Raw genomic sequence first — 57,388 nt, forward strand, 5'->3', positions numbered from 1 at the left:
GACAACAAGCTGCATCGCCACGGCCAATGCCCGGAACCTGAGCAAATCCGCGAGCTGCACAAATGGATTCTGGAAACCGGCCAACCGGTGTTCGCCCACCACAACCTGGGCAGCGTCTTCGCACCTGCCAAGGCTTATCAGGATGTGGCGAGCGGCGTGTTGGCGATCGACCTGCCCAAACCGGTGGAAAACGGCGTGCTGTGGTTCCGTCCCGAAGTGAAGCAAACCCTCCAATGGAGCGGCGACCCGCAAAAACCCCTGGACCTGGAAAACAGCGAGACCGGCCTGCGCCTGCGACCCCGGACATCCTTCGAGATCTGGAAAGTCGAAATGGCCGGCATCAGCACCCAATGGACCCATGGCGATCTGTTCGCCGCCAACGACCTGCGGCGCTCGGCCCTGGAAAACGACCTGGCCCGTCAGGTGCAAAAGGAACGCCAGGCCGTGCAAGCCCGCGATGAACTGGTGGCCGTGGTGTCCCATGACCTGCGCAGCCCGATGACGGTCATTTCCATGCTCTGCGGCATGATGCAAAAGGCCTTCAGCTCCGACGGCTCCCACAGCTCCAAACGAATCTCTTCCGCCATCGATACCATGCAGCAGGCCACCAGCCGCATGAACGCGCTGCTTGAAGACCTGCTAGACACCTCGCGCATCGATGCCGGGCGCTACACCATCAATCCCCAGCCGACTAATGTCAGCCAGATCTTCGAAGACGCCTGTTCGCTGCTGACACCGCTGGCCACCGCCAAGGCCATCGATATGTCCTTCCATGCCGAACCCAACCTGCGGATCAACGCCGACCCCGAGCGGCTGTTCCAGGTACTGTCCAACTTGATCGGCAATGCCATCAAGTTCACGCCGCAACAGGGCTCGGTGGGGATCAGTGCGATGTCCGTCGGTAACGAGATCGTGTTCAGTGTCCGCGACACCGGTGAAGGAATTGCGCCAGAGCAATTGCCTCATGTTTTCGAGCGCTACTGGACGACCAAGGAAGGCAACCCGAACGGCACCGGGCTGGGGTTGTACATTTCCAAGGGGATTGTCCAGGCCCATGGCGGTAAACTGCACGCCGAAAGCCGGCCAGGCCAGGGCAGCGAATTCCGCTTTACCGTGCCGAAAATCGACTGAGCCGGGCACCGTCCCCTAACGAATTGGAAACCGAAGCCCAATGGCCTCATTGAACAAACAGCAAAAACGCGCCAAGCGCGCCAAAGACAAAGCCAAGCAAATCCGCATGACCGGGCGCAAATCGATCCCGATGTATGGCGACCCGGCCCACGCCACCGCCCAGCCTCCAGTCTACGTGCTGGAATTGTTCGCCAAGTTGCGCGATGCCGAGGCCGTCAGCCGCAGTGAAATGCTTGATACGCTGCTGGCAAACGTTAGCGAAATGATCATCGAACGCCCGGGTCTGCTCGACCTGAAAAACGCCGAAAACGAAAGCATGGCGGCGACCAACCTGGCCGCCGACATGCTGGTGGACTACCGCATGTGGGTCGATGAAATGGACCGCGAGAGAGCCCAGCGCTGGCTCAGCACGCCGGAGTTCATCAAGGACTTCAGCGAGGCGCTGGACCGCTATCGCCAAGTCCTGGAAAAAGAATCCGCCGCCGAATAAGCCGGCCGGCTATTCGTCACTGTTCCAATGGAACACCAGTTTGCGCGCGGCCCCGCTGCCTACCTCAGCCGTGTCGCGCCGCGCTTCACCATTGCGCGTCGCCACCACGTTGTACTTGCCCGGTGGCAGTTGCACATAAACCAGCGGCCCTGCATCGCTGAGGGTCAGCACTATTTCTCCCGATACCTTTTGCACGGTCACGTCCACGTCCGGGACGTATTTGTTTTCCGGGCCGATCGCAAAGGTCATGTGCAAGTTGTAACCCTGGGCCTGCTCGATGGCCCGGGCTTCGTCCTCGCCGATACCGCCGGACAGATAAGTGATGCCGTTCTGCTGCATGGGTTGGACTTGGACGCCTGTGTTGTCTACAGGAGCGAGGTTGGTGGCGTTGAGTGCGATCGGCAACAGCAGGAAGCTGATGGCGATGAAGGGCAACACCAAGTAATGAATGAGCTTCATGGCGAGGGCTCCAGGTTCTGGAAATAACTCACATGAGTTTTTTGTTGGAGCACAGCTGCGCGTTGAGGTTTAGATCGATTAGGACTATTGGCTAGGACGAGATCATTCCTGCAGCCGGTATATCCCATTGACATATCCCTTCATTATCCTATGCTTCCCACTGCATTTAGTGGAGGACTGCACATGGAACAAACCACCCTTTTCATGAGCAACCGCAGCCAAGCGGTCCGGCTCCCCAAAGCAGTGGCGATGCCAAGCGACGTAAAGCGTGTAGATGTGATCGCCATAGGCAGAGCGCGCATCATTACACCGGCCGGCGAAGCGTGGGACAGCTGGTTCGACGGCGATAGCGCGACAGCAGACTTCATGGCAGAGCGTGAGCAGCCTGCCGATCAGGAGCGCGAGTCTTTCTGATGATCAAATTCATGCTCGACACCAACGTCTGTATTTTCACCATCAAGAACAAACCTCAGGTCGTTAGAGAAGCCTTCAATCGTCATCACGGCCAGCTCTGCATCAGCGCCGTCACGCTGATGGAGTTGATCTACGGTGCAGAAAAATCATCCGCCCCAGAGAAAAATCTCGGCGTCATCGAAGGGTTCTGTGCCCGACTTGAGGTTTTACCTTTTGGTTATGAGGCCGCAGCACATACCGGAATGATCCGGGCAGAGTTGGCAAAGATTGGCAGACCAATCGGCCCCTACGACCAGATGATTGCTGGCCATGCCCGTTCCCTCGGGCTGATCGTGGTCACTAATAACCTGAAAGAATTCGAAAGAGTCCCGGGACTGCGCATCGAAGATTGGACCACTGCGCCGAAGCCGGGGTTGTAACTTCGGTGGTTTGAAGTTAAAAAAACAGCTCCATCGAGCCTCCTATGGGAGTGAGCTTGCTCACGATGAGGCCATCAACTTCACATCTGCGTTGGCTTTTCTGCCGCTATCGCGAGCAAGCTCGCTCCCACAGGTTTTATGGTCACTTTTCTTTAACGAGTAACGGAACCACATCCATGGCCTCCGCGAACAAGCAACAAAAACGCGCCAAGCGTGCAAAAGCAAAAGCCAAGCAAATACGCGTCAGTCGTACAAAGCCTGCTGCCACCACGTTTGATCTTCCCGAATACGACGATCCCTACTTCCTGGATGCCCTGCAAGACGAATTCGCAGAACGCCCCAGAGACTTCCTGTCGCTGTTTTATGAAATGCGAGACGCCGAAGAAGAGGCGGGGCGCATCGACATGATGGTCAGGATGATGGGATTACTTCTTGCCATGACGAGTGAACAGCCCGAGCTGCTGGATAATGAAAATGCTGAAAACGAAGCCATGGCGGTCCAGATTCTGACCGAAAACACCCTGGTCGCTTACCGAAAGTGGGCTGACGATATCGATCAGGAAGCAGCGGAAGATTGGCTTCACAGCCCTGAAGTGCAGGCGGATTTCGTAACTGCAAAAGCCAGCTTCAAAGAGGTGCTCAAAATACTGTGGGATCTGGAGGACGCTCCCGAATAACCCAACAGACTTTTGATTGCGGCAACGCTCATCCGGTTAACCCTTCCAACCCCCGCCCAAAGCTGGCACCATCGCGCCTTTTTTTACGCGACTCCCCAGGCCTTTCACCGGTAACCAAAGTTCAAACGGCCGTTCGGTTGTTGATGGCGCGACAGTCTGCTGTGCCGATGCGACAACCTGCCGCACATCACCGGTTTACCGCCCGTCGCGCTGTTGGCGGCCATTCGGACGCATGCTAGCTTGGCCGCCTCGCCAAGGAAGGCTGCCAACAGCAAGGGAGCACATACCATGAGGACCGCACATGGCCCAGGCCACGCCCGCGCTTGAAATCCGCAATTTGCACAAACGCTACGGACAGCTGGAGGTGCTCAAAGGCGTCTCGCTGACCGCCCGCGACGGCGATGTGATCTCGATCCTCGGATCCTCCGGGTCCGGCAAGTCCACATTCCTGCGTTGCATCAACCTGCTGGAAAACCCCAACCAGGGCCAGATCCTAGTGGCTGGCGAAGAGCTCAAGCTCAAGGCCGCGAAAAACGGTGAACTGGTGGCCGCCGACGGCAAACAGATCAATCGCCTGCGCAGCGAGATCGGTTTTGTCTTCCAGAACTTCAACCTTTGGCCGCACATGAGCGTGCTCGATAACATCATCGAAGCCCCGCGCCGGGTGCTTGGCCAGAGCAAGGCCGAAGCCGTCGAAGTGGCCGAAGCGCTGCTGGCCAAGGTCGGTATCGCCGACAAGCGCCACGCCTACCCGGCCGAGCTGTCCGGCGGCCAGCAACAACGCGCCGCCATCGCCCGCACCCTGGCGATGCAGCCCAAGGTGATTCTGTTCGACGAACCCACCTCCGCCCTTGACCCGGAAATGGTCCAGGAAGTACTTAGTGTGATCCGCGCCCTGGCCGAAGAAGGACGCACCATGCTGCTGGTCACCCATGAAATGGGCTTCGCCCGTCAGGTTTCCAGCGAAATCGTGTTTCTTCATCAAGGCCTGGTCGAGGAGCAAGGATCGCCACAGCAGGTCTTCGAGAACCCGCTTTCGGCGCGCTGCAAACAATTCATGTCCAGCAACCGCTAACGGAGCAGTACACATGCAGACCTACAAGAAATTCCTCATGGCCGCAGCGGCCAGCCTGGTCTTCTCGGCCAGCGCCATGGCGGCCGAAAAACTGAAGATGGGCATCGAAGCGGCCTATCCGCCGTTCAACAACAAGGACGCCAGCGGCCAGGTCGTGGGGTTCGATAAGGACATTGGCGATGCCTTGTGCGCCAAGATGAAAGTCGAGTGCGAAGTGGTCACTTCCGACTGGGACGGCATCATCCCGGCCCTGAACGCCAAGAAGTTCGACTTCCTGGTCTCGTCGCTGTCGATCACTGAAGAACGCAAGCAGGCCGTGGACTTCACTGACCCGTACTACTCCAACAAACTGCAATTCATCGCGCCAAAAAATGTCGACTTCAAAACCGATAAAGCCTCACTCAACGGCAAGGTCATCGGGGCACAACGCTCCACCCTCGCCGGCACCTGGCTGGAAGATGAAATGGGCAGCGACATCACCACCAAGCTTTACGACACCCAGGATAACGCCTACCTGGACCTGACCTCCGGCCGCGTCGACGCGATCCTGGCGGACAAATACGTGAACTACGACTGGCTGAAAACCGATGCTGGCCGTGCTTACGAATTCAAGGGCGACCCGGTGGTGGAAAGCGACAAGATCGGTATCGCCGTGCGCAAGGGTGATCCGCTGCGCGACAAGCTGAACGCTGCCCTGAAAGAAATCGTGGCCGACGGCACCTATAAAAAGATCAACGACAAGTACTTCCCGTTCAATATCTATTGATATTGACGTGCCTGGCCGGCGCAGCTCTCTGGCGGCGCCGGCCCTTAGCAAAGCCTGCCGCGATATGAATTCCTACCCATGATGATCGATCTCTACGGATTCGGCCCGGCGCTTGCCGCCGGCGCGCTGATGACCGTCAAGTTGGCGCTCACGGCCCTCTGCCTGGGGCTGGTACTCGGCCTGCTCGGCGCCTTGGCCAAGACCTCGCCGCACAAGCCGCTGCAATGGCTGGGCGGCACCTATTCGACGCTGGTTCGCGGCATCCCGGAATTACTCTGGGTACTGCTGATCTATTTCGGCACCGTCAACCTGATGCGTGCCCTGGGTGAGTATTTCGGCAACCCCGACCTCGCCCTCGACGCCTTCGCCGCCGGGGTCATTGCCCTGGGCCTGTGCTTTGGCGCCTACGCCACCGAAGTGTTTCGCGGCGCGATCCTGGCGATCCCCAAGGGCCACCGCGAGGCCGGCGTCGCCCTCGGCCTGTCGAAGTGGCGGATCTTCACCCGGTTGATCATGCCGCAAATGTGGCGCATCGCCCTGCCTGGCCTGGGCAACCTGTTCATGATCCTGATGAAGGACACCGCGCTGGTCTCGGTGATCGGCCTGGAAGAAATCATGCGCCATGCGCAAATCGGCGTGACCGTATCCAAGCAACCGTTCACCTTCTATATGGTCGCCGCCTTCATGTACCTGGGCCTGACGGTGCTCGCCATGATCGGCATGCACCTGCTGGAACGACGCGCCGCCCGTGGATTTGCCAGGAGCACCCAATGAACTGGGACGTCATCATCAAGTGGCTGCCGAAGCTGGCCCAGGGCGCGACGCTGACCCTGGAACTGGTGGCCATCGCCGTGATCGCCGGGCTGCTGCTGGCGATTCCACTGGGCATCGCCCGCTCTTCGCGCCTGTGGCAGGTGCGGGCATTGCCCTACGCTTACATCTTCTTTTTCCGTGGCACACCGCTGTTGGTCCAGCTGTTTTTGGTCTACTACGGCCTGGCGCAATTCGATGCCGTGCGCAGCAGCGCGCTGTGGCCGTACCTGCGGGATCCGTTCTGGTGCGCCACGGCCACCATGACCCTGCACACGGCTGCCTACATCGCCGAGATCCTGCGCGGCGCGATCCAGGCCATCCCCCGTGGCGAGATCGAAGCCGCGCGGGCCTTGGGCATGTCGCGGCCCAAGGCGCTGTTCTACATCATGCTGCCCCGCGCCGCGCGCATCGGCCTGCCGGCCTACAGCAACGAAGTGATCCTGATGCTCAAGGCCAGCGCCCTGGCGAGCACCGTGACCCTGCTGGAACTCACCGGCATGGCCCGCACCATCATTGCCCGGACCTATATGCCGGTGGAGATCTTCTTCGCGGCGGGTATGTTCTACCTGCTGATGTCCTTCGTCCTGGTTCAAGGTTTCAAGCAACTGGAACGCTGGTTGCGTGTCGATGCCTGCCAAGGACGCTGACAGCGGCGTTCTGACGGGCGAGGCACTGCTCGCCCGCTTCACGGCGCTGGAGGTTTTTCTCACAGCGCACCAGGCACTGTGGAAACCACGTCCGTTCACCCATCTGCATCTGCCTTGGGAAACATCCCACCCGCAATTGGCCCAATGGCTACGCCAGCGATCGCTGGAAGCGGCGGAACACGATCATCACCAGCCATGGTTGATGGAAGACGCGCCAGCGCCCTTCCCGGAACTGGCCGCTACCTCTCGCGCGTTGAGCGCTGTCGCAGCATTACCCGCCAACACGCTCGAAGCGCCAAGCCATCGCCTGAACGTCGACGTACCCGGGCGTAAATGGCAACAGATCGAAGCCTTCGCCAGCCGCTTGCACTTCGCCACCCAGCCAACTCACTGGCTCGATTGGTGCGCCGGCAAAGGCCATCTCGGTCGCCGCTTGGTGCAAGGTGAGCAGCAACTGACCTGCCTGGAGTACGATCCTACGCTGGTCGCCAGCGGCCAATTGTTGAGCCAGCGCCATCACCTGCCCGCCACGCACCTGCAACAAGATGTGCTCGCGGCGGACGCGGCCCAGGCACTGCATCCGGGACACACCCCCGTGGCCCTGCACGCCTGCGGCGACCTGCATGTGCGCCTGATGCACCTGGCCAGCGCCGCTGGCTGTGCACAACTGGCTATCGCGCCATGCTGTTACAACCGCATCAGCAGCGAGCGCTATCAAGCGCTGTCCGACGCAGCCAAAGTCTCTGCCCTACAGCTATCACTCGACGATCTCGGCCTGCCGCAGACCGAAACCGTCACCGCTGGCGCGCGTGTAAGAAGACAGCGGGACCAATCGATGGCCTGGCGCCTGGGTTTCGACCTCCTGCAACGGCAGATCAGAGGGTGCGACGACTACCTGCCCACCCCGTCGTTGCCCAGCGCCTGGCTGGAAAAATCCTTCGCCCAGTACTGCACCGATCTGGCGGCCCTGAAAGACTTATCCACAGTCGGCACGCCTGATTGGGTCGCTCTGGAAGCAGCAGGTCACCAGCGCCTGGCCGAGGTGCGCAACCTGGAGTTGCTGCGAGGCCTTTTCCGACGGCCACTGGAGCTTTGGCTGGTGCTGGACCGAGCACTTTTCCTCACGCAAAAGGGCTACGACGTTCGCCTTGGCACCTTCTGCGAAACACCCCTGACGCCGCGCAATCTTCTGTTGCTGGCAGAGCGTTACTGAGACGAAACAGCCTGTGGATAACTCTGTTGATGAAATAAACTCGGATCCAAGAAATCCGCGATTTCCTGACCGAATCAGCATTGGTCATTTTTTGTTCATATGGATAAAAAACCATGAAAACAGGTATTTGCGACGAAACGCGAAAGCGGTCACAAAATCGCAAGATACCCTGCGCGTCATCCAGCCCGTTGTGCATAAGCGTCTAAGCAAAACGACATAACCGCCGAATTCAGTGCTGCCCCGCGCCAATAATTGCGTCCACCGCGCCCGTGCTATACAACAACCCCACGTATCGTGATTGACACAATGCCGACACACTCAAGGACTGGCCGTGACGTTCATTTCCTACGCACAAAACTTCGAAGACATACGCCTGTGGCGCGCCCTTCAATCGGTGGAAAACGGCTTTTACCTCGACGTCGGCGCCAACCATCCGACAGATGATTCGGTCACCCGCGCGTTTTACGACCGCGGCTGGCGCGGCATCAACATCGAACCGGTACCGGCCTACCACGACGCACTCTGCCAACAACGCCCGGACGACATCAACCTGCAATGCGTGGCCGGCGAAAACGCCGACAGCCTGACTTTCTACACCATCGCCGACACAGGCTTATCCACAGTAGAAACCAGCGTCGCCCAACAACACCGCGACGCCGGCATGGACGTGCGCACCCAGACCGTCCAATCCCGCACCCTGGCCTCCATTTGCGAGCAATACGCCCAGGACCGCCCCATCCACTTCCTGAAAATCGACGTCGAAGGCCATGAAGAAACCGTGCTGCGCGGCATGGACTTCAGCCGCTGGCGCCCTTGGATCATCCTCATCGAAACCCCATGGGCCCGCGACCAGACCTGGGAAAACCTGGTAACCGACGCCGGCTACCAATCCATCCTGTTCGACGGCATCAACACCTACTACCTCGCCGAAGAACACCTGGCCCTCAAACCCGCCTTCGACATCCCCCCGTGCAACCTCGACGGCTTTCAACTTTGCAAAGGCCACAAACTCAGCCACCCCGTCGACGATGCAGACCTACAGCTCAGCGCCGCAGTGCAACGGGCGGAACAGGCCGAAGCCCAACTTCACGCCATGCAAAACAGCCGTGCGTGGCGAGCCTTGCAGAAAGTACGCACCCTGCTGCGCCGCGCTTGAGCATGGGTCATGCAAAAATAGTCAGAATTCAGGGGTTTACAGAACGCGCCCAATCGCTATAATCGTCGCCCACACGCCGGTATAGCTCAGTTGGTAGAGCAACTGACTTGTAATCAGTAGGTCCCGGGTTCGACTCCTGGTGCCGGCACCACATTAGGCTCCACTGCATTCCACCGAATGCTCTGGAAGCCCCGAAAACCCGCCCTTTGGCGGGTTTTTTCGTTCCAGGACCCTCTGTCGGGATCCAACAAAATCCCCCTCCCCGAGGGTATGTTAGGGGTACTGCGATTTCCCGGTCAGGAGCGCGTACCCCTATGCCACGTCTAGCGATCCCCCTCAGCGACCTGCAATGCCGCACGGCCAAAACCCGCGAACGCGCCTACAAACTGTTCGACGGCGGCGGCATGTACCTTTTCGTCAAACCCAATGGCGTAAAGACCTGGCGCTTGAAGTACACCAAGCCCAGCGGCAAGGAAGGCACGCTCATCATCGGCAATTACCCCATCGTTACCCTTTCCGTCGCACGACGTAAACGAGACGAAGCCAAGGCGTTACTGCTCGACAACCTCGACCCAATGGAAGAAAAGAAGAAGGCCAAGATCGTGGCCCAGCGGGCGGCACTGCTTTTCCAAACCGTTGCCCTGGAGTGGCACGCCGACATGTCCCGTCGCTGGACCGAAGGCCACGCAAAAACCGTAATGAGCCGACTGCGCACCCACGTCTTCCCGCTGATCGGCCAACGCCCCATCGCAGAACTTGATACCCACGACCTGCTAGAGATCACCCAGCGCATCAAGGAACGCGGCACCATGGATGTGGCGTTGAGGGTACAGAACTACTTATCCACCATCATGCGCGGGGCCAAAAGGGCTCGGCAGATCACCATGAATCCTGCACTGGATCTGGCAGGCTCGATTCACGCGCCGCGCACAGTCCATCGCCCCGCCCTATCCCTCAACCGCCTACCCGAACTGCTACACCGCATCGACAACTACAACGGTCGCGAGCTGACGCGCCTTGCCGTCCTGTTGACGTTGCATGTATTCGTCCGCTCCAGCGAACTGCGCTTCGCTCGATGGAGTGAGTTCGACCTTCAACGCGCCATGTGGGAAATCCCCGATACGCGCGCACCGATTGAAGGGGTACGCAACTCCACACGTGGGACCAAGATGAATGGCGACATTCAAATGGTGCCGCTGTCGCCGCAGGTCATCGAAATACTGGAGCGCCTGCGCAGCCTCAGTCGCTTTTCAGAGTTAGTGCTACCGGGCGACCACAAGTACTGGAAGCCCATGTCCGAGAACACGGTGAACACCATGCTCCGCAACGTCGGCTATGACACCAGCAAGGACGTGTGCGGCCATGGCTTCAGGACCATGGCCTGTAGCGCCCTGCTTGAGTCCGGGTTATGGACCGACGCAGCCATCGAAAGACAAATGAGCCATAAGGAACGCAACCGCGTGCGCGCCGCGTATATCCACAAGGCCGAATTTCTGGAACAGCGTAGGCTGATCATGGCGTGGTGGAGCAACTACATCGACGCCAACCGCCATGGGCATGTGACACCCCACGAATTCGCTCACCCAGTCGGCGACAACATCACGGCCCTACAAAATAGCCGTGGCGCATCCAAACGTGGGTAAGCCAATAAGATCACCGCAGTCCGCCCTTCTACGCGGGTCCATCCAAACAGGGCTGCAAAGCCGCCCTGCTTGGATGGACCTCACTTAAAAATCTAAAGCCCGCGCAAATGTCTGTGGAAAACCACTGATTTCCACCGGTGGATAATTTCATCCACAGCCGCAGAACGCCCGATAATTCGAGTCTTGACCCAAATTATCCACAGGCGTAGAAAAGATCGGGCAAAGCGCTGTCGTTGACAGCACCCCAGGTAGCCAGAACCTTTAAGGCTACGCCACACAGTGGTGGTTCTCCCAAAGTGCGATTAGCGTCCGGCGGCTCGCACGGTCACTCACGGAGTGATGGATGCCTACTTCAGATCGTTGCCATTGCGGCAAATACATTCCCCTACCCAGCTGCCCTGCAGCAACCTTTCCGCTTGGCCATTTCACTGCGCCAGCCTGCGCCCGTCTCTTTCTCCCGGAAAGAGACGGGCGCTCCTACCGCTGCTGCAGCCCATCTCGTAAAAGGCTTTGCGGCATTCCTCCTTATGACAATCGGCGTGACAAACACCGAAGTCACCAGCAACAGCGATGCAGATGATGGTGCCGCAGCCCAGGGAATGGACTGCACCTGACTGACAGTCAGGCATGCCCCGATCATCGCATTACTGCCTTCACCCGACTCAGGATCTCGCGGCGTTGGTTTCGTCAGCCAGCGCAGCCTCCACCCGCCCACTTCCTCGGAAGTGCTCAGGAGGCCAGATCATGAGATGCCCAAGCTCCCGGTCGTAAAGAGCCGCCAGTCCCGCGTTAGTGGACAACCCTCACAGGTCGCAGGGACCTTGATCCCTGATAACACTCAACATTCTTGGCGGGATGACGTGGGGAAAGTTTCAAAGATTTTGGCTTCGAGAGGAGTTTGATCATGGCGCTAGTAGGTAGACGCGATGGGCGTAATTTTGGCTATGGCCGGCAGCTGAGTTATGCCGGACCGCAGGCGCTGCGCAACCTATTTGGCGGTGGGCATTACGGGACGGTCAAAGCACACAGTGATCGTTGGCAGACGTTCGTGCGCTGGTGTCGGTCGGAGGATGGCCCGGGAATTAATGATGCACGGCAGATTGATCGGCAGACCTTGCTGGATTACGCGGAGCATCTGCGTCACCTTGTTGAGCGCAGCGATCTCGCCATCGCCACTGCGCAAAACCGATTGTCCAGCGTCAATCGGACCCTGGCAGCGCTTCGCGGTGATCAGTATGTGAAAGTACCGAGTCCGAGCAAGGCGCTAGGAATGCGGCGCACCAGTGTTCGTCGTTCGGTGCCGCAAGGCCAAGACCGCGAACATGTGAAGAGGGTCGTAGAGGTGCTTTGCGCACACAAGCAGCCGCGTGCCGCGGCCATCGCTCAATTAGCGCGAGCCACCGGCATGCGCTTACGTGAGGCCATTTTGGCAGACCTTCCGCGCTTAAAACGTGAGGCCGAACAATACGGCAAGATCAACATCCAGGATGGCACCAAGGGGGGCCGCTCAGGTGCCTCGGCACCTCGCTGGATCAGGGCGGATGATCATATTCGCGAGGCGCTGAGATTCGCCGAACAGGTCTCACCCGACGGTAGCCGCAACCTACTTGCACCGAACGAAACCTACCTCGATTTCCAACGGGGAATCGTCCGTCCTGCACGGGACATCCTCCATCAGTACAACCTCAAAGGCTTCCACGAATTGCGGGCAACCTATGCGTGCGAACGCTACGAGCAAATTACCCACCATCCCGCCCCCATCAACGGTGGCCATTGCTACCAACTCGACCGACGCCTCGATCAGGAGGCCCGAGTGCAAATCAGCTATGAACTCGGACACGGCCGTATCGATGTGGTGTCGGCTTACATTGGGGGTCGAGCATGAACAAGCCATTCGATATGGAGATCTTCTTGGCTGGGGTGCTGACTGGAGCACATGCCACACGCGAACGTCACACCCGCCAGGCCAAGACTATTCAAGCAGCGATCTCTAATCGCTGGCACAAAGATAATCCATGGACATGGCAACAAGGCATCTCATATGGTTTCTGACATGCCACCTACAACATTGTGCAGATCCAACACATTACTATTACGGCCTCACTGCTCGATTGATCGCTCAGCGCGTGGGAAAGCGATGGTTCGAGCCGGCGAGAAATGACCATACAACTCTCCTGTGAAAGATTAGCCGTCGACAAAGGTACGGGGGACGACCTAACGCCAGAGCACGAATCGCAGGCTATGGAAAAATGTCTATTGACTCGGATCAATTTAAGCCCTTTAGAAAGAGCTACTGAAAAAAGCCTGTCTGATTCTGCCAAAAATATAGACTTGACAATAGGTTAGCTATAGCATTCCCGAAGTCTATGCCTCGCTGATTTTTCTGATTTTTGAGGGAATAGACAAGCTCACTAGTGGGAACAAATTCATGGCCAAGCGCCCTCAAAATCCTATCGCTCTGGACCTTTTTTGCGGCTCTGGAGCAGTAACCCTTGGCCTAAGACAAGCAGGCTTCGACGTAGTGGGCGCTGTAGATTTTGATGCTGGAGCTTGTCGCACCTACAAAGCCAATCACCCAGACGTGCGGCTGCTACAGAAAGATATCCGCAAGACAGCCCCAGAGGAATTTGCGGACCTCATTGAGGGAAAGCTGGACTTATTGGTTGTTTGCGCCCCCTGCCAACCGTTTAGTAGCCAGAATCGTAGAAAAGACAGCGGTGATAGCCGGAATAACCTTGTCGAGGAGTCGAAGAAATTTATAGATTACTTCAATCCTTCTTTGGTTTTTTTAGAGAATGTTCCAGGGCTTGCCTCAACCAATATTTTTGATGAATTTACGAACTGGTTAAAAAACACCGCTGGATATGATGTCTCTAATCCAATGCGAATCGACGCATCAGAATTAGGTGTACCGCAAAGACGCTCACGAATGATCTTGGTTGCCGCCAAGGGCGTACCATTAAAAGAAGCAACTAATATCGTTAGAAGTGCTAGAAAGACTGTAGGCGAAACCATTAAAAATCTACCGACACCACCAATCGGACGGCCGTCGGCTGGAACAGATCCGCTGCATTTCGCTAGAAAGCATTCATCATTAAATATAGAACGCCTTCAAAATATTCCAATTAATGGAGGCGGGCGTGAATCTTTACCGCCTCATCTTCAACTCGCCTGTCATCGCGATAAAAAGAAATCCTCTTTTTCTGACACATATGGCCGTATGTGCTGGGAAGACGTTGCTCCGACATTGACTACAGGGTGCACAGACATAACCCGTGGACGCTTTGGGCACCCCATTCAGCATAGGTCAATAACTCTTCGTGAGGCAGCAAGACTCCAGTCCTTCCCCGATGATTATATTTTTGAAGGTAACGCTAGTCAGATTGCGACACAAATTGGCAACGCAGTTCCGCCTCAAATGATGAGAAGCATAGCCAATAGCCTTAAAGCGGCCCTACAATCAAATAGCAATATTGTAAAAGCATCAGAAAATTCAAAAAATAAAGCGAAACTTGCAATTACAGCTGTAACGGATAGATAGTGCTTTGTCTTTTTTGTATACAAAGCAGAACTATAAGTAGAAGGCCACGATTCCAATAAAACAACGTTTACCATAATTTAACGCTCCTTAAGAGCCTAGGAGTCTTATGACACAGCTCAGGGTAAGAGCACGGGCCGTTGACATGCTCGGCCGCCAGCAAATCGCTGGCATTCCTACAGCCATCCACGAACTATTCAAAAATGCGCATGATGCGTATGCCGAGCGCGTAGAGGTCGATTTTTTTAGAAAAAATCGAATACTTATCCTAAGGGATGATGGCTATGGGATGACCAAGGAGGACGTAGAGAAACGGTGGCTTACACTCGGAACAGAATCTCGTGTAAATGCCAATAACCCGCTCACGCAGCATACAAAAAAATGGACCGGCCCCAAAGAACTTGCCCCAAGAGTTATTATGGGTGAAAAAGGCATCGGGCGGCTTGCCATAGCTGTTATTGCTCCGATAACGATTCTGATGTCACGCGCTATCCGTCCTGATGGTCTACACAACCTAGTTGTCGCACTAGTTCATTGGGGACTATTTGAGCAGCCCGGCATAGATATTAGTGCAATTGATATTCCTCTCCAAGAATACCCGAGTGGAACTTTACCTACTAGAGAAGACATAGCTAAACTCATAGGCAAGGTAGAAAATAATCTGCAAATTCTAGAACCAGAAATTGGTACAGATGCGTACAAAACACTTTGCAGTGATCTGGAACGAGCTAAATTAATTGGACCAGACAACCTAGATAAAATGCTGAATAACAACCGTGACTCTCCACTCTCTTTATCAGGAGACGGTTATGGCACACATTTTATCGTGCTGCCAGTTGCCCCCGAGTTGGATGACGACATTGACGGGGGAGCAGATAACGAGTCATCCAAACTCGAACGAAATCTACTTGGTTTTTCCAATACAATGGCCACCGATGACCCGGTAATAAAAACCGAGTTTCGAGACCATAAAACTGGAGACATTTTTGAGCGTATTGGCCCAAAAAGTTTTTTCACAATCGATGACTTCACGAGAACTGATCAACTCATTGAGGGAGAGGTCGATAATAACGGTCAATTCTCTGGCGTAGTTACAGTATACGGTAAACCGCGGACCTTTATCTGCAACTGGGTAGAGGGCAAAGGGCGAGCCCCCAGGTGTGGGAAATTTTATATTCGGTTTGGGTACGTTCAAGGAAATCCGAAAGAGAGTAAATTAACACCGGAAGATTGGACTGTGATGGAAGAAAAAACCAATAAAATTGGTGGTCTTTACATATACAGGGATGGTATTCGAATTCTTCCATACGGCAACTCAGACTACGACTTTCTAGATATTGAACGCAGACGAAGCAAGTCGGCAAAAGACTGGTTTTTTTCTTATCGCCGAGTATTTGGATATGTTTCTATCTCCCACGCAGTTAATGGCACACTGACCGAGAAAGCGGGCAGAGAAGGCTTTCGTGAGAATCAATCATATCGAGACTTTCGCTCGATATTAATGAATTTATTCCAACAATTAGCTATCGAATTTTTTAAGCCTGGCGCGGTTCAGGGTGACGATTATTGGACAGGCAAAGAACATTACGCACTGCAGGCGGATCTTCTCAAAAAACAAAGAGCGAAAGCAGACGCTAGAAAAAGCGCGTTCGACTTAGAATTGAAAAAGTTCTCCGAACTATACGAAAAAAACAGTTTCGAGTCAGAAGCAGAAAAAATAATTTTTGAGCTCAATGACAGATTAGATTTTTTCTCGTCAGAGTTAGACTTAGGTGACTTCGCATCGAAAGTCAGATTATTAGAACTGGACGCCCGTCAAAAACATAAAACATTAGCGAACAAAAGTGTAGTAATGCTTCCTAGGGGATTAAGCCTTAGTGGTAGGTTAACAAGAGAATGGGCAGCTTATGAACGGATGTCTAAACAAGTAGAGGAGAGTGTATTAGTCCCACTACGGGACCAAATAGATGACCTCATAAAAAAGGCGACTACAGGACGTATCGGAGACGACGAACGCCGCAAAGTGGCCATGCAGGATATTGAAAGAGAGAAAGACTTAACTGTAAAGGAGCTTGTAAGTCTTCGACGAGACACCTATCAAGCATCGGAAGTAATGCATAATTCCCTTAAAGAGGTTTTGCAAGAGGAGTTCTCTCAACTTCGTGCAAACATAGAAGTTCTGGTAGCCGACTTTGCGAAACGCTCAATTGAAGACCCCGAAAGCTTAGATAGTATTCGGCATGAGGTAGAGCAAGGAATAACTAATCTGCGCAGAAAAGAATTTGAACTATTTGACTCATTTAAACGCCAAATGGTCGATCTTACTGAAGGCGTCAAGGACAGAGAGACCTTAGACGATCGCTTTGCTGCTCTAGAAAATCGAAATCAGACTTTAGAGGAGCAAATCGAGTTCTATACAGAATTCGCACAAATTGGTATGTCCGTAGGTATTTTACAACATGAGTTTGAGGGGGCAGCACGAGGTATTCGCCAAGGAATGGCGGAGCTTAAACCTTGGGCGGATAGTAACGTACAGCTAGGTGATATCTATAAAAAATTACGGGACCATATAGAACATCTCGATGGTTACCTAAAAGTTCTTGATCCTCTCGGCCGCAGAATGCACCGCGCAACGGTAGAGATATCAGGGAGCGAAATCCTTACTGTATTACGTCGGGTTTTCAGTGAACATTTAGAGTCCGCGGCTATAAAAATGAACCCGACACATGCTTTCCGAGGCCTAATCGTAAAATGTAAATCTTCGGCACTTTTAGGGGCCTTCATCAATATTGTCGACAACGCAATATTTTGGCTTGACAGCCGCGCGAGTTCGGAAAAAACAATTACCCTTGATGCTGATAGCAATGGCTTTTTAATATCTAATAGCGGTCCAGGAATTGAGGAGCGCATGAAGGACCAAATATTCGAATTCGGCGAAACCAAAAAACCGGGTGGTCGAGGTATGGGCTTGGCGATTAGCCGCCAAACACTGCGTCGAGAAGGATTTGATATAGAATTAGTAAGTGCTGGACAAAATAATAATCCACAGTTTCGAATTGCCCCCATGGATGAGTTGGGAGAACAAATATGATTGCTCAGCTAGCGGAAAAAGTTACAGAAAAACCCAGCGCACAGGACCTCTGGTCTGATCATGTGCAGGGAGCAGTCATGAAATTTCTAAAAACCGCGGTCGTAATTGATAACCAACCTTATGTAAAAAAAAGAACCAGTACTCCTCCTGTCCCCGCCCCTGCACAAGTTGACTCAGGTATGGGGGATGAAGTTACCACGCTTACTATTCCAGCAAGCGCAACCACACAATCAGCGGGTGCTCACGATCTAGATATTAGAAAAATATCTGACGTCTTTGCTGAGTCCGGTGTTGCCTGCGCGTTTGTATTACCCGACGATGATGATACAAATGTTGAAGAAATCAAAAGAAGAATACTTTCTGCTACTAAACCTTCAGACATTGTCGTTATTGACTGGTATCTTCGCCCACAAGATTCATCTTTAACGTTACAGCTTTTGCAGGAAATAGCAGAGTCTGATCAAACCGAAAATGGGCGGATGCGGCTTCTTTGTGTCTATACCGGTGAAGGGCTCGACAATGGAATATTTAACGATGTTAAGGGCTATCTTTCCGCAGGTGGATTGACACTTAAAGATGTCCCAGGCATAGAATTTTGTGCAAAAAATGAAAATTTTTTGGTTGTGCTTTTAAACAAATCTATTGTACCAGCCGAAATATTACCCCTAAAGCTAATCAAGCTTTTTTCTTGCCTCGCGGATGGACTGATCCCTGCGTTCGCACTCGCTGCAATAGGCGCGATACGGAAAAACACTCACCATATGCTGACGCGATTTGGTAGAAATCTTGATCCCGCCTATATTGCGAATCGGCTAATCACCAATCCCCCTGGCGATGTCGCTGAACTAATGAGGGAGTTACTCGTCTCCGAATGCGACAATGCATTAGGACTTGATAGTATCGCGGACGATTTTCTAGAAGAAAAGACAATATCTAAGTGGCTTGACAATAAAGAACTTAAAGGCCTTTCCTACGACATAGGACAAGGGGAGGGAAAAAAAACCATATCTATTGATCGAGCTGCAGTGGATGGCTTATTAAAATTCGGCATTGGCGACAACGATTTTAAACTAGATGAGCAAACAACGGTGTCTTTTCCAGAAAAACACCGAAGTAAGGTTTCACATCTACTTTCAGGAACTACTCAATCTTCACACGAATCAGAAAATGAATTTGCGCGACTTGTAGTTTTCCGCAGAGAGGCTTTCGGCTTCTCCACACCACTTGGGGATAGCTGGAAACCGTCTTTAACTACGGGCACGTTACTCCGAGTTAAAGATGGACAACAGATAAAATATTTAATGTGTTTTACTCCTGCCTGCGATACTCTCCGGCTAGATAAAGCGCGCCCATTTGTGTTTGTAGAAGGCGAGCAAAGTAAAAAACCTTATAGCGTAGTAGTTACTGAAGAAGATGGAAGCACTGTAGGCCTGCACTTCGACAAAAACTACCCAAAAGTTTCCACCTACTCATTTCCTCCAGATGCGAAAACACAACGTGTTCGAGGAAAAAAAGCAGACACCAATCCGAAAGCTTTTATATTCAAATCTCTAGAGACACCAGATTTTGACTTTTTGTGGCTCGGCGAAATTCGTTATGGACGAGCAATGAGCGAGATGACCAGCATTGCTAACAGATGGATGAGGGTTGGAATACTTGATTCAGAGCACCTTCGACTAGCGAGTAGAAAGAACTTCGACTTTAAAAGCTAACAAACACGTATTTCGACCATATGCATGCGCCCCTCTATACCCCCTTCTGCCCAAGATTTGGCAGAAGGGGGCATAGAAATATGTTGAGCTCGGGATAGACGATTCTGTAGTGATTTATATTAAGTTCAACCAGGTAGGTTGAGATAGAAGAAAACCCTGCAGTTAAAACCTGTAGGGCGAGGTGGATTTTAACTTTGACTTGAGGGCGACTAATTGATGCCCCTTCCCCGGTACGAATTATTTCGTGGATTTTGTTCGTTTTGGATTGACCAGTACAATGATGTCGCCCAGAGGGAAGAAGAAGGACTCCGGTTCCACCTGCATGATTGCCTGTTCCACCGACTCGCGAAGGAGTGTAACGAACTCTAGGGCTGACGCGCGGGAGTTATTTGTGCGTTGACGCAGAAAGTTACCCCAATCACACCAAACTGCTCGTATGTCGTGATCTTCAGCAGCAGTGAAATGAGCATAGTAACGCCCCAAAACGACAAGATGGATGGAAAGTTCTTCATCAGACTTGATCGAGAGACGCTCTTTCACCCCATTGATGCCAACAGCCGCTATCCAGTCCAATACTTCGACGACCCATCTGTTGCTGTCACGGACTAGGCTACTTGCATTATTCCGCCGCAACTTGTCATCATTCATGAATGGCTGCTGCCATTTGAGCTGGAAGAGGATGACACTGCTGCAATCAGCATCATACGCAACGAAATCAATATCCGTGACCACCTTGCCATCTCGTTTTATATTGACGCCATCCGTGCATCTCCAACGAGGAGAAGGAAACTGCTCCCTAAGCTGAGAGACCCATCGAGACTCGCGCCGATTTGCCGCCTCAAACCATTCTTTTTCGTACCGCCTGCGCAACTCTGTCCAAAGAAACGAGAATGGGTTGAGCTCCAGGCCATACATTGGGAGCACTACGAAATCTTGACTTGTCCTAACGACAGGTGCGAGCGTCGGCATGCCACGTTTCAGATGGTACTTGGAGTTTCCCGGACTCAATGTTAGATGATCGAGAATGTCAGATACATCTTCTCGCGTTATTTGAAGAAAATTAGCCACTCCCTCGACAAGATCTTCACGAAATACACCGCCGGTAATTAGGTTCCTTATGCCGATCCTTGGATCATCTGCATTCCAAAGTCCGGCATAACATAACCTTTGCTGCGACATCGCAGATAATGCTTCCAAGACCGCTATGTACGCTGAATATGGGCGACCGCCAAATTGATCACTATCGTCCAACATATCCCTAAATGAGATTCTTCGCAGATACAGGACCGCCCACTCCCTGAAGTAGTCATCGACGCCGTTGAACGGTAGCTCTTCAGGAGATGTGTTGCTGCGTAGATACTTAATTAAACAAGGGAGTATCTCCACATGGCGGAGCTCCAAGGCCTCTTCCTTCTGACGATCTTCTGCAACTGTCATATCGCTGAGCCAGTTCAGCCCCTCGGACCCGATCTGCTCGCGGTAGGCAGTCGTATCATTGATCGACAGCACGAGTAGCGTCATTCCTCTCAATTTGCGCTGGTCGATCTCAGCCTTAAGAGCACCCGAGCGCAACAAGTTCAGCTGCTTCTCGGCCATAGTGAGGTAGCCCATTCGCAACAGGAACTCGTCTGTTTGTTCGGCCGTCTTCGGGTTAGAGGCGAAAAGCTTGGGCGCATCGGTTTTCAGTTCGGTAGGTAAAATTCGTTGTAAGGCGGCATTAATCGCATGCTTGCGAACGTTTTCCATCTGTCGCTCTGAATCATCCAAGCGTTGCAACTCAGGGATTAGTTCGCGACAGAACGCGAAGTCAATAGCGCGAAGTGCCTCAAACGTCAGAGCTTCTGAAGGTTTTTCGTAACCACTTAATAGATACCGTTCATCTTCGATTGTTTTTTGGAGGAGATCTAATGGATTTTTCATGATGTTCTGCGTGGACGAGAGCCGAAATTTATGTCGTTTTGATTTAAGCAGAACATCCGCAGGTTGTTAGACGCCCCAAAGACAGACTCCGCCAATGAAAAATAAATTGAATGTTCGCACCTTAAATCATTTTCCATCCTAGCTCACTACAGTTGCTGTCTCCGTAAAACGCAGACAAATCCAAAATGCCCGTTTTTGGCGAATACTGCTTGTTATCCAAGGAGGTAATAGTTGGCAACGTTCGAACTCAGGAGGTTTGCCATACCGTCTCTGGATGGTTTGTGCAGGTCAGCATTGATGCCCTACAGATTCCGGGTTCGATTCCACTGAACGCCATAACTAGCTGATTTATTTATAGTTACTAGTTGGGGTACGCTAAATTTTCCACCGCATTCCAGATCTGCAGAAATCCTAGCCTCGTCCAAAGATACCGTTCGTCTGGTGCCGCACCATACAAAACGAAGCCCTCGCAGAAATGCGAGGGCTTTGTTGTTTCTGGGCGTTCACTTTTCCTCCACCCCCTGAAAACCTGTGGGAGCGAGCTTGCTCGCGATGAGGCCATCAAACCCATCGACAATCTTTCAGCCAGGACAATCGGCAGCCTTTCCTGGACCCGCTCAACCTAACAGCATCTTTTGCCAATGATCCTCACCCACAATGGCAATCGAAGCACCCGCCTCCCAATGTCCAGGTACAAAAATGCCCCCGACAGCGACGTTGTGGGGGCTTGTCACCAGCGATCAGCCACTGGGCCTAGGCTGCTTCCACTGAAAGCGAGAGGCGGCGACCGAGTTGTTCCAAGGCGCGCTCGACGTTCTCGATCTTGGAGTGGTGCAAGAAGTCGACCAGACGATCTACTTGAGGCCTTTGTACGTCCAGGCGGCGCGCCAGTTCGGCTTTGCTCATTCCAGACTCCAGAAGCGCATTCCACAGCCCAACCTTGGCTGCAGTTAGAGCAGGCAGGCGGAGCAGGAAATGGTCTGTCTTCCCATCTGGCTTACCGTCGGGAATTGCCCGACGTTCATCGACGTAGATGGACAGTGCTGTCTCGATCGCATCAAGGGCACCGTCCAAGGCGTCTGCGAGATTATCGCCAGCGGCGTGCATTTCCGGAATTTCCGCGCACGACAGCCAGACGCAGCCCGGCTCCTCGTGAATTTCCAACGCATATTCAAACATGCCGCTTCTCCTCTGCCTCAACTACGTACAGCTAGGCCTCAGTCCTTGAGGCCCAGTTGTTTGATTATCGACTTTCTCAACCCTTCGCCCATTTCCTTGGCTCCATGGTCGGGAAACACAGTTGACTTGCCATTCAAGGAAACCTTGAAGTGACTGCCCTTCCCGGGTTGAAACTCAACCCCTTGGGCTTTCAACCATCGCCGAAACTCGCTGTATTTCATTTGCATACCTCGCCGTTTCAGCGAGGCAATCGTGCAACAAAAAAGTTGCATCAGCAACATTTATGTTGCGCATCGATTCGCCGGGCGACGCCCGTCAGTCTCCGATGGTCCAAATGACCATCGGATATCGAGATCACCGGCGAGGAATGAAATAGGCCACGTGTCCGATCGTCATCAACCAAACAGGCGAGGCTATAAGTCGTCTAGCGAAACCTTAACCCGCCGCGGGGCTGCGGACGTTCGCTTGAATTTCCAACTCGTGCTCACGACGCTTTTCGTTTCAGGCTCATCTGCTTCGCAGCGCCTGCTTGGGAATCACCGGATGAACATTCGTCTATTTCACAGGAGCCGGGAAGACCCAGGAGCCTGTCGACTCGCTTCACTTCGACGCGGGATACCCGAGACGCTGGGCGCTCGTCACGCTCAATTTCGCTCATCTGGGTCATGCTCTCGACCAGACGCTTGAATAGACACTTTTCCATTGTGGTCCTCTGTTTCAACTCGCTCAGTCAGGTGATCCGTTTTTCGACTGTCAGATTATGCATGGATGCAAGCAAGCCCTATTGCCGGTTTTTTCACCCGTTTTTCTTGCATCCGACGTCGGATCGATCTCGATGGAGAGCCAAACTATTACCTGAGCGTACCTAAACCTCACCCGCCAGCATCGCGCCACGATTGCACCCTACCCAATCGCCCGCTACTCTCCAACCGTCGCTGCCAATTCAGCGACCGGGCCTGAGAACCCGAGTAAGATGCAGGCGCTACAGCGCCCGAACCACGTTTTGCGGCGTTTTTTTATGTCCGCATTCCGTGCAATGGCGGCTGTGCGTGGGAGACCTTCGGGTCTGCCGGGTTCCTGTATCTCCGGTTTCTCAGCCTGCGCACAGCTGCCACCCATTCGCCTGAGAACGAACGTGGCAGCTCTCATTTGATATGGGAGTTTATCGATGCACGCCATGGATCTGCTGCAGCCTCGCTTTATCGCTTTGCTAGCCACCACCCGCTGCCAATTGGCAAATGGAGGTGCGCAATGACCCATCCCAGAGACCTCAAAACCCCAGGCCTAACCCCCTTCTGCTACCACTCCGACCGCCCGCTCTTCCGCGTCAACAGCGGGATCCCCATCGGCGAAGCCCTGTCCCACGCCTCCGACCTGCTCCACGTTGCCAAGGTCCTGGCCGAGGACGCGGCGATGATTCGCAGTACGGATCGGTATGCCTGGGCGTCGTGTTATTTGCAGGATATGAGCAAGGCCGTCATCGATGATGTGGTGAAGGTGCTGGAGGCGCCGGGGAGTAATCCGGCTTAAGGGCCGCAGGCGCAATGCTGCTCACGAGCGGGGCAGCGTTGGGCTTTCCTCAGTCACCACGAAATAAAGAAGGGCTGCTGCGCAGCCCAGCGGGAGCAAGCTCCCTCGCCACGGCTCATCTAATCATTCCCCCCGCCGATAGCCTCGAATAAGGGCATTGCCTGTTCCAAGGCTCCGCTTGCGCTCAACTACACTTCCCAGAATTCCCCCGCTCCAAGGAGCAGTAAGCGATGAAAATCCGCACCAAGGTCATAGGCTCGGGGTTGGTCAGTCTTTCTTTTGCGCTGTTGCTCGGCGGTATCGGGCTGTGGGGTTATCACTCGATGACCGAGGCCCTGGTGCAGAACGAAACCAGTATTTCGGCCATGCGCAAGCACATGGAAGCGGACATGATGCACGACGCCATTCGTGCCGATGTGCTCGCCGCCCTGCTGGTGAAGCCGGGGGATGCCCAGGGGGCGAAGGAAGTGTTGGAGGCGTTCGATGAGCACACGCAGCGAATGCGCAAGGTCATCGCCGAAAATGCCGAGGCGAAGTTGCCGGGGGATGTCGCCAAGGCGATTGGCGAGCTCAAGCCCCAGGTCGAAACCTACATCGATAAAGCCAAGCAAGTCATTGGCAAGGCGCTGAACGGCGCCCAGGATGGCCAGGCGTTGCGGGCGGAGTTCGACGGGGCGTTTTCGGCGCTGGAGGAGCGCAACGAAGCGGTGAGCGAGCTGATCGAAAACCAGGCGCAGTCATCGCGTGAGCATCAGGACCACAGCATTCACACTTCGGAGCGCTGGCTGATCGCGACGTTGCTGGCCACTTGCGTGGCGCTGGCGCTGTTGTCGTGGAGCCTGCTCAAGGCGGTGCTGACGCCGCTGAACAAGATCATCCTCAATACCCAGGCGATTTCCCAAGGGGATTTGCAGCGCTCGATGGGGGCCCAGAGCAAGGATGAGCTGGGTCAGTTGCAAGGCGTGATCGAGCAGATGCAGACCAATCTACGGCAGATGATCGCCACGATCCGCAGCCAGAGCGATGAATTGCACGGCACCTCCCAGAATCTGGGTAATACGGCCCGGCAGATTGTGTCCAGCGCCGATCAACAGGCCCAGAGCGCGACCAGCATGGCCGCGAGCATGGAGCAGATGATGGCGAACATCAGCCAGATCCATCAGCACGCCGACAGCGCCCGGACGATTTCAGCGCAGTCCGAGCATTTGGCGAGCAGCGGTGGCCAAGTGATCCTCGGGGTGGTGGAAGGCATGAACCGGATCGCCGAGGTGGTCAACCAATCGTCCAGCAAGATCACGGCGCTGGACGCCTCATCCGAAGACATTCATTCGATTATCCAGGTGATCAAGAGCATCGCCGAACAGACCAACTTACTGGCCCTCAACGCCGCCATCGAGGCCGCTCGCGCCGGTGAGGCGGGCCGTGGTTTTGCGGTGGTGGCCGATGAGGTGCGCAACCTGGCGGCGCGCACGACGCAGTCCACCCAGGAAATCACTGCGATGATCGAGCGCATCCAGTCCAGCGCCCGAGACGCGGTGGCGAACATGCAGGCCTGCGTCAGCCGTGTGGACGAAGGCGTCAACCTGGCCCAGCAGGCCGGGGTGTCCATCAGCGAAATCCGCACCGGTGCCCGGCATGCGGCCGAAGTGGTGGAGGAAATTTCCCAGACCATTGCCGAGCAGTCCAAAGCCAGTGATGAAATGGCCCAGCGTGTGGAGTCGATTGCCGAGCAGTCTCGCGAGAACACCCGTTCCATTCACAACCTGACGCAAACGGCGGATCAATTGAACGATGCGGCGGGGTCGATGCAGGCTTCGGTGCAGCAGTTCAAGATTTGATCAATAGACACTCTTGTGGCGAGGGAGCTTGCTCCCGTGGGCTGCATAGCAGCCTCTGGTTTCAATAATCGCGAATTATTGAAAATTATGGCTGGGCAATAATTATTGCCCAGCCATAAAACACCCCAAAAACCTGACTCACACCTCGCTCACCTCAAACACAAACGAAATCTCCCGCTTCTGGGCGCTCCAGACGTACCGGATATGCTTGCCCTGCACGGGGATCGAAACCGCTGGCGGGCGAAACGCGGCCACGCATTCGTGGCCGGGCAATCGGACGCTGTTGTACAGCAGCCCCCATGACAGGGTTTCACGCAGTTGTCGGGCGAACACTTGGGATGGACCGTAGGCGGTAGGGTCCGGGTCGTGGAGGTGGGGATAGTCGTGGCGGATGTCGTGCAAGGGTTTGACGACCTTGTTGACGTAAGTGCGCATGGTCAACTCAAGGTCGGGCTCGTTGGTCGCGCCGAGGAATCGTGCCTGGTGATAGCAGGTTTCGGCGATGGCCGCTTCCTGGCTGCTGGCGGCGTAGTAGACGCCGAAGGTGCCATCGCTGAAGCGGCTGCTCTTGCCGATGTGAGTAAACGCCGCCATCACCGGCGAGGAACCGGGCCCGGAAATACGGTCTTCGGGGCGTACCCGGGACAGCACCCCAGCCTGTTCCATCAGCCGATCGTTGGTCAACGCTTCCAGCGCGTAGGCGGTGGGCAGGTCTTCGGGGTCGAGTACGTCTTCAAACAGCGAAATCGGCGGGAAGCTGCTGTTGACGATCCGATAGGCCCGTTTCCATTGCGGGTCCGCCAGTGGTGGCACCATCAGCCGCGCACTCCGTCGAGGTATCGCCGCACATCAGCGATGTCCACCACCCGACCGGTCAACATGTAGGACAGCGCCGACTGGCCGTTGAACGGTGCCGCAGTGTTGGGGCTGCTGACCCACTGATAGGCACGGTCCCGGCTGTTGCTGAAGATGATGCTCAGCGCCTTGTGGATACCCATGAGGTAGGAAATGCGCTCCAGCGTATCGCGAGGCAGCCTCACGTTTTCCGGCAATTGCTTGTACTTGTAGAAGGTCGTATTTCCCACCTTGCCCAACAGCGTACGCTGCTGTTCGACGCTGCAGCCCCAGAGCGCCATGAGATTGAAGAAAAACTTCAACGCGACTCGGCCCGCGTCCGGGGAGTCCAATTGTTGCTGTGCGTTGAGGGTAATGGAGGAAGTCGCCATGGGGTTGGGCTCCTTTATAGCGGGGTGACGTTTAAAGGATAGTACAGATATGGATCATTTTTAAGTTTTTATTCGCAAGCGAACAAAACCTGAGTAAATCATTTCCGGGCTTCTCCTTGTTACATTTCTGACATAAAGAAGAGCACGGGCCCGGATTGACATAAACCTTAGCCATGCCGGAAAATCGGCTTCAAGAGCGCGAAACCGACTGCCTTCAGGTGGCGATAGTCGGCGTTAGGAACCCCGTTGATAACCTGAACATCAGCGCTCGGGTGAGACCTCTTCTCCCCTGCTTGAGGGAGCACAATATCAAGCGCCTCTTCAAAGAAAGCAGCCCTTGGGCTGCTTTTTTCATTCTTGGGGGGCCAGGCATCGCTGATAAACCAAATGGCCATGCCTGTGCTTGTTGAGTGCTTTCTTATCGCAATTCATGAAATTCCAGAGTACGTGTCCATGATCGACATTGATCACCACAAGCATCTGGTATTTCGCCGCGTAAGCGCCGATGAACGCGAGGCGATACGAACCATCAGAATAGAAAACCCGCCAAATCTCCAAAGGGTTGCGCACCGTATCCACTGCAAATTCCGTGAAGCGCTCTCGGGCGTTGGGTCTTTTCTCAACGATATGTAAAAGGTCGCGCCGTCTGACAATCACCGGCACATAAGGTGTGTCTATCCAGACGGTATCCATACCTTCCTGCAGCCCAAAACCCAGGGCTACTTGTTTCAGGGCGCTGTCGAAGTCAACTGCACCGGGTAATTCCCGCACCGGGGAGGCCGTTGGTGTGACTGAAATATCTCGAATATCGAGCAAGCCAAGATCTTTCCAGCTTGTTTGCCCAGACACCTCCTTCGTCCCAGGAAGATTCATGCAAGTGACCTTCAGCAACCACTTGCATGTTTCGTAGACGCCGGCAATTGCCTTTATCCAACCGATCCAGACGTGGCGATGCCTCTTTAATGTAAGCGCCACATTTCAACCGTTCGAACAACGCGCGGATATCAGCCAGAGTCTTTTCTTTCCTGGGAAATTTCTGACAAAGTTGCAGGCAAAGCGATAACCAGGCGAACGATGCAAGCCAATTCACGCCAAACCGGCAAAATCCCCAAATCCCGCATAAGCTCCAACCATCGCCGGCCAGCGCTTTTCGACACAAAATCGCGACAAGCGTGAAAAGGTGCATGATGATAGCCACCATGACCACCTGGCCCGGCCCAGGTGCACAACAATAGCGAGCCCACTTAAGCAGAGGGCATTACCTCATGGATAGCAGAACCCTACGCAACCTCATGCGTATCGTGCAGACCGGCTCGTTGTCGGCAGCAGCCGAGCATTCGTGCCTCACGGTGCAGGCGTTGGCGGCGCAATTGAACAAGGTCGAGGAACAGTTCGGTTTCCGGTTGTTCCGGCGTTCGAACAAAGGCCTGACGTTGACGAGCCAGGGCTCGGAACTGACGCCCTTCATGGACCAGGTGCTGGTTGCCACCCGACAATTGGAAGAAAAAGTCGCAGCGCTCAAGACGCCGCGACAGCGCACGCTCAAAGTGGCGCTCAATACCACCCTGCCGACGGAGTTCAACCGGCGGATGATCGATCGGTTGATCGCTGTATTCCCCCAGTATCAGCTGGAATTCAGCTATGCCGAGTCGATGGAGAACCTGAGCAAGCTCAAGAACGAAGATTTTGATCTGGCGATCCTGATCGGGCAGCAACAGGGCGGTTTTACCAGCATCACCATGCCGGATGTGCAGGTGCGCGTGGTCGGTGCCCATTGTGGCGACGAAGACGACTCCCTTGGTTTGCTCGGCGACAAGTTTCAGGTGCGTCCGGCAGAAGAATGTCCGTATTCCCACAGCTTCCTGCGTTTTCTCGACGCTGGCCTGGGCGAATACGGGTCGAGCCAGCGCATGGTGTATTCCTGCAGTGAGACGCTGACGCTGTCGTTGATCACGCAGCTCGATGGCCTGGGGCTGGTGTCCCGGGAAGCGGCGCTGCGCAACGGCCTGGCGATTTTTCCGGACTTCGAGGACTTTCTTGAAGTCCGCCTGGCGGTGAACAATGCGGAGTTGTCTGGCCAGGCGCTGCACGATGTGGTGGACCTGAGGCTACAGGAACGAACCGAGCGCGATGTACGCCGCCGTGCCCAGCGCCACACTGAGAAACAGGTTGCGGCTGAAATACGCACATAACAGCGTCGGGATCGCGGCATAAAATTCAGGGCGATCGAGTTGTATCTGCTGGTCCTTGATCAACAACGGGGTCAGGCTGATGGCAGCGACGATTGCCACGGGCAGGTATTCCAGGGCACGGGCGACGAAGGGCGGCCAGTGGTCGGTATTGATCTGCAACGGCAGGGCGCGCGGCAGGAAGGTCACGGCCATCATCAGGACCACGACCAGGATCAGGAACGTTTGGTCAGGCATACGCCTACCCCGCAGCCAACGAACGTGGCGATGAAGACGTTGAACGGCGAGTTGCCCAGCAGGCTCAGCCCGCCCATGCAGACGACAGCCGCCAGGGCCGCGATCAGTTTGTTGCGGGTGTCGCACAACGAAACCAGCACATAGAGCATCATCGCCGTCAGGGCATAGTCGAGTTGGTATTTGATGAGGTGCGCCGCGTATTGCGCACACACTGCGCCCAGCAAGCCACCGAGCACCCAGGATGTATGGCAGAACAGGTTGAAGCCGACCAGGTAGCGCACGCTCACCGGCGCCCCGCTGCCGAGCTTGACGCTGTGGAACGCGAATGACTCGTCCGTCAGCCCCGCCGCGTAGCACCAGCGTTCGAAACGACTGAGCCCCAGCGCGCGCAGGGCCTTGGCCATGTAGACCGACATCAGCATGTGCCGCGCATTGATCAGGAACGTGGTGAGCACGATGGTGGTCAGCGAGGCACCGCTGGAAATCAACGCCAGCGCTGCGAATTGCGAAGCGCCCGCGTAGACGAACAGGCACATCGCCACCGGCAACCACAGGGGCAGCCCGGCGTTGACCGCCATCAGACCGAACACAAACGAAACCGTGAAATAACCCGCTACCACCGGACTGGCTTCAGCAAAGGTACGCGAGGCTTGTGGTTCGACCGCCAGCGGCTGGCTGGAAGTCTTGTTCATAAATCCCTCTCGAAGGTGATTTCACCCCGAGGCTCACAGAACCCCTGAGCGGCCCAGAAACGCTTGCCGGCCAGATTAGCATCGTCGACGAAAAGGAACATGCGCAGCACGCCCACCCGCTTCATGTCTGCCGATGCCGCTTCGACCAGACGCTGGCCCAGGCCTTTGGTGCGATGGTGCGGGCTGACCGCCAGGTGATTGATCGTGCCGCGGGTGCCGAGCATGCCGCCGATCACCGCGCCCACCACTTCACCGCTCGCATCGATGGCCAGGTACGCGGTGGTGGTGTCCTGCAACAACACGCCGCGCAAGAATCGGGCATCCTGCCATTCGCAGAACGACACTTCGTCGAAACCGCGAAAGAATCGCTCCAGCCGCTCGGCGTCCCGGACCATGGCCCGACGCAACAGGACTTGCTGCGTCAGGTCGTCCATGGGTTCGAGCCGTTCAGCGAACAATGTCGAAAGCGGTCCCGGGCCGCGAGAAGGAAATGGCGAGGATCTGCCGGTACGCCATGTCATGGCTATGGGTGTTGCGCGCCGGGGTTACGTAATGGCGCATGTCGCGATCCAGGAAAAACGTGGTGTCGAGAATGTCCTCGTAAGTCGTCGCCGCCAGTTGTTCTTCCTGGGCGGTGTACAAGCGGCTTTCCGCCCCCGCCACATTCTGACGACCCCAGAAGTGCACGCCGCTGAACGGATAACCGTCGCAGTGAATCCCTTCAGGGGTGATTTCCAGCTGTTTGCCCGGTTTGATCTCGATGCGGATCTGATGGATCTGGCACTGCCAGATTTCATCGTGCAGTTCCTGCGGCAGGACGTTCTTGTACACCTCGAAGTCCGTGTCGATCAGGCTGCGCATCACCGGCGAGTTGATCACTTCGTTGGAGAAATCCTCGAAGTGCCGCTCCAGTCCGCCGACATAGCTGTTGTTGGCCTTGGACTGAACGTAGGCCCGGTGCTCGAGCTGCTTGAGCTCACGGGTCGTTGGGTTGTATTCGAAGTCGCTGTAGCGGCGAAAACGCATGCCTGACTCGGCCTGGCCGTAGTAACTGTCGGGCTCCATGTTTTCCCAGCTTTTGGTCAGCCGGACAAAGTCGCCGAAATGACCGTAGAGGTTGAAGTCCCCACCGCGAACGTTGACGTATTTGTCACGTCTCAGCGCTTCGCCCACTTCCCTGTTCAGAACGATCATTTTTCATAGGTCTCCACTGCGTTGAGCGGCCTAATCTAGTAGGTGCAGGATTTACGTCCATGAGAAAGTATTTGAGGCATTTCAAGCGGCGCTTGAAACGGCGGGCAACGTTACATAAAGACGACTTTTTCTCGGGGAAACAGGCGATTCCAGCGGCTTTTCTTGAGCTAAAAGCAAAAAGAACCCGAGCTTGGCGTCGCCATGCTGTTCACTTCAGGCAGGCATGAATCAACGGTGGCGAGGGAGCTTGCTCCCTCGCCACCGTTATCGACTTACAACCTGATCAGGCATCAGAAGACGCTGATCGGATAATCCACGAACACCCGCAGCTCATTGCCGCTGACGTTGTACTCGCTGGATTTCTGCGACACCCGCAACACAGAGCTGCGCAACCTGACACTCAAGTCCTTGGCCGGGCCGTTCTGGACCACGTACTTGAACTGGTTGAAGATCTCGCGCTCGGTCCCGCCTTCGCTGGTGGACGTGGTGATGTTATCGCCACGTACGTAAGCGACGTTATAGGTCAGGCCCGGTACGCCGAAGGTGGTGAAGTCCAGGCCGTAGCCCAACTGCCAGCTGCGCTCGTCCTCAGCGTTGAAGTCGGACCAGTAGGAGTTGGCCAGGTAGATCGTGTTACCGCCATCACCCACACGGTTCTGCTCGCGCTGATAGCCGCCGTAGGCGTAGCCCAGGTTGCTGTCGCCGGTGCTGCGCTGATGGGCGAGTGTGAAGCTGTGAGGGCCGGTGGCGAAAGTAGCGGCCAGGCTCCAGATCTTGTTGTCGTCGCCGGTGACGTTGTTTTCACGAACGTAGCTGTCGTCCAGCTTGGTGCGATAACCGTTGAAGTCCAGGGTCAGGGATTGATCCTTGGCCAGTGGGAACACGTAGTTGGCGTTTACGTATTGCTTCTTCAATACGTCTTCGACATCCGAGGCGTAGAGCGAAGCCTTGAACTGCTCGGTGAATTGATAGCTGCCGCCCAACACGTTAATCGATTTCAGGCCACCGCTGTCACGGCCTTCGGCGCTCTTGCGCGATTCGGCGGTGAAACGGCCGGCGTTCAGTTCCAGCCCCTTGATCTCCTTGGAGGTGATCAGCGTGCCGGTATAGCTTTCCGGCAGCAGGCGCGAATTGTCATAGCTCAGCACCGGCAGGGCCGGCATCTGGTCACCGTAGGCCAGTACGGTATTGGAAACGCGGAACTTGACCGCCGCACCGAACTTGGACAAATCATCGGCCGCGCTGCCGCTGTCGCCTTGCTTGAAGAAATCGATGCCTTGCGCACCGCTACGCCCCTTGCCGCCATCCAGACGCAACGCGTACAGGCCAAAGGCATCGACACCCACGCCCACCGTGCCTTGGGTGAAACCGGACGAGAACGTACCGATGGCCGCCTGGCCCCATTCGGCCTTGTCTTCTCTGCCGTCCTTGTAGTCGCGGTTCATATAAGCGTTGCGCAACAGCACTTTCAAGCTGCTGTCTTCAACGAACCCCTTTGACTCCGCCTGGTCATTGGCCATGGCGTGTGTCGTGCTCAAGATCCCCAATGCGATCAAACTGATGCGCTTGTTCAACATGATTATTTTCCTTGTACGGGTTGATACGCACCGCGACGAGCAGCCGAAATGGCGCTTTGCGCTCTTTTTCGGACTCTTGCTCCTGGAAATAATGAAAAGGCCCGCCCACGTCTGATCGTGTCGGGCCTTTTTATTATTTAAGAGTCATGGCTGTCAGCCACAGGCGTAGGACGAATCGTAGTCGCGCCCTCAACGGTGTGTCAATTTCGTGAATCGTCTGTAATTAGGCGAAAAACATCTAAGAATCGATCAAAGCGAACAGCCGTTCAAACCGCAAGTCGCTGAAGGCGCCGATGCTTGCTCCGGCAGGGCTTGCTTCAACCATTGGGCGAATGCCTCGGGCTTGCCCAGCCAGGAGCCGATGTCGATCAATGTGAACTGGCCGTCCCGCTCTAGAGCCAAAGTTGGAAAGCCCTGACCGCCAACCTGAGCGAGCAAGGCGCGACTGGCCTTGATATGCCGCTGCACATCAGCCGCGCGGAACGCCGCCAGGAACGCCTGGGCCGGCAGGCCAATGGATTGAGCGAGCTCCAGCAGGACGGTTTCGTCCGCAATGCGCCGCCCTTCGACGTAGTGTGCGGTTTGCAGCCGTCCTAGCAGTTCCAGGCCATGGCCGCCGAGCTGTTCGGCCGCAAGGACGGCGGCGGTCGGCGGCGCCGAATCGAACACCGCGCTGTGGTCGCGCAGCAAACCGTCGAAATAGGCCTCGCCAAAGGGCTGCCCGGAGTATTCGGCGATGCGCCGGTCGTGGGGCATCACATAATTGCGCAATTGTGGCGAGACCTGCTGGCGATTGGTGCCGGCCATCATGCCGCCGCCATGGGCGATCACTGGCAATACAGCCTGGGCCGCCTGCACCAGCGGTTTGGCACCGTAGCACCAACCGCACAGCGGGTCGTAGATATAATGGAGAGTGGTCATGGGAAACTCCGCTAGCCATGGGGATTCGATGGCAGCAGGGTAGCCTCGCGAGCGCTGCGGAAAAACGCCGGAACGGCTTTCAGTGTGTTTCGTGGATCGGGCGAATGCCCAGAATTGAACACCATCCTCTGTGGGAGCGGGCTTGCTCGCGAAAGCGGTGTGTCAGTCACCGCATAGGTAGCTGACCCGACGCCTTCGCGAGCAAGCCCGCTCCCACAGGGAAATTGCATCAATCCACAAAACCAGCGGACACAAAAAAAGCGCTGCCATCCCGGCCAGCGCTTTTTATCAATCCGTCGAATTCTATCCTTGCATCACATCCCACAGTGCTTCCAGCTCAGCCTCGCTGAACAGGCCAGCAGGGTACCGCTCAACGATCATCCGGCGCGGATCAGGTTCTCTGATCTGACGCGTTCCGTTGGACTTCAACCACTGCGCCAACGCTTGAAGCGACTCACCATTAACGGCCAAGGGATGGCATGTGCGCTCGCTTGTCATATTCATTCCAGCGCCCTCTCCTGGTTGATGAGCGGCTAATTTATCCAAGGTTTATGACAAAACAACTCAGTTCCCTTCCCCGGAACTGCTGCTGATCCAATACAAGAGCTATGCCAATCCATCCCTGCCCACCCACGAACGGACACAAAAAAACCCGCGACCCAATCGGGCCGCGGGCTTGCCGGGATGGATCCAAAATCACCGGTTTAGAGCCGGCGCTGGCGATATCACCGGGCTGTTACATCGCCACTCACTTTGTCCGCGGCGCGGGTTGCTGTTGGGTAAGGCAATGGATATTGCCGCCGCCCAGTAACAGTTCGCGTCCTGGCACCATGACCACTTCGTGCTGCGGGAACAGGTTCTGCAGGATGTCCCTGGCCGGTGCATCCAGCGGGTCGTCAAAACTCGGCGCGATGATGCCGCCGTTGACGATCAGGAAGTTCACATAGGAACCGGCCAGTCGCACGCTTGGGTTGCGTTCCTGGGAACCCTCCACCGCATCCACGCCAGCGCATTCCTCTGCGGTGGCATACAACGGCCCCGGGATCGGCATTTTATGCACTGTAAACGAGCGCCCCTTGGCATCCGTGCTGTTTTGCAGCACGTCCAACGCCGCGTGGCAGCGGGTGTAGTTCGGGTTTTGCGGGTCGTCGGTCCAGGCAAGCAGGACTTCGCCAGGCCGTACGTAACAGCAGAAGTTATCCACATGACCGTCGGTTTCGTCATTAAACAGACCGTCCGGCAGCCAGATGATCTTATCCACGGCCAATTGCGCACTGAGCACCGCCTCGATCTCCTCACGGCTCATGTGCGGGTTGCGATTGCGGTTGAGCAGGCACTCCTCGGTGGTGATCACGGTGCCTTCGCCATCCACATGGATCGACCCACCCTCGAGCACGAAACCTTCGGTGCGATAACGTGGGCTGCGCTCGAGCTCGAGGATTTTGCCGGCCACTTGCGAATCACGGTTCCACGGCGCGTACAGGCCGCCGTCAAAGCCGCCCCAGGCATTGAAGTCCCAGTCGATACCGCGCACTTCACCGCTGTCGTTGATCACGAACGTCGGGCCGGTATCGCGGACCCAGGCGTCGTCGCTGGACATTTCCACCAGGCGGATATTCGGCACGTCGAGGCGCGCCCGGGCATTTTCGTATTGGCTCGCGGACACCGCCACGGTCACCGGTTCAAAACGGGCGATGGCCTTGGCGACCGCCACGTGGGCAGCCTGTGCGGGCTTGCCGCCCAGGCGCCAGTTGTCCGGGCGCTCGGGCCAGATCATCCAGACCTGGGTCTGGGTCGCCCATTCGGCAGGCATGTGGAAACCATCCGCGCGCGGAGTGCTGTGCAACGTTGTCATGGGTCATCTCCTGGGCGATAGGCAGTGGTCACTTTATAGACGATAAATATCGACTAATAAAGTCACAAAAACCAAAAGCAATCAAAAAACCTCTTAAAACATCGACAAAAATCGATTTTATGACGAGAAAACCTGTGGGAGCGGGCTTGCTCGCGAAGGCGGCGGCACATTCAGCATCAATGCCATCTGAACCACCGCTTTCGCGAGCAAGCCCGCTCCCACAGGGGGAATACAGCTTCACAGCTCGGCATTCCAGATCGATTACAGCCCCTCGTCCAATACCTTCATCAGCATATCGACAAAGAAATCCACACTCTGGCGCGTAGTCACCATCGGCGGTTTGATCTTGAGGATGTTCAGGTAATCACCCGTCGGCTGCATGAAGATGCCCAGTTCCCGCAAGCGATTGCACAGCACAGTGGTTTCTTCGGTGGCCGGCTCCAACGTGTCGCGGTCGCGGATCAGCTCCACGCCCAGGTAGAACCCTGAGCCGTGCACTGCGCCGACCAATGGATACTGATCGATCAAGGCCTCCAGTCGAGCCTTGAAATGCCCGCCAACCACCCGGGCGTTTTCCCAGAGATTGTCCTCTTCCATGACATCCAGCACCGCCATGCCGATCTGGCAACTGACCGGGCTGCCGCCGGCCGACGAGAAGAAATACCCCTCGGCCTCCAGCGCCTCGGCGATTTCCCGGCGAGTGATGACCGCGCCCAGCGGCTGGCCGTTGCCCATGCCCTTGGCCATGGTGATGATGTCCGGCACCACGCCTTGCTCTTCGAAGCCCCAGAAAAATTCGCCCATGCGCCCGTAACCGACCTGCACCTCGTCGGCGATGCAGACCCCACCGCGCTCGCGCACCATCGCGTAGACCTGCTTCAGGTAACCGGGCGGCAGTGCGATCCCACCGGCGTTGCCGTAGACCGGCTCGCAGATGAAACCGGCCAGTTGGCGTTTGCTCTCGGCAATTTTCGCCAGGTTGTGTTCGACGCTGCGCACGTAGTCCGGCGCACTGTCGGGGCCGCGGAATTCGCCGCGATAGGTGTTCGGCGCGGTCACCGGGTGCACCCAGTCCGGGCGACTGCTCAGGGCCTGGGGGTTGTCGGCGATGGAGGTCGATACCGCATCGGCGGCCACCGACCAGCCGTGGTAAGCCTCCAGCACGCTGAGCATGTCCCGTCCGCCGCTGTAGGCCCAGGCCAGGCGGATCGCCAGGTCGTTGGCCTCGGTGCCGCTGTTGACCAGGAACACTCGGTCCATGTTGGAGGGCGACAGCGCCAGCAGGCGCTCGGAAAACTCGGCAATCGCCGCATAGTGGAAACGCGAGTTGGTATTGAGCAGCGACCATTGCCGGGCAGCCACCGCCGCCATGCGTGGATGGCCATGGCCCAGCACCGCGACGTTGTTGAGCATGTCCAGGTAGGAGCGCCCCTGCATGTCGATCAGGTGGTTGCGCCAGCCACGCTCGATGCGCGGCGGATCGACGTAATAGTGTTTCTGCGAACGGGCAAAGCTCGCATCGCGACGAGCCAGCAGCGCCTCGGGATCGGTCTCCGGCTCGGCATCGCACGCCAGCCCCAGCAGCATCGCCGGCGAAGGGCAAAGCGCCTGCCAGGCCAGGGCCCTGGAGGGCGTGCAGAACAGAGGCGGATTCACGTGGGCGCCCCGGCACAACTGGACACACAGCGACCCCGTCACTTCGCCCAGCACCTGCCCCTTGACCAGCGCCGCGCCGGAATGCAGCGGCGACGTCACCCCCCACAAGCGCACGCTCAACTGTGCACTGTCCAGTTGCAACATGCCGTCGGCAGACGTGTGCACAACCCCGGCGAACGGAGATTCGAGCGGCGTTCCCCGCGGCACACTCAACGCCACGTGCAAGGGATAAGTGTCGGGTTCGACGGCGCTGTCCGGCCGAGTGCGAGACAAGCGGTACTGCCCATAGCGACTGGCCGCCAGGCCGTGAATACCCGCGGCTTCATCCAGCAGGCGCTGGTCGATCCCCGACTGCTCCCAATTGCCGGCCTCGAAATGCGGGCTCAGCACCCCCAGGTCGATCAGGGCGAACTCGCGCCCTACCAGGGTCGGTAAGAGTGGCGCAAAGCCCTCGCTGGCAATGGCTGGCAGGTTGTGGCCGACGGCGGTGAGAATCGCCGCTTCCATGAGTTCGAAGGGCACCGAATGGGCGACGCGGAAAATCTCCCACTCATGGGCCAGGTTGTCGCGGCTGTAGTGGTTGTCCGGGTCGATGGAAACCTGCTGCTCACCGCTGAGCACCAGCACTGCGGCGCGCGCCACGATCAGCGGCCACAGCGCCAACAGTTCCTGGCGCTGCAAGGGGTTGACCGCGTGGTAGGCCTTGATCGCCGGCAAGATAAAGAACGGGTCGCCGTCGGCGTGATGCAGCAGGGCTGCGCACGTCACCGACAAGTCAGTGATGCGCCAGGTACGGATCAGGTCGCCGAAATCGATAACGCCCTGCAATTGCCATTGGCGCTGGGCATCGCGCTGCCAGACCACGTTGTCATCAGTGATGTCCATGTGGATCGCCTGCACCGGCAGGCTGGCCTTGAGCGGCTGCAAGCGCCGCTCGGCCTGTTGCGCGACCTCGGCGACCCGATGGCGTCGTGTTTCATCCTCGATGACAGGCAGTAGGTAATCGACCAGGGCCGGGGCGTGGCGCGCGTCCCATTGCAGGGTGCGCTCCAGGCCCGCGTGGTCGAATGTCGCCAGGGCCAGGTCCATTTCCGCGCACAGGCGGCCCAGGCCAGTGACAAGCTCGGGTGTCAGGTGCTTGAGCTGCGTGAGGGACTGGCCGTCGATGTATTCCAGCAGACGCATGTGAATCGCTTGGCCGTCGACGTCCAAGGTCAGCAGGTCCTGGCCGTTGATCGCCGCAATGACCCGTGGCACTTTCACCGCGTCGTGTCCGGCCAAGTGCTTGAGGGCGGCATGTTGGGCCTGGATTTCTTGGACAGCGTAGTCGCCGTGGCAAATTTTCAACACAAAGCGTCCGCGCTCGCTGTCGACGCGGTAGTTGAGGTCCTGGTTGCTGCCAAGGGGTCGCAGGTCGCCGCTGAGTCCGTAATTCGAGCGCAGCAGCACCAGCGCTTGCTCGGCGCTGATCTGTGGGCTAGGTAAACTGGCGCGGTGAACCAACGTAGCGAGTGGCATACAACGACCCCTGAGGTGGTTTTGTTCGGATGCCTATCTCGCCACCGAGTCGGGGGATAAGCAACCCCCCTGTTCAAAAATATGCACAGCTCTCCTGGGAAGCTAAATAGGAGGGTGTGTCCATGGGATATTCGCTTGCACCGCCCTCGACATGCCGACAAGCTATACTCCTACGCTTTGTCGTCTCACGGAAAAAGGCTTAACTGGATGCGCATTCTCATCACTGGCGGTGCTGGCTTCATCGGCTCGGCGCTCATACGGCACTTGATTCTCGATACCGAACATCAGGTCCTGAACCTCGACAAGCTGACCTACGCTGGCAACCTCGAGTCCCTGAGCAGCATCGATCACGACAGCCGCTACGAATTCGTCCAGGCCGACATAGTGGATCAAGCGGCTGTCAGTGCGGTGCTGGCGCGATTCCAACCTGACGCCATCATGCACCTGGCGGCCGAGTCCCATGTAGACCGTTCCATCGATGGCCCGGCGGACTTCATCCAGACCAACATCGTGGGCACCTACAGCCTGCTGGAAGCCACCCGCGCGTATTGGCAGGCTTTGGCCGAACCGCAGAAGCGCGCGTTTCGCTTCCACCACATCTCCACCGATGAAGTGTATGGCGACTTGCACGGCGTGGATGACCTGTTCACCGAAACCACTGCCTATGCCCCAAGCTCCCCGTATTCGGCGAGCAAGGCGGCGTCCGATCACCTGGTCCGCGCCTGGCAACGCACCTACGGCTTGCCTGTGCTGTTGACCAACTGCTCGAACAACTACGGGCCGTTCCACTTCCCCGAAAAACTGATTCCCCTGGTGATTCTCAACGCGCTGGCCGGTAAACCGCTGCCGGTCTACGGCAACGGCCAGCAAGTGCGCGACTGGCTGTTCGTCGAAGACCATGCCCGGGCGCTGCTCAAAGTCATCACCCAAGGTGCGATCGGCGAGACGTACAACATCGGCGGGCACAACGAGCAGAAAAACATCGACGTGGTGCGCAGCATCTGCGCGCTGCTCGAAGAACTGGCGCCACGCAAACCCGAAGGCGTCGAGCACTATGCCGACCTGATCAGCTTCGTCCAGGACCGCCCCGGCCATGACCTGCGTTACGCCATCGACGCCAGCAAGATCGAACGGGAACTGGGCTGGACACCTCAAGAAACCTTCGAGACCGGACTGCGCAAGACCGTGCAGTGGTATCTGGAAAACCTGCTGTGGTGCCAACGGGTCCAGGACGGCAGTTATCAGGGCGAGCGCCTGGGCTCGCTCGACCACAAGGATGCAATTGCATGATTAAAGGTATTGTCCTGGCCGGCGGTTCCGGCACCCGCCTGCACCCGATTACCCTCGGGGTTTCCAAGCAACTATTGCCGATTTATGACAAACCGATGATCTATTACCCGATCTCGGTGCTGATGCTCGCAGGCATCAAGGACATCCTGATTATTTCCACGCCTCAGGATCTGCCGCAATACCGCAACCTGTTGGGCGACGGTCAGCAGTTTGGTGTGAATTTCAGCTATGCCGAGCAGCCGTCGCCCGATGGCTTGGCCCAGGCGTTCCTGATCGGCGAGCAATTCATTGGCAGCGATTCGGTGTGCCTGATCCTGGGCGACAACATATTCCATGGATCGTATTTCAGTGACCGGCTGCAGGCTGCTATCAGCCGGCAGAGCGGCGCGACGGTGTTCGGTTACTGGGTCAAGGACCCGGAACGTTTCGGTGTGATCGAATTTAACGCTGAAGATCGTGCCATTTCCATTGAAGAAAAACCCATCGCCCCCAAGTCCAGCTATGCGGTAACGGGGCTGTACTTCTACGATAATGATGTCATCCGAATCGCCAAGGAGGTAAAACCATCCAAACGCGGCGAACTAGAGATCACAGACATCAACAACGCTTATCTACAACGCGGTGACTTACATGTTGAGCGTTTCGGTCGAGGCTTCGCCTGGCTGGACACGGGCACCCACGACAGCCTGCTGGAAGCGTCGCAATATGTGCAAACCATCGAGCATCGTCAAGGCCTGAAAGTGGCATGTCTGGAAGAAATTGCCTATCTACAAGGTTGGGTCAGTCGTGAACAAATACTTAAACGTGCCGAATACTTCGGCAAGACCGGCTACGGTCAGTATCTGTTCAACATCGTCAGGGAACCACGATGAAAATCACCGCCACTCAACTACCCGACGTCTTGCTCATCGAACCGAAGGTATTCGGCGATGAGCGGGGATTTTTCTACGAAAGTTTCAATGCTCGGGCTTTTGTCGAAGCCACCGGTTTTTCCCCTAAATTCGTCCAGGACAATCATTCTCGCTCCGCCAAAAGAGTTTTGCGCGGCCTGCATTATCAAATCGAGCAAGCACAGGGGAAGCTCGTGCGGGTAGTCGCAGGGGAAGTACTGGATGTAGCGGTAGATATCCGCCGCAGCTCTCCGACCTTCGGCCAATGGACGTCAGTACGTCTTTCGGCGAAGACTCCGCAACAATTATGGATTCCGCCAGGGTTTGCCCACGGTTTCGTCGTGCTCAGCGAATCGGCGGACTTCCTCTACAAAACCACCGATTACTACGCGCCCTCAGCCGAACGCTGCATTCGCTGGGACGATCCACAACTGGCCATCGATTGGGCGCTGGACGACGCGCCGATCCTCTCGGCCAAGGACCAGAACGGCAAGGCCTTGCACGAGGCAGACCTGTTCCCATGAGTACGCCCTTGCGCATCCTGATCATCGGCCGCAATGGCCAAGTTTCCCGGGCGCTTCAATCGCGCCTGAGCGGCATGGGCGAGTTGCTCGTACGCGGCAGCGACCAGCTCGACCTGGCGCAGGCGGATTCCCTGCGCGCCCCCATCAAGGCCCTGAGACCCGACGTGATCATCAATGCCGCCGCCCACACGGCCGTCGACCAGGCTGAGAGCGAGCCGGAACGGGTGTTCGCCATCAATGCCACGGCGCCGGGCATCCTGGCCCAGGCAGCGGCCGAACTGGGCATACCGTTGATTCACTACTCCACCGACTACGTCTTCGATGGCCTCAAGCCTACCCCCTACACCGAGGACGACACGCCCAATCCTCTGAGCGTCTATGGGCGCAGCAAACTGGCCGGTGAAGATGCCATCCGCCAGGCTGGCGGCCAGCACCTGATCCTGCGCACCAGTTGGGTATATTCCACCGAGGGCCGCAATTTCCTGTTGACCATGCAGCGTCTGTTGCAGGAAAAACCGCAACTGCGGGTGGTGGCCGATCAGATTGGCGCACCGACCTGGGCGGGCACCATTGCCGACAGCACCGCCCAACTGATCGAACGCTGGCAGGCCGGTCAAGCCGGAGCCTGGGGCACCTATCACCTGACGGCCCGGGGGGAGACGTCCTGGTTCGGTTTCGCCCAGGCCATCGGCGAGAACCTGCTCGAGCGACACAAGCCGTGCGCGCTACTGGAGCCCATTGCGTCCAGCGACTATCCGACGCCGGCCCCTCGACCGTTGAACTCGCGCCTGGATTGCAGCCGCCTGTCCAAGGAATGGGCGGTGAGCCAGCCCGACTGGCGAAGCGCGTTGCAGCGGTGTCTGGCCGGACAAGCCTGGTAAGGTCTTACAAATAGTATTTGCAAGGCAACTAGGCATAATACGCCTGTCACCACAGGCGCCCCATGCTCATGAATTCCACCCTTCCTCGCAGACCCCGTTGGCGCAGCCTGGCCTTGCTCGCGCTGTGCCTGGCGCCGTTGCTGTGGCCGTTGGAGCACCTGGCCGAGCGTTATTACCGCAGTGAGCTGGCCGGCCAGAACCGCCAGACCCTGGACCTTTACGTCGCCAACCTGCTGGGCACGCTGCACCGCTATGAAGTGTTGCCACAGATCCTCGGCGAGCTGCCGGCCTTGCGCGCCACCCTGTCGGCCCCGGACGACGGCGTCACCCAAGGCAACGCCAACCGGCTGCTGAAAAACATCAGCGCCCAGACAGGCGCAGAAGTCATGTACCTGATGGACCCTTCCGGCAAGACGCTGGCCGCGTCGAACTGGGACAAACACGACAGCTTCGTCGGGCGCAATTTCGCCTTCCGGCCGTACTTCATCGAAGCCATGGCCGGGCGCCTGGGGCGTTTCTTCGGTTTGGGCACGACGTCGGCCAAGCGCGGTTATTTCTTCGCGGCCGCCGTGCACGACCGCGAAAAAGTCATCGGCGTGCTGGTGGTCAAGGTCGACCTCGACCACACCGAAAGCCTATGGGGCAAGACCCCGGAACAATTGCTGGTGACCGACCACAACGGCGTGGTCATTCTCACGTCGCGCCAGGAATGGCGCTTTCGCGCGACCCGGCCGCTCAGCGACGACGAGCGCAAGGCCATCAGCGCGGTACAACCTTATCCAACCCGCGACCCCAAGCCGCTGAACCTGGATGCCAACGCCTGGCTGCCCCAGACCCAATCCATCGAAGAAACCGGCTGGAGCGTGAGCATCCTCGCCCCGCGCACGCTGATCGACCGTCCCGTGCGTACCGTGGTTGCCACCGGTGGCGCGGCCTTGCTGGTGTTGATGCTGTTGCTCGGGTTGATGATGCAACGCCGGCGCCACTATCTGGACCGGATCGCCTTCGAAGCCAAGGCCCGCCAGGAGCTGGAGGGCCGGGTGGCCGAACGGACCAGCGACCTGGAAGGACTGAACCGGCGACTGAGACAAGAAGTGCTGGAGCGCGAGCAGGCCCAGCAGGAATTGGTCCGGGCCCAGGATGACCTGGTGCAGGCCGGCAAGCTGTCGGCCCTGGGCACCATGTCGGCGAGCATTAGCCACGAGCTCAACCAGCCACTGGCGGCGATTCGCAGCTACGCGGAAAACGCCGAGATCCTGCTTGACCACCAACGCACCGAAGACGCCCGCGGCAACCTCAAGTTGATCAGCGAACTGACCGGGCGCATGGCATCGATCATCGCCCACCTGCGCGCTTTCGCCCGTCGCGACCGTCATGCCCCGGAAAGCGTCGCCCTGCAGCCGGCGCTGGACGACGCCCTGGCGCTGCTCGCCAAACGCCGGCGCAGCATGGAAGTGGAGCTGATCCGCGACTTGCCGGCCGCCACGCTGTGGGTCGAGGCTGGCGAAACCCGCCTGCGCCAGGTACTCGGCAACCTGCTGGCCAACGCCCTCGATGCGCTCACCGAGAAGGGCCCGCCGCGCAAACTCTGGATCAGTGCCCAGGCCACCGACACCGGCGCCAACCTGTACATCCGTGATAACGGTCCAGGGTTTTGCATGGAGGCCTTGGGCCGCGCCGGCGAGCCTTTCTACACCACCAAGACCCGCACCCAGGGCCTTGGCCTCGGGCTGGCGATCTGCGACACCCTGATGCGCGCCTTCGGCGGCGAACTGTCGTTCGCCAACCACAAGGAAGGCGGCGCCCTGATCACCCTGAAGCTGCGCGCCGGCGCACCCGGGGTGAGCCTGCAACCGTCCGAGGACCGAAGTGTATGACCATCGACAACCGGATTGAGGTGGTGCTGATCGATGACGATCCCCATCTGCGTCAGGCCTTGAGCCAGACCCTCGACCTGGCCGGCCTGAAAATCCTGCCCCTGGCCGAAGCCAAGGGCGTGGCCGGGCAACTGTCTCGTGATTGGCCGGGGGTGGTGGTCAGTGATATTCGCATGCCGGGCATGGACGGCCTCGAACTGCTGGGCGAACTCCATGCGCAAGACCCGGAACTGCCGGTGCTGCTGATTACCGGCCACGGTGATGTGCCGCTGGCGGTGCAGGCGATGCGCGCCGGGGCCTACGACTTCTTGGAAAAACCGTTCGCCAGCGATCATCTGCTCGACAGCGTACGCCGCGCCCTGGCCTTGCGCCGCCTGGTGCTGGACAACCGCAGCCTGCGCCTGGCCCTGAGCGATCGCCATGAACTCAGCGCCCGCCTAGTCGGCCAATCGACCCCGATGCTGCGCCTGCGCGAGCAGATCGGCGCGTTGGCCGCCACCCGCGCCGATGTGCTGATCCTCGGTGAGACCGGCGCCGGCAAGGAAGTGGTCGCCCGTGCCTTGCACGACCTCTCAGGCCGGCGCAATGGCCCCTTCGTGGCGATCAACGCCGGTGCCCTGGCCGAGTCGGTGGTGGAGAGCGAACTGTTCGGCCACGAACCCGGTGCTTTTACCGGTGCGCAGAAACGCCGCATCGGCAAGTTCGAGTTCGCCAACGGCGGCACGCTGTTCCTGGACGAAATCGAGAGCATGAGCCTGGATGTCCAGGTCAAGCTGCTGCGTCTGCTGCAAGAGCGCGTGGTGGAGCGGCTGGGCGGCAATCAACAGATTCCCCTGGATATCCGTGTCATTGCCGCGACCAAGGAAGACCTGCGCCAGGCCGCCGACCAGGGGCGTTTTCGTGCCGACCTGTATTACCGCCTCAACGTCGCGCCGCTGCGCATACCGCCGTTGCGCGAACGGGGCGAGGATGCGCTGATGCTGTTCCAGCATTTCGCCAACGAAGCCAGTGCCCGACATGGCCTGCCGCCCCACGAATTGCAGCCGGCGCACCGGGCGTTGCTGCTGCGCCACAGTTGGCCGGGCAATGTGCGAGAACTGCAGAACGCCGCAGAACGCTTTGCCCTGGGCCTGGAGCTGGCCCTGGACAACAGCGCGCCCGACGGCAACCCTGGGGCACCGGTGGAACTGGTCACCGGCGGCTTGAGCGAGCAGGTGGAAAACTTCGAGAAAACCCTCATCGCCGCCGAACTGGCCCGCCCCCACAGCTCGGTGCGCAGCCTGGCCGAGGCCTTGGGCATTCCCCGCAAGACCCTGCACGACAAGTTGCGCAAGCATGGCCTGACCTTCGGCGACAGCAGCCAGGGTACGGCCGATGAATCCGATTGAATTATCGTCACTACCCTGCCAAGCAAGAGGCCCGCAATGAACCGCGACAGCCGTTACCTGGAATCGATCCTGCACCACGACATCCCCTTGACCCGGGACATGGGCCTCAAGGTGCTCGATTGGCAGGCCCGGCAACTGCGCCTGTCCTTGCCGCTGGCGGCCAACGTCAACCACAAGAGCACCATGTTCGGCGGCAGCCTGTATTGCGGCGCCGTACTCGGTGGCTGGGGCTGGCTGCACCTGGCCCTGCGCGAGGAAGGCATTGAAGACGGCCATATCGTGATTCAGGAAGGGCAGATCAGTTATCCGTTGCCGGTGACCCGCGATGCGGCCGTTGTCTGCCAAGCGCCTGAGGAAAAGCTCTGGAAACGCTTCCTGGCCACCTACCGGCGTTACGGACGGGCGCGGCTGGCCTTGCAGACCCAGGTGATGAACAGCGGGAGCGAGGACGTGGCGGTACAGTTCGAGGGGCAATACGTGTTGCACCGCTGAAACAGCACATGACCTGTATTGGAGGGTGGGTGGCCACTGTGGCGAGGGAGCTTGCTCCCGCTCGGTTGCGCAGCAACCGCCAAAGCAGGGGCTGCTTCGCAACCCAGCGGGAGCAAGCTCCCTCGCCACAAAAAGCACTCTTGCCAGACAAAAAGCTTTTGCCACAAGAATCAGATAGGGTTCAGGAACGAGCAAGCTCCAACAGCTTCCCACGCCACGCCGCTTTCGCCGGCAACGCCAGGAACGACGCATTCAACAGCGACTCACGCGGTGGATAACAGAACGGCTCGCCGCTCAAATCCAGCACCGCGCCTCCCGCACCTTCCAATACCCCCTGGGCGGCGGCGGTGTCCCACTGGGAGGTTGGCGCCAACCGTGGATAACAATCCGCCGCGCCTTCGGCCACCAGGCAAAACTTCAACGAGCTGCCAATACTGGTCAGTTGCAATTCGCCCAGGCTCGCGCTCAAACCGTTGAGTAGGCGCTCCTGCTCCGGGCTGGTGTGCCGGCGACTGGCGACCACGGTGAACGCCTCGCCCGGCGCCACTGCGTCACGCACCGCGATAGGCAACGGTACGCCCCCCTTGTCACCACGCCAGGCACCCAGCCCAGCGCCACCCACGTAGAAGCGACCATTGGTGGGCATCGACACCACGCCGAACACCACACGCCCCTGCTCTACCAAGGCAATGTTGACGGTGAACTCTTCGCTACCGGAAATGAATTCCTTGGTGCCATCCAGCGGGTCCACCAACCACCAGCGTTGCCAGCCGGCCCGCACGCTTTGCGCGATATCGGCGTCTTCTTCGGAAAGGATTGGAATGTCCGGGGCCAGCGCCGCCAGCCCGGCCACGAGCACATCATGAGCCGCCATGTCGGCAGCGGTCACCGGCGACTCGTCGGCCTTGTGGTTGACCAACACGTTGGCGCGCCAGAACGGCAGGATCGCCTCACCGGCCTTGAGCGCCAGCTCGACCACCGGGGCCATCAGCGAATGAGGAAATGTCATGACAGGAATGCTCCACGCTGGGCCAGCAGGTCACGGGCCAAGTACAGCGCCGCCAAGGCCCGGCCCTCGGTGAATTGCGGGTTTTGCGCCAGGGCCGACAGCTCGTGCAGGTTGACCTTGTCCACGCGCATCGGCTCGGGCTCGTCGCCCTCCAGGCGCTCTTCATACAAATCGGTCGCCAGCACCACTTGGATCTTCTGGCTCATATAGCCGGGGGACAGCGACAACTCGGTCAGATGTTCCAACTGTCGCGCCCCGAAACCGGCCTCTTCCTTGAGCTCCCGCTCGGCCGCCGCCAGTACATCTTCCCCTGGCTCGATCAAGCCCTTGGGCAGGGACAACTCGTAAGCATCGGTGCCACCGCAATACTCTTCCACCAGCACCGCATGGTCAGCGTCGAGCATCGCCACGATCATCACCGCGCCGTAGCCCGCCCCTTTGCTCGCCAGACGCTCATAAGTGCGCTCCACACCGTTGGAAAACCGCAATTTCAGTTCTTCCACACAGAATAGGCGGCTGGTAGCGACGATCCGGCGATCGAGTATGGTGGGTTTCTGGCGCATAAACGGCTCCCTGGGCGATAGCGGGCTACTATACCCGGCCTATTCTGATTGTTTGTGTCGGATATCCGATGACCGCTGGAGAAGTTTTATGGCCTTGCTGCCCTGGCATGAGATCGATACGGTTCTGCTGGACATGGACGGTACCCTGCTGGACCTGCATTACGACAACCACTTCTGGCTCGAACACCTGCCCCAGCGCTACGCCGACCTGCATGGTGTAAGCCGGGCGATGGCCGAGATGGAGCTGCAGCCATTGTTCGAGCGCAACGCCGGCCAGTTGCAATGGTATTGCCTGGATTTCTGGAGCGCCGAGCTGAAACTGCCGGTGCGCGAACTGAAGTTGGAAACCGCCCACCTGATCGCCTTGCGCCCGGACGCCGATACGTTCCTGGCCGCGATTCAGCGCGCCGGCAAACGCGTGGTGATGATCACCAACGCTCACCGCGATTCGTTGTCGCTGAAGCTGGAACGCATCGAACTGGCTCCCTACTTCGAGCGTTTGATCAGCTCCCACGACTACGGCTTCCCCAAGGAAAACCCGCAGTTCTGGGACGCATTGCAAGCCGACCTGAACTTCGACCCGGCCCGCAGCCTGTTCATCGACGACACCCTCCCGGTGTTGCGCAGCGCCCGGGATTTCGGCGTGGCGCACCTGCTGGCGGTCAGCGAGCCGGACAGTCGCAAGGGGCCGAAGGATACGGGGGAGTTCGAGGCGCTGGGGGATTATCGGGACTTGATCGAAGGGCTTTGACAGGATCAGTGTGGCGAGGGAGCTTGCTCCCGCTCGGCTGCGCAGCAGACGCATTGGGGCCGCTTCGCAGCCCGGCGGGAGCAAGCTCCCTCGCCACAAGGGGACAGTTATTCAGGGATACGCAGCACCTGCCCCGGATAAATCTTGTCCGGATGCGACAGCATCGGTTTGTTGGCCTCGAAGATCTTGTTGTACTTGTTCGGGTCGCCGTACTCGGCCTTAGAGATGGCGCTGAGGGTGTCCCCCTTCTTCACAGTCACGAAGCGCGCCGCTTGTGCCACTGGGCCAGTCACGGTGATCTGGTCGTCTACGCTACCGACACCGGCGATATTACCCACCGCCAACAGGATTTTTTCCTTCTCTTCCTGGCTCGCCACTTCACCTGTGACGATGACTTTGTCGCCCTCGATGGTCGCCTGTACATTCGGATTACCCAGGCCGACCTTTGCAATGTGCTCTTTCAGTTGTTCGCTGGCATTGGCGTTACCGGGGGTCAGCAGGTCGATCAGCTTTTCACCGGCTTCCTTCACAAAGCTAAAGATACTCATGGCACATGCTCCTTGATTTAAGTGTCCAGACGCAAAGACTAGACCAGGCGAGACGAACCCGGTTCCCAGCCGACCAATGACCCCGCCACGCGCAAGCGCTAGAATCCGAATCTTCCCGCGCCCTGGAGCGAAGATGGACATCAAGCAGCTGAAATTTCTCATCGCGCTGGACGAAACCCGTCACTTCGGCCAAGCCGCCGCACGTTGCCATATCACCCAGCCGACGTTGTCGATGCGCCTGCGCAGCCTTGAAGAAGAACTCGACTTGCCATTGGTCAACCGCGGCCAGCGCTTTGAAGGTTTTACCGCGCCGGGGGAACGGGTGCTGGCCTGGGCACGCACGGTGCTGGCGGCTTATGACGGGCTGCAGGCCGAAGCAGCGGCCTGCCGCGGCAACCTGGTGGGTACGCTGCGCCTGGGCGTGGTGCCGTTGTCGGACTTCGACCCGCTGGCGATGATGCAGCGCTTGCACACCGAACACCCCAGCCTGCGTTTCGAATTGTCGTCCCTGAGTTCCGAACGCATCCTCGAACAGTTGGCGAACAACCGCATCGACCTGGGCATTTCCTACTTGGAGCGGCTGGACAATGAACGCTTCGAGGCCCTGCCCTTCAGCCCCACCCGCATGGGCTTGCTTTACGACCAGCGGTATTTCTTTTTCGGTGAACAACCGCTGAGCTGGGAAGCGTTGATCGAACTGCCGCTGGGCATGCTCACCAGCGGCATGCATTTTCGCCAGTCCATTGATCACAATTTCCACAGCCGGGGTCTGACGCCCCAACCGCTGTTGCAAACCGACGCGGTGCATCAATTGTTACAAGCTGTGCATGGGGGCTTGTGTTGCGCGGTGATGCCCCTGGACAGCGGCCTTAATGTCCTGACCGAAGACTTGCGCATCCAGCCCATTGAAAACGCCCAGACGTTGGTTTCGCTGGGCCTGATCATGCGGCGCGGTGCCCCCCGCTCGGCGTTGGCCGAGGCCTGTTTTGCCCTCTATCAGAAATCAGCGACGACTTCTTGATCGACGTCATCTATTGGAAGATCAGTAATAGCGATTAGACGTGGCAGATTGCCGCATTTAGTCTTAGCACTATTCCTACTTTCAGTGATGCCTATGAACGACAAGCCTCCGGTCAGTCCAGCGCCTGCGATGGAAACATCCGCGCCGGCCGCCAGCCAGAGCTATCGCTACTGCAATCTGGACCACGCCCAATCGGACAGCACCGCGCTGGCCGAGGAAGTGGCGCTGGCGATTGCCTATAACGGCATTAGCCAGGCGGTCATGCTGGTCACGCCCACCGACCTTGAAGACTTCATCGTCGGCTTCAGCCTCGGCAGCGGCATCATTGAAGACTCATCGGACATCTACGACCTGCAACTGAGCGGCACCGGTGCCGCGCACTACGCCCAGGTAACCATCGCCAACCGCGCCTTCTGGAACCTCAAGCAGCAACGCCGGCAGTTAGCGGGCACCAGTGGCTGCGGGTTGTGCGGTGTGGAAGCGGTGGAACAGGCCTTGCCCAACCTCAAGGTGCTGCCCGGCGCGCCCTTGCCTGCCGCGCAATGGCTCGATGGCCTGCGTGACCGTATCGGTCAGTTCCAGCCCTTGGGCCAACATTGCGGCGCGGTGCATGCAGCCTTGTTCATGAATGCCCAGGGTGAGTTGCTCCTGGGCCGCGAAGACATTGGTCGGCACAACGCCCTCGACAAACTGATCGGCGCGCTGATCCGGCAACAAATCCCGGTGGCCGGTGGCGTGGCGATCGTCACCAGCCGTTGCAGCCTCGAACTGATCCAGAAAGTACTGCGCGCCGGCATCCAGACCCTGGTCAGCCTGTCGTCGCCCACGGGCCTCGCCGTGCAATGGGCCCGTCAACACAACCTCAACCTCATCCACCTGCCGCAAAAAAGTGCGCCGCGGGTCTACAGCCCTGCGATGGAGAAACAAGCGTGAGCAATCATCAACAAGCCGACCAGAAACCCGTACCACGCTACAAGCCCTACAAGGGCCCGGCCGGTGGTTGGGGTGCGCTGATCAGTGTCGCTCAGGCCTGGTTGACCAGCGACAACGCGCTGAAGAACATCCGCATGATGCTCAAGACCAACCAGAACGGCGGTTTTGACTGCCCAGGTTGTGCCTGGGGCGACTCGCCGGAAAGCGGCATGGTCAAGTTCTGCGAGAACGGCGCCAAGGCCGTGAACTGGGAGGCTACCAAGCGCCGTGTCGATGCCGCATTTTTCGCCAGACACAGCGTGACCTCGCTGCTGGAACAGAGCGACTACTGGCTCGAATACCAAGGTCGCCTGACCGAGCCAATGCGCTACGACGCCGAAACCGACCGCTACAAGCCCATCAGTTGGGAAGCGGCGTTCGCCCTGGTTGGCAAGCACCTGCAGGGGCTGTCCAGCCCCAACCAGGCCGAGTTCTACACCTCGGGCCGGGCCAGCAACGAAGCGGCCTATTTGTATCAACTGTTCGTACGCGCCTATGGCACCAACAATTTCCCTGACTGCTCGAACATGTGCCACGAGGCCAGCGGCGTAGCGCTGGCCCAGAGCGTGGGCGTGGGCAAGGGCACAGTGACGTTCGACGACTTCGAGCACGCCGACGCGATTTTCGTCTGGGGCCAGAACCCTGGCACCAATCATCCGCGAATGCTCGAACCACTGCGCGAGGCGGTGAAGCGCGGCGCCCAAGTGATCTGCATCAACCCGCTCAAGGAGCGTGGCCTGGAGCGCTTCCAGCATCCGCAGAGCCCGTTCGAAATGCTCACCAACGGCAATAAGCCGACCAACACCGCGTATTTCCGCCCGGCCCTGGGTGGTGACATGGCGATCTTGCGCGGCATGGCGAAGTTCCTGCTGCAATGGGAGCGGGAGGCGCAGGACAGCGGTGCGCCGGCCGTGTTCGACCACGCGTTCCTCAACGAACACAGTGCCAACGTGCTGGATTACCTGGCGGCGGTCGACGATACACCGTGGGCGCAGATCGTCGAGCAATCGGGCCTGACCCTGGTCGAAATCGAACAGGCGGCGCGCATGTACGCCAGAAGCAAGAACGTGATCATGTGCTGGGCGATGGGCATCACCCAGCACCGTCACTCGGTGGCGACCATCCAGGAAATCGCCAACGTGATGATGCTGCGCGGCAACATTGGCCGGCCAGGCGCAGGCCTGTGCCCGGTCCGCGGCCACAGCAACGTGCAGGGCGACCGGACCATGGGCATCAACGAACGTCCGCCAGTGGCGTTCCTCGACACGCTGGAGCGGCGCTTCCAGTTCAAGGTTCCGCGTGAGAACGGCCACAACGTGGTCGAGGCGATCCACGCCATGGCCGACGGCCAGGCGAAAGTGTTCATCGCCCTGGGCGGCAACTTCGCCCAAGCCACGCCGGACAGCCACCGCACCTTCCAGGCCCTGGCCAATTGCGATCTGACAGTGCAGATCAGCACCAAGCTCAACCGCAGCCACCTGGCCCACGGCAAGGACGCGCTGATCCTGCCGTGCCTGGGCCGCACCGACATCGACCTGCAGACCGAAGGCGCGCAAGCGGTGACCGTGGAGGACTCCTTCAGCATGGTGCATGCCTCCATGGGTCAGTTGCAGCCGCTGTCGAACCAGATGCGCTCGGAACCGTGGATCGTCGCCGGTATCGCCGCCGCCACGCTGGGTAGCCGCCCGGTGGATTGGAACTGGCTGGTGGCCGACTACAGCCGCATTCGCGACCTGATCGCCGAGACCGTCCCCGGCTTCAAGGACTTCAACGAAAAGCTGAAGAACCCCGGCGGATTCTACCTGGGCAACAGCGCCGGCTCGCGACGCTGGAACACCCCGTCGGGCCGCGCCAACTTCAAGCCGAACCGGTTGCCGACCGACCTCGTGCATGAGCGCACCCGTGCCACCGGCCAGTTGCCCGACCTGATCATGCAGTCCATGCGTTCCCACGATCAGTACAACACCACCATTTACGGCCTCGACGACCGCTATCGCGGTGTAAAGGGCCAGCGCGACGTGTTGTTCGTCAACGAAGCGGACATCATTCGCCTGGGCTTCAAGCCGGGGCAGAAAGCCGACATCGTCTCGCTCTGGGAAGACGGTCGCGAGCGTCGGGTCAAGGGGTTTACCTTGCTGGCGTTCGACATTCCGGCCGGGCAGGCTGCGGCCTACTACCCTGAAGTGAACCCGCTGGTACCGCTGGAAAGCACCGGTGATGGCAGCCATACGCCGACGTCGAAATTCGTCGCGATCCGCCTGGAAGCGGCGAGTAAGAACGGACTGATCCTGGCCAAGTCGGCTTGATACAACCTTTTGGATCATGGTGGTCGTGTGGCGAGGGAGCTTGCTCCCGCTGGGCTGCGTAGCAGCCCCTTCCATCCATTCACCTGAAACGCCGAGATGCTAAGCTTCAGGGCCGCTTCGCGCCCCAACGGGAGCAAGCTCCCTCGCCACAAACGACTTTTCGAACGGGCACAAAAAAGGCCGTTCCCCATGGAAAACGGCCTGTCTCAAGTAGCTAAAGACCGGCCAATTCACCTTAAGTTCCCACCGAAAAACAATAACTTAGAGAATTGTGCACAAGTCGTGCTACTCGTCGGATTTCGATTGTAAGCAAGCGAAGCCAGCCTCAGGATCGCGCCGTCATCCCTTTGAGGCTCCTCTATGAAGTTCTCCTCCATTCTCTTGTTGTCCCTTAGCCTGGCCAGTGGCATCGCTTCCGCCGGTGGTACTGCCGAAGCAGGTGTGGGCGGCGCATTAGGCGGGGTTTTGGGTTCGGTCGTCGGCCAGTCCCTGGGCGGCAATACCGGTTCCACTATCGGCGCGGCGCTGGGCGGTGCAGGCGGTAGTGCAGTCGGTGCAGACAGACACAGCCGCGGCGAAGCGGCAATCGGCGGCGCGCTGGGTGCGGCCGGCGGCAACGTGGTCGGCCGTAGCGTCGGCGGCAGCACCGGCAGCCTGATCGGTGCGGCAGCGGGCGGTGGCGCCGGTGGCGCCCTGGGTAACTACATGGGCAAGGACGATGACGATGACCGCCGTTATGACGGCCGCCGTGGCGACCGCCGCTACTACCGTGACGGCCATCCGGGTCGCGGCCATGCCTATGGGCATCGCAAGCACAAGCATAAACATCGTTATTACGACGATTGATCGCTGGCTTTGATACCTGCCGATAAAAGATCGCAGCCTTTGGCAGCTCTTCACAGAGCCTGACCGGAGGCTGCGATTTTTGTTTCAGACCACCAAACGCTCCATCGCCCCACGCAGCCGATCCGGAATCGCCACCGGCCGATTCGATGCCCGATCCACGAATACGTGGACAAAACGCCCCGCCGCGCAGGCCTCTTCCTCACCCGCCTTGAACACCGCCAGCTCGTACTGCACCGAACTGCTGCCCAACTTGCCGACCCGCAGGCCGATTTCAATCCGGTCTGGAAAGGCGATCGAGGCAAAATAGTCGCAGGCCGAACTCACCACGAACCCCACCACCTCTCCGTCATGGATATCCAGGCCCCCGACCTCGATCAGGTAGGTATTCACGGCGGTATCGAAAAAGCTGTAGTAGGTGACGTTGTTGACGTGACCGTACACATCGTTGTCGTGCCAACGCGTGGTGATGGGTTGCAAGTGTGGGTATTCGCTACGTTGGGGCATCAAGTGCTCTTCATGGTTGTTCAATGATTTCAGGATGACGCCTATCGGCTCGCGAACCCCTTTCCCTGCGCCGCCAGTTCGCCGATCAGGCGCGCGGGCTGCCACTGGTCACCCTGCTTCGTTTCGAGCTCCAGCAGGCGCTCGTGGATAGCTTCCAGCCCCTGCCCGTCGGCCCAGGCCATCGGCCCGCCCTTTTCCGCGGGAAAGCCATAGCCGTTGAGGTAGACCAGGTCGATATCATGGGCCGACTCGGCAATACCTTCCTGCAAGATCTTCGCCCCCTCGTTGACCAGCGCCAGCAAGCAGCGCTCAAGGATTTCCTCCGGGCCGATCTCGCGACGCTGGAACCCCAACGCTTCGCTGACCCGCAGCACCAGCGCATCGACCTCGACGTCATGCTCGGCCTGTCGACTGCCCGGCTCGTAGTGATAGTACCCATTGCCGCTTTTCTGGCCGAACCGCCCCAGTTCGCACAAACGATTGTCCACTTGCACCTCGGGCGCGTCCTGGCCCTTCCCCGCCAGCTCACGGGCACGCCATTCCAGGTCGATGCCGACCACGTCGTACATGCGGAACGGCCCCATGGCGAAGCCGAAGCCTTGCAACGCCGCATCCACCTGGTAGGGGAACGCCCCCTCCAGCAGCATCTTGCGCGCTTCCAGCACATACGGGTGGAGCATCCGGTTGCCGATGAAACCATGGCAGTTGCCCGATATCACGCTGACCTTGCCCATGCGCTTGCCCAGCACCAAGGCCGCGTCCAGCACCGCTTTGGAGGTTTGCGCACCGCGGACGATTTCCAGCAGCTTCATGATGTGCGCCGGGCTGAAGAAATGCAGGCCCAGGACCTGGGCTGGCCTGCGAGTGACAGCGGCGATGGCATCGATGTCCAGTGCCGACGTATTGCTCGCCAGGATCGCCTCGGGCTTCAACAGGCCGTCCAGCTCGCGAAAGATAGTCTGCTTGAGCTCCAGGTTTTCGTAGACCGCCTCGATCACCAGGTCCACGTCGCGGATCGCCGCGTAATCCTGTGCCCGCGTCACCCGGGCGATCCGCGCATCCGCCTCACCCTGGTCGATACGGCCCTGGCGCACGCCATGGGCGTAGGTCTCGGCTACGGCGGCCAACGCCTGCTCAAGCATTTGCGGATTGTTGTCGACCCATTGCACCGCCACGCCGGCATTGGCCAGGCACATCACGATGCCCCGTCCCATGGTGCCTGCACCGACCACCGCGGCGCGCTGAATATCGAAGGGTGTCTGGCTCATGTCTGCTCTCTTGTTTTGGCGATCCGAAGACAGCCTTCACCTTAGTCAGCCAACGAATGTTTTTGAAATTTATTCGTGTGATGAGGGGCATTCAGCGGATGGATGCAGCTCACAGGTGCGCTTGGGCCCACTGGCGAACTTCAGCGTATGGATACGTTTCCAGTGCGGCATACCCATGGATCTTCCGTGCCTTCAAACGGGTGAACAGCGGCACGCTGATTCCGCACAGGAACCGGGTGAGGCGCTCGGCAGACGGCACGCTGCCGCTGTGCTGCTCATGCGTGTGGATAAAATCGCCACACAGCGCCTCGAAATCTTTATCCACAAGCGCCGGCAATACGGGCGGCTCCGGCAGGCGGGCAACATGCCCATGGCACACCGAACAATGGCCGCACTGGCGTGGCGCATTGCCGTCGCCGAAGTACTCCGCCAAGCGATGACCCAGGCAACGGTCAGTGGCGAACAATTCGAGCATGGCGTGGATCCGCGCGATCTCACCGTGTTCGTGCCGGGTGAAGTAGGCGTGTAGCTCGGTGCTCAAGAGCTGCGCATCCAGATCCGCTTCCAGCACGCTGTACACCTCGGTCATCTGTTTGCTTTCCAGCTCGATCCAGCCCTTTTCCTGGAAATAATCCAGCGCCTTCACCACCCGATTACGCTCGGCGCGATACTGCTGGTACATCCCGTTAAAATCCACCGTGGCCCAACTCCGGGCGCGACTGGAGGTTTGGATGATGGCCGCGACGAAGTCCCGTCGCTCCCCTTCGAAGCGCTCCAGCAGCTCGTGCGGCTCGGTCAGGAACTTGAAGCGGTACTCGGCGAAATAGGCATAACGCGGCGCGATCAGCCGGCGCAATTCCAACTGGACCAGCAGCGTCTTGAGCGGCAGTTGCCGGATGTTGCTCTGGTCAGCTAGCGGTCCCAACAAGAATTCCCACTGCCCGTCGGCTGCCGCGGCCTTCAATTCATCGAGCACGCAACGAATGCCGGTAAGCTCCGGCGTATCGCCATACACGAAGTTTTCCAGCACGTTGAGGCTGTCGCGGTTGGCCAGCACCAGGCAATCGGAGGGCTTCCCGTCCCGTCCGGCGCGGCCGATCTCCTGGCTGTAGTTTTCGATGGACTTGGGCAAGTCGAAATGCACGACGTTGCGGATATCACTCTTGTCGATGCCCATGCCAAAGGCGATGGTCGCGACGATGCAATTGGATTGGCCGCCCATGAATCGCCGCTGGATGGTTTCGCGCTGTTCATGAGGCAAACCGGCGTGATAGGCCTCGGCCTGGATACCGTGCCGCCCCAAGTGCTCAGCGATCTGCTCGGCGGTTCGCTGCAAGGTGACGTAGACGATGCTCGGCTGCCCGGCACGCTCGCCCAACCACTGCACCAGTCGCGCGCGCTTGTCGGCACCGCGCACGGGCTCGACCAGCAGATTGAGGTTCGGTCGGTAGAAACCGGTCGTCACCACATCGACGGCAGCGA

The 57,388-nt window shown here is 58.0% G+C and carries 55 protein-coding genes and 1 tRNA gene (2 of these 56 running past the window's edge); 33 read left to right on the forward strand and 23 right to left on the reverse strand.

Annotation, left to right across the window (positions count from 1 at the left end):
• Both J3P88_RS28555 and J3P88_RS28560 read left to right on the forward strand, forming a co-directional pair.
• A protein-coding gene (locus tag J3P88_RS28555) for an ATP-binding protein (RefSeq protein ID WP_434572979.1) crosses the window boundary here: on the forward strand, positions 1-1,131 show its 3' portion. Its footprint begins 1,104 nt before the window's first position; only the last 1,131 of its 2,235 coding nucleotides appear in the window; its start codon lies beyond the left edge, outside the window; the stop codon is at positions 1,129-1,131.
• A 40-nt stretch (positions 1,132-1,171) separates the two neighbouring features.
• On the forward strand, positions 1,172-1,621 hold the full coding sequence (locus tag J3P88_RS28560) for a hypothetical protein (RefSeq protein WP_434572981.1): 450 nt from the start codon (positions 1,172-1,174) through the stop codon (positions 1,619-1,621).
• Positions 1,622-1,630: 9 nt separating this feature from the next.
• On the opposite strand, the gene J3P88_RS28565 is transcribed toward J3P88_RS28560, so the two are convergent.
• Positions 1,631-2,080, reverse strand: a complete 450-nt coding sequence (locus J3P88_RS28565; protein WP_434572983.1) for a carboxypeptidase regulatory-like domain-containing protein — start codon at positions 2,078-2,080, stop codon at positions 1,631-1,633.
• A gap of 183 nt (positions 2,081-2,263) precedes the next feature.
• On the opposite strand from J3P88_RS28565, the gene vapB reads away from it, so the two are divergent.
• From vapB to J3P88_RS28645, 16 genes are all read left to right on the forward strand, one after another.
• Positions 2,264-2,494 carry a type II toxin-antitoxin system VapB family antitoxin gene (vapB, locus tag J3P88_RS28570; protein ID WP_058546214.1) on the forward strand — a complete coding sequence of 77 codons (231 nt, stop codon included), beginning with the start codon at positions 2,264-2,266 and terminating at the stop codon, positions 2,492-2,494.
• Positions 2,494-2,913 (forward strand): type II toxin-antitoxin system tRNA(fMet)-specific endonuclease VapC, encoded by a 420-nt coding sequence (vapC, locus tag J3P88_RS28575; protein ID WP_186707260.1) that lies wholly within the window; start codon positions 2,494-2,496, stop codon positions 2,911-2,913. Before vapB ends, vapC begins: the two co-directional genes overlap by 1 nt.
• 176 nt (positions 2,914-3,089) lie before the next feature.
• A complete protein-coding gene (locus tag J3P88_RS28580) occupies positions 3,090-3,590 on the forward strand; it encodes a hypothetical protein (protein WP_434572985.1) in 501 nt (166 codons plus the stop codon).
• 301 nt (positions 3,591-3,891) lie between these two features.
• Entirely contained in the window at positions 3,892-4,665 is a 774-nt protein-coding gene (locus J3P88_RS28585; RefSeq protein WP_079301527.1) for an ABC transporter ATP-binding protein, read from the forward strand.
• 13 nt (positions 4,666-4,678) lie between these two features.
• A complete protein-coding gene (locus J3P88_RS28590) occupies positions 4,679-5,431 on the forward strand; it encodes an ABC transporter substrate-binding protein (RefSeq protein WP_186707262.1) in 753 nt (250 codons plus the stop codon).
• A 78-nt stretch (positions 5,432-5,509) separates the two neighbouring features.
• Entirely contained in the window at positions 5,510-6,205 is a 696-nt protein-coding gene (locus J3P88_RS28595; protein ID WP_186707263.1) for an ABC transporter permease, read from the forward strand.
• The gene (locus J3P88_RS28600) at positions 6,202-6,891 is read left to right on the forward strand and encodes an ABC transporter permease (RefSeq protein ID WP_039592683.1); all 690 of its coding nucleotides are present in this window, start codon (positions 6,202-6,204) and stop codon (positions 6,889-6,891) included. Before J3P88_RS28595 ends, J3P88_RS28600 begins: the two co-directional genes overlap by 4 nt.
• Entirely contained in the window at positions 6,872-8,104 is a 1,233-nt protein-coding gene (locus J3P88_RS28605; RefSeq protein WP_434576644.1) for a methyltransferase, read from the forward strand. The genes J3P88_RS28600 and J3P88_RS28605 overlap by 20 nt, the downstream gene beginning before the upstream one ends.
• Before the next feature lie 331 nt (positions 8,105-8,435).
• Complete coding sequence (locus J3P88_RS28610; protein ID WP_186729740.1) at positions 8,436-9,260, forward strand: FkbM family methyltransferase; 825 nt, start codon at positions 8,436-8,438, stop codon at positions 9,258-9,260.
• 75 nt (positions 9,261-9,335) lie between these two features.
• A tRNA-Thr gene (locus J3P88_RS28615) sits at positions 9,336-9,411 on the forward strand.
• A 163-nt stretch (positions 9,412-9,574) separates the two neighbouring features.
• Positions 9,575-10,903 (forward strand): tyrosine-type recombinase/integrase, encoded by a 1,329-nt coding sequence (locus tag J3P88_RS28620; RefSeq protein ID WP_434572990.1) that lies wholly within the window; start codon positions 9,575-9,577, stop codon positions 10,901-10,903.
• A 904-nt stretch (positions 10,904-11,807) separates the two neighbouring features.
• The gene (locus J3P88_RS28625) at positions 11,808-12,788 is read left to right on the forward strand and encodes an integrase domain-containing protein (RefSeq protein WP_434572992.1); all 981 of its coding nucleotides are present in this window, start codon (positions 11,808-11,810) and stop codon (positions 12,786-12,788) included.
• Positions 12,785-12,955 (forward strand): hypothetical protein, encoded by a 171-nt coding sequence (locus J3P88_RS28630; protein ID WP_434572994.1) that lies wholly within the window; start codon positions 12,785-12,787, stop codon positions 12,953-12,955. The genes J3P88_RS28625 and J3P88_RS28630 overlap by 4 nt, the downstream gene beginning before the upstream one ends.
• A 376-nt stretch (positions 12,956-13,331) precedes the next feature.
• On the forward strand, positions 13,332-14,444 hold the full coding sequence (locus tag J3P88_RS28635; RefSeq protein ID WP_434572995.1) for a DNA cytosine methyltransferase: 1,113 nt from the start codon (positions 13,332-13,334) through the stop codon (positions 14,442-14,444).
• A 106-nt stretch (positions 14,445-14,550) separates the two neighbouring features.
• Positions 14,551-17,532 carry an ATP-binding protein gene (locus J3P88_RS28640; protein WP_434572997.1) on the forward strand — a complete coding sequence of 994 codons (2,982 nt, stop codon included), beginning with the start codon at positions 14,551-14,553 and terminating at the stop codon, positions 17,530-17,532.
• Positions 17,529-19,244, forward strand: a complete 1,716-nt coding sequence (locus J3P88_RS28645; protein ID WP_434572999.1) for a response regulator receiver domain — start codon at positions 17,529-17,531, stop codon at positions 19,242-19,244. The genes J3P88_RS28640 and J3P88_RS28645 overlap by 4 nt, the downstream gene beginning before the upstream one ends.
• A 237-nt stretch (positions 19,245-19,481) precedes the next feature.
• Here J3P88_RS28645 and J3P88_RS28650 read toward each other — a convergent pair whose 3' ends face one another.
• The 3 genes from J3P88_RS28650 to J3P88_RS28660 all read right to left on the reverse strand — a co-directional run bounded on the left by J3P88_RS28650 (position 19,482) and on the right by J3P88_RS28660 (position 22,564).
• Positions 19,482-21,164, reverse strand: a complete 1,683-nt coding sequence (locus J3P88_RS28650; protein ID WP_434573001.1) for a hypothetical protein — start codon at positions 21,162-21,164, stop codon at positions 19,482-19,484.
• Between the two features lie 753 nt (positions 21,165-21,917).
• On the reverse strand, positions 21,918-22,343 hold the full coding sequence (locus tag J3P88_RS28655) for a type II toxin-antitoxin system HicB family antitoxin (RefSeq protein ID WP_186707265.1): 426 nt from the start codon (positions 22,341-22,343) through the stop codon (positions 21,918-21,920).
• A gap of 38 nt (positions 22,344-22,381) precedes the next feature.
• On the reverse strand, positions 22,382-22,564 hold the full coding sequence (locus tag J3P88_RS28660) for a type II toxin-antitoxin system HicA family toxin (protein ID WP_045154859.1): 183 nt from the start codon (positions 22,562-22,564) through the stop codon (positions 22,382-22,384).
• Positions 22,565-23,594: 1,030 nt separating this feature from the next.
• Here J3P88_RS28660 and J3P88_RS28665 point away from each other — a divergent pair.
• Positions 23,595-23,873 (forward strand): DUF3077 domain-containing protein, encoded by a 279-nt coding sequence (locus J3P88_RS28665; protein ID WP_411386221.1) that lies wholly within the window; start codon positions 23,595-23,597, stop codon positions 23,871-23,873.
• A 230-nt stretch (positions 23,874-24,103) separates the two neighbouring features.
• Positions 24,104-25,711, forward strand: coding sequence for a methyl-accepting chemotaxis protein (locus tag J3P88_RS28670; protein WP_434573003.1), 1,608 nt, complete (start codon positions 24,104-24,106; stop codon positions 25,709-25,711).
• Between the two features lie 138 nt (positions 25,712-25,849).
• Here the strand turns inward: J3P88_RS28670 and J3P88_RS28675 are convergent, their stop codons facing one another.
• The 3 genes from J3P88_RS28675 to J3P88_RS28685 all read right to left on the reverse strand — a co-directional run bounded on the left by J3P88_RS28675 (position 25,850) and on the right by J3P88_RS28685 (position 27,810).
• On the reverse strand, positions 25,850-26,527 hold the full coding sequence (locus J3P88_RS28675) for an RES family NAD+ phosphorylase (RefSeq protein ID WP_186707269.1): 678 nt from the start codon (positions 26,525-26,527) through the stop codon (positions 25,850-25,852).
• The gene (locus J3P88_RS28680; RefSeq protein WP_060739641.1) at positions 26,527-26,937 is read right to left on the reverse strand and encodes an MbcA/ParS/Xre antitoxin family protein; all 411 of its coding nucleotides are present in this window, start codon (positions 26,935-26,937) and stop codon (positions 26,527-26,529) included. Before J3P88_RS28680 ends, J3P88_RS28675 begins: the two co-directional genes overlap by 1 nt.
• Before the next feature lie 351 nt (positions 26,938-27,288).
• Complete coding sequence (locus J3P88_RS28685) at positions 27,289-27,810, reverse strand: PBECR2 nuclease fold domain-containing protein (RefSeq protein ID WP_434573006.1); 522 nt, start codon at positions 27,808-27,810, stop codon at positions 27,289-27,291.
• Positions 27,811-28,202: 392 nt separating this feature from the next.
• Here J3P88_RS28685 and J3P88_RS28690 point away from each other — a divergent pair, with 392 nt between their 5' ends.
• A complete protein-coding gene (locus J3P88_RS28690) occupies positions 28,203-29,129 on the forward strand; it encodes a LysR family transcriptional regulator (protein ID WP_434573008.1) in 927 nt (308 codons plus the stop codon).
• On the opposite strand, the gene J3P88_RS28695 is transcribed toward J3P88_RS28690, so the two are convergent.
• The 10 genes from J3P88_RS28695 to J3P88_RS28740 form a co-directional block, all read right to left on the reverse strand.
• Positions 29,046-29,363, reverse strand: a complete 318-nt coding sequence (locus tag J3P88_RS28695; protein ID WP_186707272.1) for an AzlD domain-containing protein — start codon at positions 29,361-29,363, stop codon at positions 29,046-29,048. The genes J3P88_RS28690 and J3P88_RS28695 overlap by 84 nt on opposite strands.
• Positions 29,342-30,055, reverse strand: coding sequence for an AzlC family ABC transporter permease (locus J3P88_RS28700; RefSeq protein WP_186707273.1), 714 nt, complete (start codon positions 30,053-30,055; stop codon positions 29,342-29,344). Before J3P88_RS28700 ends, J3P88_RS28695 begins: the two co-directional genes overlap by 22 nt.
• Positions 30,052-30,489 carry a GNAT family N-acetyltransferase gene (locus J3P88_RS28705; protein ID WP_434573011.1) on the reverse strand — a complete coding sequence of 146 codons (438 nt, stop codon included), beginning with the start codon at positions 30,487-30,489 and terminating at the stop codon, positions 30,052-30,054. Before J3P88_RS28705 ends, J3P88_RS28700 begins: the two co-directional genes overlap by 4 nt.
• 13 nt (positions 30,490-30,502) lie before the next feature.
• Positions 30,503-31,249 (reverse strand): 2OG-Fe dioxygenase family protein, encoded by a 747-nt coding sequence (locus J3P88_RS28710; RefSeq protein WP_186707275.1) that lies wholly within the window; start codon positions 31,247-31,249, stop codon positions 30,503-30,505.
• Positions 31,250-31,539: 290 nt separating this feature from the next.
• Positions 31,540-32,826, reverse strand: coding sequence for an OprD family porin (locus J3P88_RS28715; RefSeq protein WP_434573013.1), 1,287 nt, complete (start codon positions 32,824-32,826; stop codon positions 31,540-31,542).
• Between the two features lie 249 nt (positions 32,827-33,075).
• Positions 33,076-33,747, reverse strand: a complete 672-nt coding sequence (locus tag J3P88_RS28720) for a DsbA family protein (protein ID WP_434573015.1) — start codon at positions 33,745-33,747, stop codon at positions 33,076-33,078.
• Between the two features lie 303 nt (positions 33,748-34,050).
• Positions 34,051-34,251, reverse strand: a complete 201-nt coding sequence (locus tag J3P88_RS28725) for a hypothetical protein (RefSeq protein WP_057449186.1) — start codon at positions 34,249-34,251, stop codon at positions 34,051-34,053.
• A 244-nt stretch (positions 34,252-34,495) separates the two neighbouring features.
• A complete protein-coding gene (aguA, locus tag J3P88_RS28730; RefSeq protein ID WP_434573017.1) occupies positions 34,496-35,602 on the reverse strand; it encodes an agmatine deiminase in 1,107 nt (368 codons plus the stop codon).
• Between the two features lie 28 nt (positions 35,603-35,630).
• Positions 35,631-35,843, reverse strand: coding sequence for a hypothetical protein (locus J3P88_RS28735; RefSeq protein ID WP_434573019.1), 213 nt, complete (start codon positions 35,841-35,843; stop codon positions 35,631-35,633).
• 20 nt (positions 35,844-35,863) lie between these two features.
• Positions 35,864-38,776: an aminotransferase gene (locus tag J3P88_RS28740; protein WP_434573020.1), complete on the reverse strand. Its 2,913-nt coding sequence runs from the start codon at positions 38,774-38,776 to the stop codon at positions 35,864-35,866.
• A 207-nt stretch (positions 38,777-38,983) separates the two neighbouring features.
• Here J3P88_RS28740 and rfbB point away from each other — a divergent pair, with 207 nt between their 5' ends.
• The 7 genes from rfbB to J3P88_RS28775 all read left to right on the forward strand — a co-directional run bounded on the left by rfbB (position 38,984) and on the right by J3P88_RS28775 (position 46,118).
• Positions 38,984-40,066, forward strand: coding sequence for a dTDP-glucose 4,6-dehydratase (gene rfbB, locus J3P88_RS28745; protein WP_434573022.1), 1,083 nt, complete (start codon positions 38,984-38,986; stop codon positions 40,064-40,066).
• Complete coding sequence (gene rfbA, locus J3P88_RS28750) at positions 40,063-40,938, forward strand: glucose-1-phosphate thymidylyltransferase RfbA (RefSeq protein WP_434573024.1); 876 nt, start codon at positions 40,063-40,065, stop codon at positions 40,936-40,938. The genes rfbB and rfbA overlap by 4 nt, the downstream gene beginning before the upstream one ends.
• Complete coding sequence (gene rfbC / locus J3P88_RS28755; RefSeq protein ID WP_434573026.1) at positions 40,935-41,480, forward strand: dTDP-4-dehydrorhamnose 3,5-epimerase; 546 nt, start codon at positions 40,935-40,937, stop codon at positions 41,478-41,480. The genes rfbA and rfbC overlap by 4 nt, the downstream gene beginning before the upstream one ends.
• Positions 41,477-42,361: a dTDP-4-dehydrorhamnose reductase gene (rfbD, locus tag J3P88_RS28760; RefSeq protein WP_434573028.1), complete on the forward strand. Its 885-nt coding sequence runs from the start codon at positions 41,477-41,479 to the stop codon at positions 42,359-42,361. Before rfbC ends, rfbD begins: the two co-directional genes overlap by 4 nt.
• Before the next feature lie 68 nt (positions 42,362-42,429).
• Complete coding sequence (locus J3P88_RS28765) at positions 42,430-44,238, forward strand: sensor histidine kinase (protein WP_434573030.1); 1,809 nt, start codon at positions 42,430-42,432, stop codon at positions 44,236-44,238.
• The gene (locus tag J3P88_RS28770) at positions 44,235-45,626 is read left to right on the forward strand and encodes a sigma-54-dependent transcriptional regulator (protein WP_434573032.1); all 1,392 of its coding nucleotides are present in this window, start codon (positions 44,235-44,237) and stop codon (positions 45,624-45,626) included. Before J3P88_RS28765 ends, J3P88_RS28770 begins: the two co-directional genes overlap by 4 nt.
• Positions 45,627-45,662: 36 nt before the next feature.
• Positions 45,663-46,118, forward strand: a complete 456-nt coding sequence (locus J3P88_RS28775) for a YiiD C-terminal domain-containing protein (RefSeq protein WP_186707286.1) — start codon at positions 45,663-45,665, stop codon at positions 46,116-46,118.
• Between the two features lie 181 nt (positions 46,119-46,299).
• Here the strand turns inward: J3P88_RS28775 and cysQ are convergent, their stop codons facing one another.
• A complete protein-coding gene (gene cysQ, locus J3P88_RS28780; protein WP_186707287.1) occupies positions 46,300-47,127 on the reverse strand; it encodes a 3'(2'),5'-bisphosphate nucleotidase CysQ in 828 nt (275 codons plus the stop codon).
• A complete protein-coding gene (gene nudE / locus J3P88_RS28785; protein WP_186707288.1) occupies positions 47,124-47,690 on the reverse strand; it encodes an ADP compounds hydrolase NudE in 567 nt (188 codons plus the stop codon). Before nudE ends, cysQ begins: the two co-directional genes overlap by 4 nt.
• An 88-nt stretch (positions 47,691-47,778) precedes the next feature.
• On the opposite strand from nudE, the gene yrfG reads away from it, so the two are divergent.
• Positions 47,779-48,441 (forward strand): GMP/IMP nucleotidase, encoded by a 663-nt coding sequence (yrfG, locus tag J3P88_RS28790; RefSeq protein ID WP_411386205.1) that lies wholly within the window; start codon positions 47,779-47,781, stop codon positions 48,439-48,441.
• 107 nt (positions 48,442-48,548) lie between these two features.
• On the opposite strand, the gene lysM is transcribed toward yrfG, so the two are convergent.
• Entirely contained in the window at positions 48,549-48,989 is a 441-nt protein-coding gene (gene lysM / locus J3P88_RS28795) for a peptidoglycan-binding protein LysM (RefSeq protein WP_434573036.1), read from the reverse strand.
• Between the two features lie 133 nt (positions 48,990-49,122).
• Here lysM and J3P88_RS28800 point away from each other — a divergent pair, with 133 nt between their 5' ends.
• The 4 genes from J3P88_RS28800 (at position 49,123) to J3P88_RS28815 (ending at position 54,134) form a co-directional block, all read left to right on the forward strand.
• Positions 49,123-50,010 (forward strand): LysR family transcriptional regulator, encoded by an 888-nt coding sequence (locus tag J3P88_RS28800; protein ID WP_186707291.1) that lies wholly within the window; start codon positions 49,123-49,125, stop codon positions 50,008-50,010.
• Positions 50,011-50,103: 93 nt separating this feature from the next.
• Positions 50,104-50,943, forward strand: a complete 840-nt coding sequence (fdhD, locus tag J3P88_RS28805; RefSeq protein ID WP_434573038.1) for a formate dehydrogenase accessory sulfurtransferase FdhD — start codon at positions 50,104-50,106, stop codon at positions 50,941-50,943.
• On the forward strand, positions 50,940-53,288 hold the full coding sequence (locus J3P88_RS28810; RefSeq protein WP_434573040.1) for an FdhF/YdeP family oxidoreductase: 2,349 nt from the start codon (positions 50,940-50,942) through the stop codon (positions 53,286-53,288). The genes fdhD and J3P88_RS28810 overlap by 4 nt, the downstream gene beginning before the upstream one ends.
• Before the next feature lie 360 nt (positions 53,289-53,648).
• Entirely contained in the window at positions 53,649-54,134 is a 486-nt protein-coding gene (locus J3P88_RS28815; protein WP_053181061.1) for a glycine zipper domain-containing protein, read from the forward strand.
• Positions 54,135-54,218: 84 nt separating this feature from the next.
• Here J3P88_RS28815 and J3P88_RS28820 read toward each other — a convergent pair whose 3' ends face one another.
• The 3 genes from J3P88_RS28820 to J3P88_RS28830 form a co-directional block, all read right to left on the reverse strand.
• On the reverse strand, positions 54,219-54,638 hold the full coding sequence (locus tag J3P88_RS28820; RefSeq protein ID WP_434573042.1) for an acyl-CoA thioesterase: 420 nt from the start codon (positions 54,636-54,638) through the stop codon (positions 54,219-54,221).
• A gap of 41 nt (positions 54,639-54,679) precedes the next feature.
• Positions 54,680-55,906, reverse strand: a complete 1,227-nt coding sequence (locus J3P88_RS28825; protein ID WP_411386202.1) for a 3-hydroxyacyl-CoA dehydrogenase — start codon at positions 55,904-55,906, stop codon at positions 54,680-54,682.
• A gap of 109 nt (positions 55,907-56,015) precedes the next feature.
• Positions 56,016-57,388: the 3' portion of a RecQ family ATP-dependent DNA helicase gene (locus J3P88_RS28830; RefSeq protein ID WP_434573043.1), read on the reverse strand. 556 nt of this gene lie beyond the right edge of the window; the window shows 1,373 of its 1,929 coding nt (coding positions 557-1,929); its start codon lies off the right edge, out of view — the gene reads right to left on this strand; the stop codon is at positions 56,016-56,018.

This window comes from Pseudomonas sp. Z3-6, assembly GCF_051131985.1.
GTDB classification, from domain to species: Bacteria; Pseudomonadota; Gammaproteobacteria; order Pseudomonadales; family Pseudomonadaceae; genus Aquipseudomonas; species Aquipseudomonas zanjanensis.

Coding starts and splice junctions, on each gene's coding strand:
- J3P88_RS28560 (WP_434572981.1), top strand. CDS start 1,172: ATGGCCTCATTGAACAAACAGCAAAAACGCGCCAAGCGCGCCAAAGAC.
- J3P88_RS28565 (WP_434572983.1), bottom strand. CDS start 2,080: ATGAAGCTCATTCATTACTTGGTGTTGCCCTTCATCGCCATCAGCTTC.
- vapB (WP_058546214.1), top strand. CDS start 2,264: ATGGAACAAACCACCCTTTTCATGAGCAACCGCAGCCAAGCGGTCCGG.
- vapC (WP_186707260.1), top strand. CDS start 2,494: ATGATCAAATTCATGCTCGACACCAACGTCTGTATTTTCACCATCAAG.
- J3P88_RS28580 (WP_434572985.1), top strand. CDS start 3,090: ATGGCCTCCGCGAACAAGCAACAAAAACGCGCCAAGCGTGCAAAAGCA.
- J3P88_RS28585 (WP_079301527.1), top strand. CDS start 3,892: ATGGCCCAGGCCACGCCCGCGCTTGAAATCCGCAATTTGCACAAACGC.
- J3P88_RS28590 (WP_186707262.1), top strand. CDS start 4,679: ATGCAGACCTACAAGAAATTCCTCATGGCCGCAGCGGCCAGCCTGGTC.
- J3P88_RS28595 (WP_186707263.1), top strand. CDS start 5,510: ATGATGATCGATCTCTACGGATTCGGCCCGGCGCTTGCCGCCGGCGCG.
- J3P88_RS28600 (WP_039592683.1), top strand. CDS start 6,202: ATGAACTGGGACGTCATCATCAAGTGGCTGCCGAAGCTGGCCCAGGGC.
- J3P88_RS28605 (WP_434576644.1), top strand. CDS start 6,872: ATGCCTGCCAAGGACGCTGACAGCGGCGTTCTGACGGGCGAGGCACTG.
- J3P88_RS28620 (WP_434572990.1), top strand. CDS start 9,575: ATGCCACGTCTAGCGATCCCCCTCAGCGACCTGCAATGCCGCACGGCC.
- J3P88_RS28625 (WP_434572992.1), top strand. CDS start 11,808: ATGGCGCTAGTAGGTAGACGCGATGGGCGTAATTTTGGCTATGGCCGG.
- J3P88_RS28630 (WP_434572994.1), top strand. CDS start 12,785: ATGAACAAGCCATTCGATATGGAGATCTTCTTGGCTGGGGTGCTGACT.
- J3P88_RS28635 (WP_434572995.1), top strand. CDS start 13,332: ATGGCCAAGCGCCCTCAAAATCCTATCGCTCTGGACCTTTTTTGCGGC.
- J3P88_RS28640 (WP_434572997.1), top strand. CDS start 14,551: ATGACACAGCTCAGGGTAAGAGCACGGGCCGTTGACATGCTCGGCCGC.
- J3P88_RS28645 (WP_434572999.1), top strand. CDS start 17,529: ATGATTGCTCAGCTAGCGGAAAAAGTTACAGAAAAACCCAGCGCACAG.
- J3P88_RS28650 (WP_434573001.1), bottom strand. CDS start 21,164: ATGAAAAATCCATTAGATCTCCTCCAAAAAACAATCGAAGATGAACGG.
- J3P88_RS28655 (WP_186707265.1), bottom strand. CDS start 22,343: ATGTTTGAATATGCGTTGGAAATTCACGAGGAGCCGGGCTGCGTCTGG.
- J3P88_RS28660 (WP_045154859.1), bottom strand. CDS start 22,564: ATGAAATACAGCGAGTTTCGGCGATGGTTGAAAGCCCAAGGGGTTGAG.
- J3P88_RS28665 (WP_411386221.1), top strand. CDS start 23,595: ATGACCCATCCCAGAGACCTCAAAACCCCAGGCCTAACCCCCTTCTGC.
- J3P88_RS28670 (WP_434573003.1), top strand. CDS start 24,104: ATGAAAATCCGCACCAAGGTCATAGGCTCGGGGTTGGTCAGTCTTTCT.
- J3P88_RS28675 (WP_186707269.1), bottom strand. CDS start 26,527: ATGGTGCCACCACTGGCGGACCCGCAATGGAAACGGGCCTATCGGATC.
- J3P88_RS28680 (WP_060739641.1), bottom strand. CDS start 26,937: ATGGCGACTTCCTCCATTACCCTCAACGCACAGCAACAATTGGACTCC.
- J3P88_RS28685 (WP_434573006.1), bottom strand. CDS start 27,810: ATGAATCTTCCTGGGACGAAGGAGGTGTCTGGGCAAACAAGCTGGAAA.
- J3P88_RS28690 (WP_434573008.1), top strand. CDS start 28,203: ATGGATAGCAGAACCCTACGCAACCTCATGCGTATCGTGCAGACCGGC.
- J3P88_RS28695 (WP_186707272.1), bottom strand. CDS start 29,363: ATGCCTGACCAAACGTTCCTGATCCTGGTCGTGGTCCTGATGATGGCC.
- J3P88_RS28700 (WP_186707273.1), bottom strand. CDS start 30,055: ATGAACAAGACTTCCAGCCAGCCGCTGGCGGTCGAACCACAAGCCTCG.
- J3P88_RS28705 (WP_434573011.1), bottom strand. CDS start 30,489: ATGGACGACCTGACGCAGCAAGTCCTGTTGCGTCGGGCCATGGTCCGG.
- J3P88_RS28710 (WP_186707275.1), bottom strand. CDS start 31,249: ATGATCGTTCTGAACAGGGAAGTGGGCGAAGCGCTGAGACGTGACAAA.
- J3P88_RS28715 (WP_434573013.1), bottom strand. CDS start 32,826: ATGTTGAACAAGCGCATCAGTTTGATCGCATTGGGGATCTTGAGCACG.
- J3P88_RS28720 (WP_434573015.1), bottom strand. CDS start 33,747: ATGACCACTCTCCATTATATCTACGACCCGCTGTGCGGTTGGTGCTAC.
- J3P88_RS28725 (WP_057449186.1), bottom strand. CDS start 34,251: ATGAATATGACAAGCGAGCGCACATGCCATCCCTTGGCCGTTAATGGT.
- aguA (WP_434573017.1), bottom strand. CDS start 35,602: ATGACAACGTTGCACAGCACTCCGCGCGCGGATGGTTTCCACATGCCT.
- J3P88_RS28740 (WP_434573020.1), bottom strand. CDS start 38,776: ATGCCACTCGCTACGTTGGTTCACCGCGCCAGTTTACCTAGCCCACAG.
- rfbB (WP_434573022.1), top strand. CDS start 38,984: ATGCGCATTCTCATCACTGGCGGTGCTGGCTTCATCGGCTCGGCGCTC.
- rfbA (WP_434573024.1), top strand. CDS start 40,063: ATGATTAAAGGTATTGTCCTGGCCGGCGGTTCCGGCACCCGCCTGCAC.
- rfbC (WP_434573026.1), top strand. CDS start 40,935: ATGAAAATCACCGCCACTCAACTACCCGACGTCTTGCTCATCGAACCG.
- rfbD (WP_434573028.1), top strand. CDS start 41,477: ATGAGTACGCCCTTGCGCATCCTGATCATCGGCCGCAATGGCCAAGTT.
- J3P88_RS28765 (WP_434573030.1), top strand. CDS start 42,430: ATGAATTCCACCCTTCCTCGCAGACCCCGTTGGCGCAGCCTGGCCTTG.
- J3P88_RS28770 (WP_434573032.1), top strand. CDS start 44,235: ATGACCATCGACAACCGGATTGAGGTGGTGCTGATCGATGACGATCCC.
- J3P88_RS28775 (WP_186707286.1), top strand. CDS start 45,663: ATGAACCGCGACAGCCGTTACCTGGAATCGATCCTGCACCACGACATC.
- cysQ (WP_186707287.1), bottom strand. CDS start 47,127: ATGACATTTCCTCATTCGCTGATGGCCCCGGTGGTCGAGCTGGCGCTC.
- nudE (WP_186707288.1), bottom strand. CDS start 47,690: ATGCGCCAGAAACCCACCATACTCGATCGCCGGATCGTCGCTACCAGC.
- yrfG (WP_411386205.1), top strand. CDS start 47,779: ATGGCCTTGCTGCCCTGGCATGAGATCGATACGGTTCTGCTGGACATG.
- lysM (WP_434573036.1), bottom strand. CDS start 48,989: ATGAGTATCTTTAGCTTTGTGAAGGAAGCCGGTGAAAAGCTGATCGAC.
- J3P88_RS28800 (WP_186707291.1), top strand. CDS start 49,123: ATGGACATCAAGCAGCTGAAATTTCTCATCGCGCTGGACGAAACCCGT.
- fdhD (WP_434573038.1), top strand. CDS start 50,104: ATGAACGACAAGCCTCCGGTCAGTCCAGCGCCTGCGATGGAAACATCC.
- J3P88_RS28815 (WP_053181061.1), top strand. CDS start 53,649: ATGAAGTTCTCCTCCATTCTCTTGTTGTCCCTTAGCCTGGCCAGTGGC.
- J3P88_RS28820 (WP_434573042.1), bottom strand. CDS start 54,638: ATGCCCCAACGTAGCGAATACCCACACTTGCAACCCATCACCACGCGT.
- J3P88_RS28825 (WP_411386202.1), bottom strand. CDS start 55,906: ATGAGCCAGACACCCTTCGATATTCAGCGCGCCGCGGTGGTCGGTGCA.